Origin of the sequence: Streptomyces flavotricini (genome assembly GCF_020639365.1) — a bacterium.
Taxonomy (GTDB): Bacteria; Actinomycetota; Actinomycetes; order Streptomycetales; family Streptomycetaceae; genus Streptomyces; species Streptomyces flavotricini.
On record NZ_JAINUL010000001.1, the window covers coordinates 2,926,451 to 2,982,780 of the forward strand.

General features: G+C 71.7%; 54 protein-coding genes and 1 pseudogene (1 of these 55 cut by a window edge). 17 read left to right on the forward strand and 38 right to left on the reverse strand.

The features are described 5' to 3' along the window. A pseudogene (locus tag K7B10_RS12880) lies at positions 1-210 on the forward strand (IS982 family transposase); the annotation flags it as partial. Between the two features lie 141 nt (positions 211-351). On the opposite strand, the gene K7B10_RS12885 reads toward K7B10_RS12880, so the two are convergent. Beyond that, on the reverse strand, positions 352-1,014 hold the full coding sequence (locus K7B10_RS12885) for a DUF4190 domain-containing protein (RefSeq protein ID WP_229336228.1): 663 nt from the start codon (positions 1,012-1,014) through the stop codon (positions 352-354). Positions 1,015-1,123: 109 nt separating this feature from the next. Here K7B10_RS12885 and K7B10_RS12890 point away from each other — a divergent pair, with 109 nt between their 5' ends. The 5 genes from K7B10_RS12890 to K7B10_RS12910 all read left to right on the forward strand — a co-directional run bounded on the left by K7B10_RS12890 (position 1,124) and on the right by K7B10_RS12910 (position 6,181). Further along, positions 1,124-2,149 (forward strand): adenosine deaminase, encoded by a 1,026-nt coding sequence (locus K7B10_RS12890; protein WP_229336229.1) that lies wholly within the window; start codon positions 1,124-1,126, stop codon positions 2,147-2,149. A 29-nt stretch (positions 2,150-2,178) separates the two neighbouring features. Next, positions 2,179-2,886 carry a glycerophosphodiester phosphodiesterase gene (locus tag K7B10_RS12895; RefSeq protein ID WP_229336230.1) on the forward strand — a complete coding sequence of 236 codons (708 nt, stop codon included), beginning with the start codon at positions 2,179-2,181 and terminating at the stop codon, positions 2,884-2,886. Further along, on the forward strand, positions 2,886-4,076 hold the full coding sequence (locus K7B10_RS12900; RefSeq protein ID WP_443735317.1) for a sensor histidine kinase: 1,191 nt from the start codon (positions 2,886-2,888) through the stop codon (positions 4,074-4,076). Before K7B10_RS12895 ends, K7B10_RS12900 begins: the two co-directional genes overlap by 1 nt. Next, complete coding sequence (locus tag K7B10_RS12905; protein WP_229336232.1) at positions 4,073-4,810, forward strand: response regulator; 738 nt, start codon at positions 4,073-4,075, stop codon at positions 4,808-4,810. The genes K7B10_RS12900 and K7B10_RS12905 overlap by 4 nt, the downstream gene beginning before the upstream one ends. 147 nt (positions 4,811-4,957) lie before the next feature. After that, complete coding sequence (locus K7B10_RS12910; protein ID WP_229336233.1) at positions 4,958-6,181, forward strand: serine hydrolase domain-containing protein; 1,224 nt, start codon at positions 4,958-4,960, stop codon at positions 6,179-6,181. On the opposite strand, the gene K7B10_RS12915 is transcribed toward K7B10_RS12910, so the two are convergent. The 3 genes from K7B10_RS12915 to K7B10_RS12925 form a co-directional block, all read right to left on the reverse strand. After that, the gene (locus K7B10_RS12915) at positions 6,148-6,648 is read right to left on the reverse strand and encodes a hypothetical protein (protein WP_229336234.1); all 501 of its coding nucleotides are present in this window, start codon (positions 6,646-6,648) and stop codon (positions 6,148-6,150) included. The two genes, K7B10_RS12910 and K7B10_RS12915, sit on opposite strands and share 34 nt — an antisense overlap. A 99-nt stretch (positions 6,649-6,747) precedes the next feature. Further along, positions 6,748-7,926: an ABC transporter substrate-binding protein gene (locus tag K7B10_RS12920; RefSeq protein ID WP_229336235.1), complete on the reverse strand. Its 1,179-nt coding sequence runs from the start codon at positions 7,924-7,926 to the stop codon at positions 6,748-6,750. Positions 7,927-8,030: 104 nt separating this feature from the next. Beyond that, a complete protein-coding gene (locus K7B10_RS12925; RefSeq protein ID WP_229336236.1) occupies positions 8,031-9,470 on the reverse strand; it encodes a gamma-aminobutyraldehyde dehydrogenase in 1,440 nt (479 codons plus the stop codon). A gap of 169 nt (positions 9,471-9,639) precedes the next feature. Between K7B10_RS12925 and K7B10_RS12930 the strand changes: the two genes are divergently transcribed. The 6 genes from K7B10_RS12930 to K7B10_RS12955 all read left to right on the forward strand — a co-directional run bounded on the left by K7B10_RS12930 (position 9,640) and on the right by K7B10_RS12955 (position 15,666). Then, on the forward strand, positions 9,640-10,143 hold the full coding sequence (locus K7B10_RS12930) for an Lrp/AsnC family transcriptional regulator (RefSeq protein ID WP_030298396.1): 504 nt from the start codon (positions 9,640-9,642) through the stop codon (positions 10,141-10,143). 3 nt (positions 10,144-10,146) lie between these two features. Continuing rightward, the gene (locus K7B10_RS12935) at positions 10,147-11,508 is read left to right on the forward strand and encodes an aspartate aminotransferase family protein (protein ID WP_030162551.1); all 1,362 of its coding nucleotides are present in this window, start codon (positions 10,147-10,149) and stop codon (positions 11,506-11,508) included. Between the two features lie 182 nt (positions 11,509-11,690). Beyond that, positions 11,691-12,473, forward strand: coding sequence for an ABC transporter ATP-binding protein (locus K7B10_RS12940; protein WP_229336237.1), 783 nt, complete (start codon positions 11,691-11,693; stop codon positions 12,471-12,473). Continuing rightward, a complete protein-coding gene (locus tag K7B10_RS12945; protein ID WP_229336238.1) occupies positions 12,455-13,528 on the forward strand; it encodes a hypothetical protein in 1,074 nt (357 codons plus the stop codon). Before K7B10_RS12940 ends, K7B10_RS12945 begins: the two co-directional genes overlap by 19 nt. A gap of 26 nt (positions 13,529-13,554) precedes the next feature. Continuing rightward, the gene (locus K7B10_RS12950) at positions 13,555-14,673 is read left to right on the forward strand and encodes an LOG family protein (protein WP_229336239.1); all 1,119 of its coding nucleotides are present in this window, start codon (positions 13,555-13,557) and stop codon (positions 14,671-14,673) included. Positions 14,674-14,763: 90 nt separating this feature from the next. After that, complete coding sequence (locus K7B10_RS12955) at positions 14,764-15,666, forward strand: DMT family protein (RefSeq protein WP_229336240.1); 903 nt, start codon at positions 14,764-14,766, stop codon at positions 15,664-15,666. A 14-nt stretch (positions 15,667-15,680) separates the two neighbouring features. On the opposite strand, the gene K7B10_RS12960 is transcribed toward K7B10_RS12955, so the two are convergent. The 9 genes from K7B10_RS12960 to rpsB form a co-directional block, all read right to left on the reverse strand. Beyond that, on the reverse strand, positions 15,681-16,727 hold the full coding sequence (locus tag K7B10_RS12960) for an ABC transporter ATP-binding protein (RefSeq protein ID WP_229336241.1): 1,047 nt from the start codon (positions 16,725-16,727) through the stop codon (positions 15,681-15,683). Continuing rightward, positions 16,727-18,343: an ABC transporter permease gene (locus tag K7B10_RS12965; protein WP_229344985.1), complete on the reverse strand. Its 1,617-nt coding sequence runs from the start codon at positions 18,341-18,343 to the stop codon at positions 16,727-16,729. The genes K7B10_RS12960 and K7B10_RS12965 overlap by 1 nt, the downstream gene beginning before the upstream one ends. A 41-nt stretch (positions 18,344-18,384) precedes the next feature. Further along, positions 18,385-19,488, reverse strand: a complete 1,104-nt coding sequence (locus tag K7B10_RS12970; RefSeq protein ID WP_229336242.1) for a thiamine ABC transporter substrate-binding protein — start codon at positions 19,486-19,488, stop codon at positions 18,385-18,387. Between the two features lie 253 nt (positions 19,489-19,741). Then, on the reverse strand, positions 19,742-20,854 hold the full coding sequence (gene rlmN / locus K7B10_RS12975; RefSeq protein WP_030859822.1) for a dual-specificity RNA methyltransferase RlmN: 1,113 nt from the start codon (positions 20,852-20,854) through the stop codon (positions 19,742-19,744). A 160-nt stretch (positions 20,855-21,014) separates the two neighbouring features. Next, on the reverse strand, positions 21,015-22,091 hold the full coding sequence (locus tag K7B10_RS12980) for a phosphatidate cytidylyltransferase (RefSeq protein ID WP_229336243.1): 1,077 nt from the start codon (positions 22,089-22,091) through the stop codon (positions 21,015-21,017). Next, entirely contained in the window at positions 22,091-22,648 is a 558-nt protein-coding gene (gene frr, locus K7B10_RS12985) for a ribosome recycling factor (protein WP_030162526.1), read from the reverse strand. The genes K7B10_RS12980 and frr overlap by 1 nt, the downstream gene beginning before the upstream one ends. A gap of 85 nt (positions 22,649-22,733) precedes the next feature. Further along, positions 22,734-23,513, reverse strand: coding sequence for a UMP kinase (pyrH, locus tag K7B10_RS12990; RefSeq protein ID WP_030162523.1), 780 nt, complete (start codon positions 23,511-23,513; stop codon positions 22,734-22,736). A 164-nt stretch (positions 23,514-23,677) separates the two neighbouring features. Next, positions 23,678-24,514 (reverse strand): translation elongation factor Ts, encoded by an 837-nt coding sequence (gene tsf / locus K7B10_RS12995; RefSeq protein ID WP_030859826.1) that lies wholly within the window; start codon positions 24,512-24,514, stop codon positions 23,678-23,680. A gap of 135 nt (positions 24,515-24,649) precedes the next feature. Beyond that, the gene (gene rpsB / locus K7B10_RS13000; RefSeq protein WP_229336244.1) at positions 24,650-25,543 is read right to left on the reverse strand and encodes a 30S ribosomal protein S2; all 894 of its coding nucleotides are present in this window, start codon (positions 25,541-25,543) and stop codon (positions 24,650-24,652) included. Between the two features lie 251 nt (positions 25,544-25,794). On the opposite strand from rpsB, the gene K7B10_RS13005 reads away from it, so the two are divergent. Then, positions 25,795-26,262 carry a M23 family metallopeptidase gene (locus K7B10_RS13005; RefSeq protein ID WP_229336245.1) on the forward strand — a complete coding sequence of 156 codons (468 nt, stop codon included), beginning with the start codon at positions 25,795-25,797 and terminating at the stop codon, positions 26,260-26,262. On the opposite strand, the gene K7B10_RS13010 is transcribed toward K7B10_RS13005, so the two are convergent. From K7B10_RS13010 to proS, 18 genes are all read right to left on the reverse strand, one after another. Next, positions 26,242-26,799 (reverse strand): TetR/AcrR family transcriptional regulator, encoded by a 558-nt coding sequence (locus K7B10_RS13010; protein ID WP_229344988.1) that lies wholly within the window; start codon positions 26,797-26,799, stop codon positions 26,242-26,244. The genes K7B10_RS13005 and K7B10_RS13010 overlap by 21 nt on opposite strands. Before the next feature lie 52 nt (positions 26,800-26,851). After that, positions 26,852-27,688, reverse strand: a complete 837-nt coding sequence (whiG, locus tag K7B10_RS13015) for an RNA polymerase sigma factor WhiG (RefSeq protein WP_229336246.1) — start codon at positions 27,686-27,688, stop codon at positions 26,852-26,854. A 209-nt stretch (positions 27,689-27,897) separates the two neighbouring features. After that, complete coding sequence (dprA, locus tag K7B10_RS13020) at positions 27,898-29,073, reverse strand: DNA-processing protein DprA (protein WP_229336247.1); 1,176 nt, start codon at positions 29,071-29,073, stop codon at positions 27,898-27,900. Then, complete coding sequence (locus K7B10_RS13025) at positions 29,070-30,710, reverse strand: YifB family Mg chelatase-like AAA ATPase (RefSeq protein WP_229336248.1); 1,641 nt, start codon at positions 30,708-30,710, stop codon at positions 29,070-29,072. The genes dprA and K7B10_RS13025 overlap by 4 nt, the downstream gene beginning before the upstream one ends. Beyond that, on the reverse strand, positions 30,710-31,081 hold the full coding sequence (locus tag K7B10_RS13030) for a YraN family protein (RefSeq protein WP_229336249.1): 372 nt from the start codon (positions 31,079-31,081) through the stop codon (positions 30,710-30,712). The genes K7B10_RS13025 and K7B10_RS13030 overlap by 1 nt, the downstream gene beginning before the upstream one ends. A 163-nt stretch (positions 31,082-31,244) precedes the next feature. After that, entirely contained in the window at positions 31,245-31,553 is a 309-nt protein-coding gene (locus K7B10_RS13035) for a DUF2469 domain-containing protein (protein WP_006139554.1), read from the reverse strand. Between the two features lie 55 nt (positions 31,554-31,608). Further along, positions 31,609-32,115, reverse strand: a complete 507-nt coding sequence (locus K7B10_RS13040; RefSeq protein ID WP_229336250.1) for an NUDIX hydrolase — start codon at positions 32,113-32,115, stop codon at positions 31,609-31,611. Then, positions 32,105-32,926 (reverse strand): signal peptidase I, encoded by an 822-nt coding sequence (lepB, locus tag K7B10_RS13045; RefSeq protein WP_229336251.1) that lies wholly within the window; start codon positions 32,924-32,926, stop codon positions 32,105-32,107. Before lepB (K7B10_RS13045) ends, K7B10_RS13040 begins: the two co-directional genes overlap by 11 nt. A gap of 44 nt (positions 32,927-32,970) precedes the next feature. Then, a complete protein-coding gene (lepB, locus tag K7B10_RS13050) occupies positions 32,971-33,864 on the reverse strand; it encodes a signal peptidase I (protein ID WP_229336252.1) in 894 nt (297 codons plus the stop codon). 114 nt (positions 33,865-33,978) lie between these two features. Continuing rightward, the gene (gene lepB / locus K7B10_RS13055) at positions 33,979-34,689 is read right to left on the reverse strand and encodes a signal peptidase I (protein ID WP_372481402.1); all 711 of its coding nucleotides are present in this window, start codon (positions 34,687-34,689) and stop codon (positions 33,979-33,981) included. A 289-nt stretch (positions 34,690-34,978) separates the two neighbouring features. Further along, positions 34,979-35,740 (reverse strand): signal peptidase I, encoded by a 762-nt coding sequence (gene lepB, locus K7B10_RS13060; protein WP_229336253.1) that lies wholly within the window; start codon positions 35,738-35,740, stop codon positions 34,979-34,981. Between the two features lie 44 nt (positions 35,741-35,784). Beyond that, the gene (gene rplS / locus K7B10_RS13065; RefSeq protein WP_008737520.1) at positions 35,785-36,135 is read right to left on the reverse strand and encodes a 50S ribosomal protein L19; all 351 of its coding nucleotides are present in this window, start codon (positions 36,133-36,135) and stop codon (positions 35,785-35,787) included. A gap of 133 nt (positions 36,136-36,268) precedes the next feature. Then, a complete protein-coding gene (gene trmD, locus K7B10_RS13070) occupies positions 36,269-37,090 on the reverse strand; it encodes a tRNA (guanosine(37)-N1)-methyltransferase TrmD (protein ID WP_229336254.1) in 822 nt (273 codons plus the stop codon). Next, the gene (rimM, locus tag K7B10_RS13075; RefSeq protein WP_030859857.1) at positions 37,090-37,647 is read right to left on the reverse strand and encodes a ribosome maturation factor RimM; all 558 of its coding nucleotides are present in this window, start codon (positions 37,645-37,647) and stop codon (positions 37,090-37,092) included. The genes trmD and rimM overlap by 1 nt, the downstream gene beginning before the upstream one ends. Before the next feature lie 96 nt (positions 37,648-37,743). Continuing rightward, positions 37,744-37,983, reverse strand: a complete 240-nt coding sequence (locus tag K7B10_RS13080) for an RNA-binding protein (protein WP_030011889.1) — start codon at positions 37,981-37,983, stop codon at positions 37,744-37,746. Positions 37,984-37,985: 2 nt separating this feature from the next. Next, positions 37,986-38,426: a 30S ribosomal protein S16 gene (rpsP, locus tag K7B10_RS13085; RefSeq protein WP_030162461.1), complete on the reverse strand. Its 441-nt coding sequence runs from the start codon at positions 38,424-38,426 to the stop codon at positions 37,986-37,988. Positions 38,427-38,605: 179 nt separating this feature from the next. Next, the gene (locus tag K7B10_RS13090; protein WP_030298455.1) at positions 38,606-39,205 is read right to left on the reverse strand and encodes a hypothetical protein; all 600 of its coding nucleotides are present in this window, start codon (positions 39,203-39,205) and stop codon (positions 38,606-38,608) included. Between the two features lie 212 nt (positions 39,206-39,417). After that, positions 39,418-40,830, reverse strand: coding sequence for a proline--tRNA ligase (proS, locus tag K7B10_RS13095; protein WP_229336255.1), 1,413 nt, complete (start codon positions 40,828-40,830; stop codon positions 39,418-39,420). 131 nt (positions 40,831-40,961) lie between these two features. On the opposite strand from proS, the gene K7B10_RS13100 reads away from it, so the two are divergent. Beyond that, positions 40,962-41,639, forward strand: a complete 678-nt coding sequence (locus tag K7B10_RS13100; protein ID WP_229336256.1) for an SAM-dependent methyltransferase — start codon at positions 40,962-40,964, stop codon at positions 41,637-41,639. A gap of 97 nt (positions 41,640-41,736) precedes the next feature. On the opposite strand, the gene ftsH is transcribed toward K7B10_RS13100, so the two are convergent. The 6 genes from ftsH to nsdA all read right to left on the reverse strand — a co-directional run bounded on the left by ftsH (position 41,737) and on the right by nsdA (position 51,432). Further along, positions 41,737-43,662 (reverse strand): ATP-dependent zinc metalloprotease FtsH, encoded by a 1,926-nt coding sequence (ftsH, locus tag K7B10_RS13105; RefSeq protein WP_229336257.1) that lies wholly within the window; start codon positions 43,660-43,662, stop codon positions 41,737-41,739. Positions 43,663-43,788: 126 nt separating this feature from the next. Then, positions 43,789-45,360, reverse strand: a complete 1,572-nt coding sequence (gene ffh / locus K7B10_RS13110) for a signal recognition particle protein (protein ID WP_229336258.1) — start codon at positions 45,358-45,360, stop codon at positions 43,789-43,791. A gap of 111 nt (positions 45,361-45,471) precedes the next feature. Next, a complete protein-coding gene (locus tag K7B10_RS13115) occupies positions 45,472-47,892 on the reverse strand; it encodes a [protein-PII] uridylyltransferase (RefSeq protein WP_229344991.1) in 2,421 nt (806 codons plus the stop codon). Between the two features lie 38 nt (positions 47,893-47,930). Then, on the reverse strand, positions 47,931-48,269 hold the full coding sequence (locus K7B10_RS13120; RefSeq protein WP_030162445.1) for a P-II family nitrogen regulator: 339 nt from the start codon (positions 48,267-48,269) through the stop codon (positions 47,931-47,933). After that, a complete protein-coding gene (locus tag K7B10_RS13125) occupies positions 48,266-49,609 on the reverse strand; it encodes an ammonium transporter (RefSeq protein ID WP_229336259.1) in 1,344 nt (447 codons plus the stop codon). The genes K7B10_RS13120 and K7B10_RS13125 overlap by 4 nt, the downstream gene beginning before the upstream one ends. A 317-nt stretch (positions 49,610-49,926) precedes the next feature. Next, positions 49,927-51,432, reverse strand: coding sequence for a transcriptional repressor NsdA (nsdA, locus tag K7B10_RS13130; protein ID WP_372481403.1), 1,506 nt, complete (start codon positions 51,430-51,432; stop codon positions 49,927-49,929). A gap of 408 nt (positions 51,433-51,840) precedes the next feature. On the opposite strand from nsdA, the gene K7B10_RS13135 reads away from it, so the two are divergent. Next, complete coding sequence (locus tag K7B10_RS13135) at positions 51,841-52,509, forward strand: bifunctional DNA primase/polymerase (RefSeq protein WP_229336260.1); 669 nt, start codon at positions 51,841-51,843, stop codon at positions 52,507-52,509. 136 nt (positions 52,510-52,645) lie between these two features. Here K7B10_RS13135 and ftsY read toward each other — a convergent pair whose 3' ends face one another. Then, entirely contained in the window at positions 52,646-53,866 is a 1,221-nt protein-coding gene (gene ftsY / locus K7B10_RS13140) for a signal recognition particle-docking protein FtsY (RefSeq protein ID WP_229336261.1), read from the reverse strand. A gap of 143 nt (positions 53,867-54,009) precedes the next feature. On the opposite strand from ftsY, the gene K7B10_RS13145 reads away from it, so the two are divergent. Both K7B10_RS13145 and K7B10_RS13150 read left to right on the forward strand, forming a co-directional pair. Then, positions 54,010-55,527, forward strand: a complete 1,518-nt coding sequence (locus tag K7B10_RS13145; RefSeq protein ID WP_229336262.1) for a cytosine permease — start codon at positions 54,010-54,012, stop codon at positions 55,525-55,527. A 63-nt stretch (positions 55,528-55,590) separates the two neighbouring features. Next, on the forward strand, positions 55,591-56,330 hold the 5' portion of the coding sequence (locus tag K7B10_RS13150) for an LLM class flavin-dependent oxidoreductase (protein WP_229336263.1). It continues 247 nt past the right edge of the window; the window shows 740 of its 987 coding nt (coding positions 1-740); its start codon is at positions 55,591-55,593; its stop codon lies off the right edge, out of view.

Sequence of the window (56,330 nt, forward strand, 5' to 3'; positions counted from 1 at the left end):
GAACACCTGCTCAAACCGATCCGACAGCTGATCGAATCCGTCAACGACACCCTCAAAGGCCAACTCGACCTCGAACGCCACGGCGCCAGAACCCCAGCCGGAGTCCTGGCCCGCGTCGGACAACGCATCCTGGCCCTGACCGCCGCCATCTGGCACAACCGAGCCAACGCCACACCCCTGACCAGATCACTCATCGCCTACGACCACTGACCAAGACTTCGGACTTACTCGTCTAGTAGGCCGCGCCGTTCGGACGGCCGGACGGACACAGACACGGCGCAGGGCCGGGACCGGGCAGATGCTGCCCGGTCCCGGCCCTGCGCCGTATGCCCCGCGTGCGGGCCCGCCGCGTCAGACGCGCTCGCGTACGTGCGTGTGCGAGGACGACCCGCCGTCGTAGTCGTACTCGGAGCCGGAACCGCTCCCCGGGTCCCCGAGCAGGACACCGGCGATGACGAGCCCGATCATCAGCAGGCTGAGCAGGATGCCGATCGCGCCCAGGATGATGCCGGCCAGGGCCATCGGGCCGTTGTCCGCCTCGCCGCGCTGGGCCTTGCCGCGGCCCAGGACACCGAAGATGACCGCCGGGACGCCGAACAGGAGCCCCAGGTAGCAGGTGACGACGCCGATGATGCCGAGCACGAGGGCGGTGACCCCGAAGCCGTTGCTCTTCTGCGGATACCCGGGGTACCCCGGGTATCCCGCGTAACCCGGGTACCCCTGCGGGCCCGGGTGGCCCGGGTGGTGGCCGTACGTCGGCTGCGCCGGCGGCGGTCCGGGGTACGCGTAGCCCCCCGGGTCCGGCTGCGCCGGGTAGCCGTAGGCGGGCGGCAGCGCCGGGCCGGGTATCTGCGCCGGCGGGGTGTCGCCCCCCGGCATCCCCGCGATCGTCTGCTGGTCGTGCACGGACGGCGGTCCCGGAACCCCCGGTGTGGCCTGCGGTTTCCCGAGCTCCACCGCCGGCCGCTCCGGCGGCGCCCACGGGTCGTTCGGCTCGGGGCTCTGGTCGGTCATGCGGCGCCCCCCTCTCGTACGCCCATGCTAAGTGCTGTCACCGACGGTCCCGGAGCTGCCTACGATGAAGCCCGATCTGTCCGCACCCCGTCCTCCCGGAGGCTCTCCGATGCCCGACCTGACCCCCTTCATCGCGGGGCTGCCCAAGGCCGAACTCCACGTCCACCACGTCGGCTCGGCCTCCCCGCGCATCGTGGCCGAACTCGCCTCCCGCCACCCCGACTCCGCGGTCCCCACCGACCCCGAGGCGCTGGCCGACTACTTCACCTTCACCGACTTCGCGCACTTCATCGAGGTCTACCTCTCGGTCGTGGACCTGGTCCGCACCCCCGACGACGTACGCACCCTGACCTACGAAGTCGCCCGCGACATGGCCCGGCAGAACATCCGCTACGCCGAGCTGACCATCACCCCGTACTCCTCCACCCGCCGCGGCATCGACGAGAAGGCCTTCATGGAGGCCATCGAGGACGCGCGCAAGGCCGCCGAGACCGAGCTCGGCGTCATCCTGCGCTGGTGCTTCGACATCCCCGGCGAGGCCGGCCTGGAGGCCGCCGCCGAGACCGCGCGCCTCGCCGTCGAACTGCGCCCCGAGGGCCTGGTCTCCTTCGGCCTCGGCGGCCCGGAAATCGGCGTCCCGCGCCCGCAGTTCAAGCCGTACTTCGACGCCGCCCGCGCGGCCGGCCTGCACAGCGTGCCGCACGCCGGCGAGACCACCGGCCCCGAGACCATCTGGGACTCCATCCGGGAGCTGGGCGCCGAGCGCATCGGCCACGGCACCAGCGCCACCCAGGACCCGGAGCTGCTCGCCCACCTCGCCGAGCACCGGATCGCGCTGGAGGTCTGCCCGACCTCCAACATCGCCACGCGCGCCGTGACCGACCTGGACCGCCACCCCGTCAAGGAGATGGTGCGGGCGGGCGTGCTCGTCACCATCAACAGCGACGACCCGCCGATGTTCGGCTCCGACCTCAACAACGAGTACGCGGTGGCCGCGCGCCTCCTCGACCTCGACGAGCGCGGGCTCGCGCAGCTCGCGAAGAACGCCGTCGAGGCCTCCTTCCTGGACGAGGCCGGCAAGGCGAAGCTCAGCGCGGAGATCGACGCGTACACCGAGGCCTGGCTGGCGCGCTGACGGACCGCCGGCCGCCGGGAACGCCGACAATGGCGGTCATGCGCACCCTGACTGCCGTCGGCCACCGCGGCGATCCCTACCGTGTCCGTGAGAACACCCTGCCCTCGATCCGCTCGGCCTTCCTCCGCGGGGCGGACGCCGTCGAGATCGACGTACGGCTGACCCGCGACGGGCAGCCGGTCCTGCTCCACGACGAGACGCTCCAGCGGCTGTGGGGCCATGACGTGCGGCTCGACGCCGTCACGGCCCCGCAGCTGAAGGAGTTGACGGGCGGGCGCGTCCCGACACTGCGCGAGGCCCTCATGGCGGCGGGCGCGGGCCGCGTGATGATCGACCTGCCCGGGGCCACGGCGGAGGCCGTACGGACGGTCGTCGGCCAGGTCCGGGAGTGCGGGGCGCGCGACCGTACGTACTACTGCGCGGGACCGGACACGATGCTGGCCGTGCGCGCCGCCGATCCGGGGGCCGAGATCGCGCTGACGTGGACCACGCTGTCGCCGCCGCGCCGCGTGCTGATCGACGCGGTGGCGCCGGCCTGGCTCAACTACCGCTTCGGGCTGGTCGACCGGGAGCTGACGGACGCCCTCCACAAGGAGGGCCTGCTGGTCTCGGCCTGGACCGCGGACACGACGTGGGCGATGCGCAGGCTGATCGCGGCCGGGGTGGACTCCGTCACCACCAACCGGGTGGCCGCACTGGCCCGCGTACGGGCGGAACCCGCCGGTCCCGGCCGGTGATACGGGTCTGGGGGGAGCGGATCCGGCGGGCGGATCCGCGGTGGCAGGACCTCGGACTGACGTTGCTGGTCCAGGTGGCGACGACGATTCCGTTCGTCGTGCCGCGCGATCCGCTGGACTCGCCGGCCACGTGGCCCGCATACATGCTGACCACGCTCGGCAATGTGCCGCTGGTGTGGCGGCGGCGGGCGCCCGTGCCGGCGATCTTCGGGATGGTCGCGGCGGGGACGCTCTACGCACTGGCGCTGGACGGCCCCGGTCAGCCGCTGCCGTACGCCCCGCTGATCGGCGTGTACACGATGGCCCTGCTGTGCCCGGCGCGGGTACGGATCACGATGGGCGTGACCCTGACCGGGCTGATCCTGGCCTCCGTGGCGCTCAACACGGGGACGGCCAGGGAGTTGCTGTTCGCGCTGTTCGTCTTCGCGGCCGCGTACGCGCTGGGGCGGCTGCAGTACACCCGGCAGGCGTACACGGAGGCGGTCGAGGCGCGGGCCGCGGAGTTGGAGCGGGCGAACCGGATCGAGGCGGAGCAGGCGGCGGCGCGCGAACGGGCCCGCATCGCCCGGGAGATGCACGACATCCTCTCGCACGCCGTCAGCATCATGATCGTCCAGGCGGAGGCCGGTCCGGTGGCGGTGCGCAGGGCCCCGGAGCGGGCGGAGGCGGCCTTCGACGCGATCGCCGAGACGGGGCGGGACGCGATGGCGCAGCTGCGGACCATGCTGGGGGTGCTGCGGACGGACCGGGCGGCGGCGCCGCAGGCCGCTCCGCGGTCGCCGCAGCCCGGGATCGAGGAGCTGGCGGGACTGGTGGAGCGGGTCCGCGGCAGCGGGCCGCGGGTGTCGTACGAGCGGACGGGGGCGGTGCGCGCGCTGCCGGCGGCACTGGAGGCGACGGTGCACCGGGTGGTGCAGGAGGCGCTGACGAACGTGGTGAAGCACGCCGGGGCGTCGCAGGTGTCCGTGTGCCTGGAGTACGGGCCGCGGGCGCTCACGCTGACGGTGACGGACGACGGGCGGGGGCCCGGACCCGCGGCGACGGCCGCTGCCGGTGGGCACGGGCTGATCGGGATCCGGGAGCGGGCGGCGGCGCACGGCGGTACGGCGCACCACGGTCCCGGCCCCGGTGGCCTGGGGTTCTCGCTGCGCGTCGTCCTTGTAACCTCGCCGTTGGAGGTGGGGAGTTGACGATCCGTGTGGTGGTGGCGGACGACCAGGAGCTGGTGCGCAGCGGATTCGCGATGATCCTGGACGCGCAGGAGGACGTCGAGGTGGTCGCGGAGGCCGGGGACGGCGCGGCGGCGGTGTCGGCGGTGCGGGAGCTGCGGCCGGACGTGGCACTGCTGGACGTCCGGATGCCGGTGCTCGACGGGATCGAGGCGTGCCGGGCGATCACGGCCGGGAGCTCGTGCCGGACGGTGATGCTGACGACCTTCGATTCGGACGAGTACGTGTACGAGGCGCTGCACGCGGGGGCGAGCGGGTTCCTGCTGAAGGACGTGCGCCGGGACGATCTGGTGCATGCCGTACGGGTGGTGGCGGCGGGCGATTCGCTGCTGGCGCCTTCGGTGGCGCGGCGGCTGATCGAGGAGTACACGGCGGTGACGGCGCGGCCGGCGGCGGCGGGGGCGCTGCCCGCGCAGCGGCTGGAGGTGCTGACGGCGCGGGAGCGGGAGACGCTGCTGCACCTGGGGCGGGGGCTGTCGAACGCGGAGATCGCGGCCGCGCTGGTCGTGAGCGAGCACACGGTGAAGTCGCATGTGGGGAACGTGCTGGCGAAGCTGGGGCTGCGGGACCGGATCCAGGCGGTGATCTGCGCGTACGAGACGGGCCTGATCGGGGTGGGGCACGGGGTCGGGAGCGGGGTTGGGAGCGGGGTCGGGAGCGGGACCGGCTCGGAGGTATCTCCCTCCGGGGAGTGAGAGGGGGACGGGCTTCTCCCTCGCGCCGGTGAGTTGTCGTACCGGTGAAGACCCCTCTCGGGGGTGATCCGCGGCAACCCCTGTGACCTGCAGCATTGAGTCATCGGGGCTGTTGGGGCCCTGGCCGGCTCACAGGGGGTTCCCGCCATGGACGTACGTACGCGCACACTGATCGCCACCGCCTTGGTCCTCGGTATCGCGGCCGGGCCGACCGTCGCCCGGGCCGCTCCGGCTCCGGCGCCCGGCGCGGTGACCGCGCGGGTGTCGGCGGGGACCGCGGCTCCGCCCCTCTACACGAGCCCGCCTGATGCGGCAGCCTTGCGAAAGGCGATCGCGGGGGTCGGCGCCGACAACAAGGACGCGACGGCCGCGCTGGTCCGCGTCGGCGGTACGAGCGGCCGGTGGGCGGGCAGTTCGGGTGTGGCCGATGTCCGCACACGGCGGAAGGCGTTCGAGGAGGCGCGGTTCCGGGCGGGTTCGGTGACCAAGACCTTCACGGCGGCGGTGGTCCTCCAACTGGCCGCCGAGGGCAAGGTCGATCTGGACCGGCCGGTGCAGCAGTACCTTCCGGGGCTGCTGCCGTCCGGCCCGGGCGGCTTCGAGCCCATCAGCGTGCGGCAGCTGCTGAACTACACGAGCGGCATCCCCGCCGCCGAGGGCCCGGGGGACTCGTTCGAGGCGCAGTACGCGCACCGGTTCGACGTGGTCGATCCGCATGCGCTGATCGCCCAAGCGGTGTCGAAAGGACCGGAGTTCCGGCCGGGCGAGCGGCAGCACTACCTCAACATCGACTACACGGTGCTGGGCGTGCTGATCGAGAAGCTGACGGGCGCGTCCTACGAGCAGGCCCTGTCCGCGCGGATCCTGAGGCCTCTGGGCCTGCACGGGACTTCGGTTCCGTCGCGTACGGAGAACCGGATCGCGGGCCCGCACCACCACGGGTACCAGGCGGTGGCGAAGCCGGGCGCCGGTACCTCACTGGTGGACGTGACGGAGTGGAACTCCTCGTCGAACTGGGCCGCCGGGGACCTGATATCGACGACGGCGGACCTGGAGAGGTTCACCGAGGCCCTGTTCGCCGGGCGCGTGGTGCCGAAGGCGCAGCTGGAGGAGATGTTCACGGTGCCTGCGGTGACCGACTTCGAGTCCGGGGAGGACGCCGTGCAGACCGCGGGGATGAAGCGGTTCGCCTTGGCGGACGGCACGGTGGTCTACGGCAAGACCGGCTCCCGCTTCGGGTACAGCACCGTGATCGGCGGGGCGCGCGATCTCTCCCGCACCCTCGTCTACTCCGTCAACTCCACCGATGCCAAGGGCCTGGACATGAACCAGGTGGCCTACGGGATCGTCGCGGCGGCCTTCGCCCGGTAGCCCTCGCCCGGCATGGCCTCCAGGCGCTTGATCATGCGGCGGAGCACCAGCAGGGGTATGACCCCGAAGACGCCGAACGAGATGTCGATGAGGCTCCACCCGAAGGGGATGGCCCGGACGGGGCCGCAGATCAGGGCCAGCGGGATCACGCCGGCACAGGCGATCATGCCGGCTTCGACGATCCAGATGTTGCGGACGGGGTCGCGGTGGACCCCGTAGAAGAAGACCGCGATCACCAGGTGGGCGAAGGCGAGCCAGTCGGTGCCGTAGAGGAGGAAGGGGTGGTCCCGGTCGGCCTGCTCCAGTCCGGCCCCCACCCGTCGCAGCCACTCGTGGGACACCAGTGAGTTGGCCCAGTGGAGTTCGCTGACGAGGGGGAATGCCGTGAGGCCGCTGAGCACGAGGCAGACGATGAACAGGATCAGCCAGGCACGGATCCGCCGCTGAAGGGCGCTTCTCTCGCTCATGGAAGGAAGCGTACGCCTGTTTCTGAACGCGTTCAGCCAAGTTGCTGAACGCGTTCAGTTCTACGGCGGGACCGTGACCCTTCCGGCGCCGACCGGCGCTCAGAGGCCGACGATGGCGTTCCAGCGCTGGGCGAGGGAGCGGCGCTCGGCCGAGGAGATGTCCCGGGCCACGACCAGCCGCTTGCGCATCTCCTCGTCGGGGAAGATCAGCGGGTTCTCGGCGAGTTCGGCGGTCTCCTTGTCCTCCGAGGCGGCCAGGACCTCGCGGGCGGCCGGGACCGGGCAGACGTAGTTGACGGCGGCGGCGAGCTCGGCGGCCACCTCGGGTTCGTAGTAGTAGTCGACCAGTGCCTCGGCATTGGTCTTGTGCCGGGCCAGGTTGGGGACGAGCAGGCTCTCCGCCCAGAGCTCGGCGCCCTCCTCCGGGACCACGAACCGGATGTCGGGATTGTCGGCCTGGAGCTGGATGGCGTCGCCGGAATACGCCTGGCAGGCCAGGACGTCACCCTTGCTCAGGTCGGAGGTGTAGTCGTTGCCGGTGAAGCGGCGGATGTGCTTCTTCTTCACCATGTTCTCCACCTGGTCGCACATCCGGTGGAAGTCGGACTCGGTCCACCGGGTGACGTCCACCCCGTTGCCCTGCATCAGCAGGGCGAAGGACTCGTCCAGGCCGGAGAAGAGGGTGACCTTGCCGGCCAGGTCCGGGTGCCACAGGTCCTTGACCGACTTGATCTCCCGCCCCAGCGCCTTGTGGTTGTAGGCGATGCCGGTGATCCCCGACTGCCACGGGACGGTGTGCAGGCGGCCCTCGTCGAAGGCGGGGGACCGCAGCTGCGGGTCGAGGTGGGCCGCCACGTTGGGCTGCGCCGAGCGGTCCATCTTCTGGGCCCAGCCCAGGTGGACGAAGCGGGCGGCCATCCAGTCGCTGACCACCACCAGGTCGTGGCCGGTCTCCTGGTGGTTCATCAGGGCCGGGCTGACCTTGCCGAAGAACTCGTCGTTGTCGTTGATCTCCTCGGTGTACCGGACCTCGATGCCGGTCTTCTCCGAGAAGGCGTCCAGCGTGGGCCGGCGCCCCTCGTCCTCGTCGTCGGTGTCGATGTAGAGCGGCCAGTTCGAGAAGGCGACCCGCTTGTCCCGGTCGGAGCGGTCCGGGCCCTCCCGCCGGTCCTCCGGGACGAAGGCGGCGGGCACACCGCAGCCGGTCAGGGCCGCGAACAGGCCGGCGGCACCGAGGCCGCGCAGCGCCGCGCGGCGGGAGAAGGCGAGTTCAGGCATGGGCAAAGCCTCGGCGAACGGAGGAGGGCGGGCAATAGACATGTTGTCTACTGCCCGCCCCCTCAAGCCCCTTCGGTGATCGATGCGATCCCCGCGGAGACCGATCAGCCGTCGAGCGAGGTCATCACGTGCTTGATGCGGGTGTAGTCCTCGAAGCCGTAGGCGGAGAGGTCCTTGCCGTAGCCGGACTTCTTGAAGCCGCCGTGGGGCATCTCGGCGACGAGCGGGATGTGGGTGTTGATCCACACGCAGCCGAAGTCGAGGTTCTTGGACATGCGCATCGCGCGGCCGTGGTCCTTGGTCCACACCGAGGAGGCGAGGGCGAACTCGACGCCGTTCGCGTACTCCAGGGCCTGGGCCTCGTCCGTGAAGGACTGGACGGTGATGACGGGGCCGAAGACCTCGTTCTGGATGATCTCGTCGTCCTGCTTGAGGCCCGAGACCACGGTCGGGGCGTAGAAGTAGCCCTTGTCGCCGACCTGGTGGCCGCCGGCCTCGACCTTGGCGTGCGCCGGGAGGCGCTCGATGAAGCCCGCGACCTGCTTGAGCTGGTTCGGGTTGTTCAGCGGGCCGTAGAGCACGTCCTCGTCGTCCGGCTGGCCGGTCTTCGTGTCGGCGGCGGCCTTGGCGAGGGCGGTCACGAACTCGTCGTGGATGGACTCGTGCACGAGTACGCGGGTCGCGGCGGTGCAGTCCTGGCCGGCGTTGAAGTAGCCGGCGACCGCGATGTCCTCGACGGCCTTGGCGATGTCGGCGTCCTCGAAGACGACGACCGGGGCCTTGCCGCCGAGCTCCAGGTGGACGCGCTTGACGTCCTTCGAGGCGCTCTCGGCGACCTGCATGCCGGCGCGCACCGAGCCGGTGATGGAGGCCATCGCCGGGGTGGAGTGCTCGACCATGGCCTTGCCGGTCTCGCGGTCACCGCACACGACGTTGAAGACGCCCTTGGGCAGGACCGAGTCGATGATCTCGGCCATCAGGACGGTCGAGGCCGGGGTGGTGTCCGAGGGCTTGAGCACGACGGTGTTGCCCGCGGCGATCGCCGGGGCGAACTTCCACACGGCCATCATCATCGGGTAGTTCCACGGCGCGACCTGGGCACACACACCGACCGGCTCCCGGCGGATGATCGAGGTCATCCCTTCCATGTACTCGCCGGCCGAGCGGCCCTCCAGGAGGCGGGCCGCACCCGCGAAGAAGCGGATCTGGTCCACCATCGGCGGCAGCTCCTCGCTGGCCGTGAGGCCCAGCGGCTTGCCGGTGTTCTCCGATTCGGCGGCCACGAGCTCGTCCGCGCGCGCCTCGAAGGCGTCCGCGATCTTGAGCAGGGCCTTCTGGCGCTCCGACGGGGTGGTGTCGCGCCAGCCCGGGAACGCGGCCGCGGCGGCGGCCATGGCGGCGTCGACATCGGCCTGGCCGGAGAGCGGGGCGGTGGCGTACACCTCGCCGGTGGCGGGGTTGACCACCTCGGTGGTCCGCCCGTCGGCGGCGTCCTTGAACTCTCCGCCGATGTAGTTGCGCAGACGACGCAGTTCGGTGGTCACTCCAGCCACACTCCTGATCACATGTCCAACGATTGAGACGAATCCCAATCCTAGCCCCTAGGCGGACGCTTTCGGCAGGGCCAGACGCCACCAACTACGGAATCAGTGAGATCCAGGATCTCAAACAACGGATTTCATCGATTCCGTCTTGCGGAACAGACGACTCCTCGTGCACAGTGAGGTCGTGGTCAGTCGAAGCGCAGATTCCAGGAACAGACAACCGTCCCCTTCGGTCGATGCTGTGTCCCTGGCGATCATCGAGCAACTGCAGGAGGACGGTCGCCGCCCCTACGCAGCGATCGGCAAGGCCGTCGGCCTGTCGGAGGCGGCCGTGCGCCAGCGCGTGCAGAAGCTGCTCGACCAGGGCGTCATGCAGATCGTCGCCGTCACCGACCCGCTCACCGTGGGCCTGCGACGCCAGGCCATGGTCGGCATCAACGTCGAGGGAGACCTCGACCCGGTGGCCGACGCACTGACCCAGATGGCCGAGTGCGAGTACGTGGTCATGACCGCGGGCTCGTTCGACCTGATGGTGGAAATCGTCTGCGAGGACGACGACCACCTGCTGGAGACGATCAACAAGAAGATCCGCGCGCTCCCCGGCGTGCGATCAACCGAAAGCTTCGTTTATCTGAAGCTGAAGAAGCAGACCTACATGTGGGGAACTCGATAGCCCGTGAGCCAGGACCTCTCCAAGACCGCGTACGACCACCTGTGGATGCACTTCACCCGCATGTCGTCGTACGAGAACTCCCCCGTCCCCACCATCGTGCGGGGTGAGGGCACCTACATCTTCGACGACAAGGGCAAGCGCTACCTGGACGGTCTCGCCGGACTGTTCGTGGTCAACGCCGGTCACGGCCGCAAGGAACTGGCCGAGGTCGCCTACAAGCAGGCGCAGGAACTCGCCTTCTTCCCCATCTGGTCGTACGCGCACCCCAAGGCCGTTGAGCTCGCCGAGCGCCTCGCCGACTACGCCCCGGGCGACCTGAACAAGGTCTTCTTCACCACCGGTGGCGGCGAGGCCGTCGAGACCGCGTGGAAGCTGGCGAAGCAGTACTTCAAGCTGCAGGGCAAGCACACCAAGTACAAGGTCATCTCCCGTGCGGTCGCCTACCACGGCACCCCGCAGGGCGCCCTGTCCATCACCGGCCTGCCGGCCCTGAAGGCCCCCTTCGAGCCGCTGGTGCCCGGTGCGCACAAGGTGCCGAACACCAACATCTACCGCGCCCCGATCTACGGCGACGACCCCGAGGCCTTCGGCCGCTGGTGCGCCGACCAGATCGAGCAGGAGATCCTGTTCGAGGGCGCCGACACCGTCGCCGCCGTCTTCCTGGAGCCGGTGCAGAACGCCGGCGGCTGCTTCCCGCCGCCGCCCGGGTACTTCCAGCGGGTCCGCGAGATCTGCGACGAGTACGACGTGCTCCTCGTCTCCGACGAGACGATCTGCGCCTTCGGCCGCCTCGGCACGATGTTCGCCTGCGACAAGTTCGGCTACGTGCCGGACATGATCACCTGCGCCAAGGGCATGACCTCGGGCTACTCCCCGATCGGTGCCTGCATCGTCTCGGACCGCATCGCCGAGCCGTTCTACAAGGGCGACAACACCTTCCTGCACGGCTACACCTTCGGCGGACACCCGGTGTCCTCCGCGGTGGCGCTCGCCAACCTCGACATCTTCGACAAGGAAGGCCTCAACCAGCACGTGCTGGACAACGAGGACGCCTTCTTCTCGACGCTGAAGAAGCTGCACGACCTGCCCATCGTCGGCGACGTCCGCGGCAACGGCTTCTTCTACGGCATCGAGCTCGTCAAGGACAAGGTCACCAAGGAGTCCTTCACGGACGAGGAGACGGAGCGCGTGCTCTACGGCTTCCTCTCCAAGGCGCTCTTCGAGAACGGCCTGTACTGCCGGGCCGACGACCGCGGCGACCCGGTCATCCAGCTGGCCCCGCCGCTCATCGCGGACCAGGGCACCTTCGACGAGATCGAGGGCATCCTGCGCTCCGTGCTCACCGAGGCGTGGACCAAGCTGTAAAGAGCGGTGCCGACGAGCAGCAAACAGTCCGAACCACACGGCCCGGATCCCCCGTTCGAGTGAGAACGCGGGGGTCCGGGCCGTGTGCTGTCACCATCCAAGACGTTCATCTCTTTACATCTCAGTGCGGCGCCAGTGACCGAACCGGTTCCGCTTCGTTCCCCCGGACGGAGGTGTACGCCATGGTGGCTCCACCGGACAACGCCCCACCGGACAATGACGTCCTCTGGGCACGGTCCGTTCACTACTCCCACAGCGGTTCGCCCGGCCTCATCGGGGTCTCGGTGGGCGTCCGCCAGGGCGAGGTCCTGGCCCTGACCGGCCCGCGCGGCAGCGGGAAGACCACCCTGCTGCGCTGCCTGTCCGGACACCTGGTGCCCGAGCAGGGCGAGATCTGGTTCAACAGCGTGCCCGTCCACACCATGGGGGCCCTGGCCCGCGAACGGCTGCGCCGCGACCGGTTCGGCTGGATCGGCCCCGATCCCCAGCTGCTGCCCGAGCTGAAGGTGTGGGAGAACGCGGCCCTGCCGCTGCTGATCTCCGGCGCCTCCCACCGCTCCGCCAAGGCCGCCGCCTGCGAATGGCTGGACCGTCTCGACATCGGCGCCTTCGCCCGCAAGCGCCCCGGAGCGCTGACCCGCGCCGAGTCCCAGCGGGTCGCCCTCGCCCGGGCCCTGGTCAAGGAGCCCGCGGTCGTCTTCGCCGACGAACCCACCGCCCCGCTGCACCGCGCCGAGCGCGCCCTGCTGCTCCGTACCCTCACCACCGCGGCCCGCTCGCACGGGATCACCGTGCTGCTGGCCACCCACGAGGAGGAGGGCGCGGCCGTCGCCGACCGCCGGGTCGAACTGCTCGACGGGCGGCCCGCCGCGGCCGCCGTCAGCGGCGCCACCGCCGTGAACGGTGCCGGCGGTCCGTCCGACGAGACCCCGGAGGGCCAGGCCGCGTGCTCGCTCTCCGCCTAGTCCGCGGCTCCCGCCCGGTCGTCCAGCTGCGCCGGCTGCTGGTCGCCGCAGCGAGCGCCGGTACCGGATTCGTCCTGCTGTACGTGCTCGCCGGGGCCACCGCCCGGCCTGCCGGATCGTTCCCGCGCCTGCTGTGGGCCCTGGTCCCGCTCGCCGTCACCGCGCAGTTCGCGGTCGCCGTCGCCCGGACCGACCCCGCGACCCGGCCCCGGGAAGGACTGGACGCGGTGGGGCTCGGCCCCGTGCAGCGCGTCCTCGTCGCGGCGGTCTCCACCGCCATCGCGTGCACCCTGGGCAGCGCCCTGGCCCTGGCCGCCTTCCTGCACCTGCGGGGCGAGCTGACCGGGCTGCCCTTCGACGGAGCCGGGGCCGGACTGCTGCACGCCGACCGGCCGGTGCCCGTGGCGGCCGCCCTCACCCTGCTGGCCCTCGTCCCGCTGAGCGCCTGCGCCGCAACGGCCCTCGCCCTGCGCCCGCACCCACCGCTGGCCCCGCAGACCGCCCTGCCCTGGGGCATCGCCCTGACCGCCTGCGGACTGGCCGTCGAGGCGTACGCGGGCCCCGGCGGCGCCGGGATGCCGGTCGGCTGGGCGCTCACCGCCGTCGGGCTCTCCCTTGCCGGACCGGGGATCGCCTACGCCTGCGGGGCCCTGGTCCAGGCGGTCCGCCCCGGCGCCATGCGGCTGCTCGCCGGCCGGACCCTCCAGGAGGAGGCGCCCCGGCTGGGCCGGCCCCTCGGGGTGCTGTGCGCGGTCGGCGCGGGCGCCCTCACCGCGGTGGCCCTGCGCGGGCGGGGCGGCTTCGGCGTCCCGCTGGGCCCGCTGACCGGACCGGCCTGCGCCCTGGTCGTGCTGTGCGCGGCCGCGACCCTGCTCACCCGGGCCGTCGAAGTCCGCCAGGACCGCTCGGCCACCCATGCGGCCCTGCGCGACCTGGGCGCTCCGGGCGCGGTCCTCCGTACGGCCGCGACGCTGCGCGCCACCGCCCTGGTGGCCGTGTGCGGACCGGTCGTGTGGGGTGTGGCACAGCTGACGTCGCTGGCGTTGACCCGCTGACGAGGGCAGCCCATAGGGTGGGCCGAATGGTCAACGCAGACAACGCAGACATCGAGATCGAGACGCTCGCCGAATTCGACCGGGTCGTGGCGCGCGGCTCGCTCAGCGGCTACCGGGTCCAGTCGGTCAACCTGCTGGAGCGCACCTTCGCCCTGCTGTCCGCCGACACCTCCGCGGCCGTCTTCCTCGGCTGCCCGATGGAGCCCGACGCCTCGGCGAAGGTGCGCGCGGACGGCGCGCTCGTCTTCCCGCCCGTCCCGGACCTGCCCTTCAACCCCTACCGCGGCCTGCTGTACACCGCCGACGAGCTGTTCACGGGGCTGTCCGCCGGATACGAGGCCACCCCGGACGCCCAGTCGTACGCCTGGTTCCAGGAGACCAAGGCGGACGGCGACGTCTTCTCCTCGATGCTGCGCTCCGTCCACGACGACACGATCTCCGACGCCCTCGACGAACACCTCGCCGGCGCCCGGGTGGTGGGCGTCATGGGCGGCCACGCGATGGCCCGCGGCGGCCTCGACTACCAGGGCGCGGCGGAGCTGGGACGGAAGCTGGCCCGGTCGGGACTGACGGTGGCCACCGGCGGCGGCCCCGGCGCGATGGAGGCGGCCAACCTCGGCGCCTACCTGGCGCCCGCCCCGGACGAGGCCCTGTCGGAGGCCCTGGAGATCCTGGCCAAGGCCCCCTCCTTCGCCCCCTCGGTGTCCGACTGGGCCCGGGCGGCCTTCGCCGTACGGGACCGCTGGCCCGGCGGCGGCGACTCGGTGGGCATCCCCACCTGGTTCTACGGGCACGAGCCGCCGAACGCCTTCGCCGGCAACATCGCCAAGTACTTCGCGAACGCCACCCGCGAGGACGGGCTGCTGGCCCGGTCCAACGCGGGCGTGGTCTTCCTGCCGGGTGCGGCGGGCACCCTCCAGGAGATGTTCGACAACGCGACGCCGAACTACTACGAGTCGCGGGGCGAGCCGACCCCGATGGTCCTGGTCGGACGTACGCACTGGACCGAGCACCTGCCGGCATGGCCGCTGCTGCAGGCGCTGGCGCGCGGCCGGGCGATGGAGTCGCGGATCGCGCTGGTCGACTCGGTGGAGGAAGTCCCCGCCGTACTCGCGGTGATGAACGCGAGGAATGAGACGAAGTAAAGGGCGGCCCGAGGCAACTTCCCGGCCCGATCGCACGTCTGCCATAGGTAATCAAAACGCAAAACCTGCCAGACGTGAACGGAGCCCTCGGTGCTCATAGGCCTGCTGACCGCGATCGCGGCGTCCATCTGCTACGGCACGGGGTCCGTCCTGCAAGCCGTGGGCTCGCGCAGGGCGGCCCGGATGTCCCCGGCCGCCGCGGGGGTGACCGCGCACGGCGGCCCGAACCTCTCGTCCACCGCGAAGGCGGCGATGACGTGGGAGTTCATCGTCGGCACCATCCTGGACTTCGTGGGCTTCGGGCTGGGCGCGCTGGCCGCCCGGCTGCTGCCGCTGTTCCTCTCCCAGACGGTGATCAGCGCCAACCTGGTGATCACGGCCGTCCTCAGCGTGAAGATGCTGGGCATCCGGCTGACCCGCAAGGAATGGACCTCGATCGGGGTCGTCTGCGCGGCCCTGGTGCTGCTGGCGACGGCGGCGGGCCACGAGGGCGGCCACCACGCCCCGATGTCCACGCACTGGTGGCTGTTCGCGGTGACCCTGCTGATCATCGCGGGCGGCACGGTGGCCGTACGCCTCCTGGGCTCCCGGGCCGCGATCCTGGCGGGCCTGCTGTCGGGGCTGGCCTTCGGCGCGCTGGGCGTCGGCGTCCGGATCCTCGACGGCATCGACCCGTTCGACCTGGGCACGCTGCTCGCCGACCCGGCCCTCTACTCCATCGTGCTGGCCGGTGTCGGCGGCATGTACCTGCACACCGTCGCCCTCCAGATCGGCTCGGTGAACGGCGCGACGGCCGCGCTGGTCGTCGGCGAGACCGTACTGCCGGGCGCGATCGGCGTCCTGTGGCTGGGCGACGCCTCCCGCCCGGGCCTGGCCTGGCTGGCGGTCCTCGGCTTCGTCCTGGCCGTCACGGGCGCGGTGGCGGTCGCCTGGTACGGCAACCACGAAGGTGCGCAGACCCCGGCGGAGGAACCCGCTCCCGCCGCGGTCTGAAGGGCTTCCGGCGGCTACGCCGCCGGAAGCACGACCACCTCGGCCGGGGCGAACGCGACCGCGATCCGCTCCCCCACGGCCGGCGCCCCGGCCAGCCCGCACTCCGCCTCCAGCTCCGGCCCCGCCTCCGGCCGCAGCCGCAGGGCGACGTGCGTGCCGCGGAACGTCCGCGCGAGCACCTCGCAGCGGAGCCCGGCAGCGGCGAGCACCACCCCGGCCGGCCGGATCAGAATGCGCCGCTCCCCCTCCGGCGACCCGGCCGGCACCCGCACCTTCCCCCACGCGGTCGCCGCGGCCCCGCCCGCCACCACCGCCGGGATCACGTTCTCGAAGCCGAGGAACCGCGCCACGAACTCCGAGGCCGGCCGCTGCCACACCTCCAGCGGGGTCCCGGCCTGCGCGATCCGCCCTTCCTGCATCACCACCACCCGGTCGGCCAGTGCGAAGGCCTCCCCCTGGTCGTGCGTGACGGCCAGCACCGTGGTCCCCAGCCGGGAGAACAGCCCCCGAAGCTCCACCACCAGCCGCTCGCGCAGACCCCGGTCGAGCTGCCCCAGCGGTTCGTCGAGCATCAGCAGCCGCGGCGACGGGGCCAGCGCGCGGGCCAGGGCGACCCGCTGCTGCTCACCGCCCGACAGCGAAGCCACCGGGCGGCCCTGGGCCCCGGGGAGCCCGACCAGCTCCAGCAGCTCCGCGACCCGGGCCTCGTACGTGCCTCGCCCGGGCCCCGACGCGAACCCGCGCCGGGAGCCCCGCATGCGCAGCCCGAACGAGACGTTCCCGCCCACGTCCCGGTGCGGGAACAGCTGGTGGTCCTGGAACATCAGGCCGACCCCGCGCCGGTGCACCGGCACCCGGGCCTGGTCCTCCCCGCCCAGCAGGACCCGCCCCGCCGAGACGGGCTGGAGCCCGGCCACCACCCGCAGCAGGGTGGACTTGCCGCTTCCGCTGGGCCCGAGCACGCACACGATCTCGTGCTCGGCGACCTCCAGATCGACCGCGTCGACGACGGCGCGCTCGCCGAAGCGGACCGACACCCCGGCCAGTTCGAGCAACGTCATCAGAACTCTCCCGAGGTCTTGTCGGGGCGCAGCCGCTCCAGCACCAGCAGGGACACCGCGCACACCAGCATCAGAATCGTGCTCAGGGCCATCGCCTGCCCGTAGTTCATCTCGCCGGCCCGCCCCAGCAGCCGCGCCACGGCAACCGGCAGCGTCGGCCGGTCGGGCCGGGCGATGAAGACGGTCGCCCCGAACTCCCCCAGGGAGACGGCGAACGCGAAACCGGCCGCGATCAGCAGCGCCCGCCGCACCAGCGGCAGGTCCACCTCCCGCCAGGCCCGCAGCGGCGAGGCCCCGAGCACGGCGGCGGCCTCGCGCAGCCGCCCGTCCACCGCGCGCAGCACCGGCAGCATCGTCCGTACGACGAACGGCACACCGACCAGCGCCTGCGCGAGCGGCACCAGGATCCACGAGGTCCGCAGGTCCAGCGGCGGCTCGTCCAGGGTGATCAGGAACCCGAAGCCGACCGTCACCGCGGACACCCCGAGCGGGAGCATCAGCAGCGCATCGAACCCGCGCACGAACCGGCCCCCGCGCCGGGTCAGCGCCGCGGCCGCGAGCCCCCCGATCACCAAGGCGATGGCGGTGGCGGCGAGCGCGTACTGCAGGGAGTTCCAAATGGCCTCCAGCGGGGGCACCAGGAACGTTCCGCCGCCCGCGCCCACGTCCTGGAGCGCCCGGTAGAAGCCGAACCCGTACCCGCCGGGCGCGTCGAGGGAGCGCTCCACCAGCACCGCCAGCGGGGCCACGATCAGCAGCGCCACCGTCAGCAGCACCCCGCCCAGCAGGGCCCGCTGCCCCGGCCCGCTCGGCCGGTGCGCGGTCCGCGCCGGGTCGACGAGCCGCAGTGCGGTCTCGCGCCGGCGCACGGTCCACGCGTGGATCCCGAGGATCAGGCCGACCGCCACGAACTGGACCATCGTGAGGACGGCGGCCGTCGGCAGGTCCAGCAGCTGCGCGGTCTGCCGGTAGACCTCCACCTCCAAGGTGGCGTACGAGGGCCCGCCGAGGATCTGCACGACGCCGAAAGAGGTGAACGTGAAGAGGAACACCATCAGCGAGGCGGCGGCCACCGCCGGCCCGAGCGCGGGCAGCGTCACCCGCCGCCACGCGGCGAACCGCCCGGCGCCGAGCACCCGGGCGGCCTCCTCCTGGCGCGGGTCCAGCTGCGCCCAGAGCCCGCCGACCGTCCGCACGACGACGGCGTAGTTGAAGAAGACGTGCGCGAGCAGGATCGCCCACACGGTGGTGTCCAGCCGGACGCCCCACAGCTCGTCCAGCAGTCCGCCCCGCCCGACCAGCGCCAGGAAGGCGGTGCCGACCACCACCGTCGGCAGTACGAACGGGACCGTGACCACCGCCCGCAGCAGCTGTTTGCCGGGGAACTCGAAGCGCGCGAAGACGTACGCGCCGGGGAGTGCGATCAGGAGCGTGAGCGCCGTCGACGCGAACGCCTGCCAGGTGGTGAACCAGAGCACGTCGGCGATGTCGGGCCGGGCCAGCACCTCGCCGATCCGCCCGAACTGCCAGCCCTCGTCGGTCTTGATCCCGCGGCCGACGATCGCGGCCACCGGATACGCGAAGAACAGCCCGAAGAAGGCGAGCGGCACGGCCATCAGCAGGAGCCGGACGGCCGTACCGCGTGCGCTCTCGCGTCCTACTTCACGACGAGCGAGGACCATGCCTTGACCCACTGCTCACGGTTCTTGGCGATGGTCTCGGGAGCCACGTTCTCGGGCTTCTCGACGACCGCGCCGTGCTTCGTGAACAGCTCCGGCAGCTTGGCGTCCTTCACCACCGGGTTCACGAACATCTGGAGCGGCATGTCCTCCTGGAACTTCTTGCTCACCAGGAAGTCGAGGAGCGCCTTGCCGCCCTCCTCGTTCTTCGCGCCCTTGAGCAGGCCCGCGAACTCGACCTGGCGGAAGCAGGTGCCGGTCGCCACGCCCGTGGGGGCCTCGGCCGGCTGCGGCTCGCCGTACAGGACCTCGACCGGCGGGCTGGAGGCGTACGAGACGACCAGCGGCCGGTCGCCCTTGGCCTTCTTGCCGCCCGCGGAGCCGGAGAAGCGCTCGTTGTAGGCCTGCTCCCAGCCGTCGACCACCTCGACGCCGTTGGCCTTGAGCTTGCTCCAGTAGTCCTTCCAGCCCTCCTCGCCGTACTTGCCGACGGAGGCGAGGAGGAAGCCGAGGCCCGGCGAGGAGGTCGCCGCGTTCTCGGTGACCAGCAGGTTCTTGTACTCCGGCTTGACCAGGTCGTCCAGGGTCTGCGGCGGGGCGATCTTCTTGTCGGCGAAGTACGCCTTGTCGTAGTTGACGCAGATGTCGCCGGAGTCGACGGGCGTGACCCGGTGCTCCTTGTCGAGCACGTACTCGGGCTTCACGTCCGCGAGGCCCTTGACCTCGTACGGCGTGAAGATGCCGTTGTCGAGGGCGCGCGAGAGCAGCGTGTTGTCCACACCGAAGAAGACGTCGCCCCGCGGGGAGCCCTTGGTCAGGATCTCCTGGTTGAGGGCGGCGCCCGCGTCCCCGGACTTCAGGACCTTGACGGTGTAGCCGCTCTGCTGCTCGAACTCCTTGAGGACCGTGTCGGTCACGTTGAAGGAGTCGTGCGAGACGAGCGTGACCGTCTTGGACTTCGGGGTCTCGCCGGAACCGTCCGCGGACTTGCCCTTGGCGTCGCCGCCGCCGCAGGCGCTGAGCGTGGCGACGCCGAGCGCGGCCGCGAGCGCCGCGCCCGCGAACTTCTTGGTGGTGCTCACTGGTGAATTCCTCCTGGGATGACCAGGAGAAGACGCGGCCCCGCCCGGCGCTCAGTGCGAGCGGTCGCCGGGCAGGGCGCAACAGCTTGAGTGATGACCGAACTTCCTACCCCGAATGACCGGGGCGAGGTTCAGAGGGTCTGCGGATGACGGTTACCGCACTCTCAGCGCTGTGGCGCTCCCCTGTCGGAATATGCAATTGGTTCGGCCACAGGGTACCCCGTGGCCGAACCGGGCCCGCGAAAACCGCAGGTTAGCGCTCCGAGGCCGCCAGCTGGCCACACGCGCCGTCGATCTCCTGGCCACGGGTGTCCCGTACGGTCACCGGCACGCCGTGGCGGGCGATGGCCTCGACGAAGGCCTTCTCGTCCTCGGGCCGCGAGGCGGTCCACTTCGAGCCCGGCGTCGGGTTCAGCGGGATCAGGTTGACGTGGACGCGCTTGCCCTTGAGCAGCCGGCCGAGGAGGTCGCCGCGCCAGGCCTGGTCGTTGATGTCGCGGATCAGGGCGTACTCGATGGAGATCCGGCGGCCGGACTTCTCCGCGTACTCCCAGGCCGCGTCGAGGACCTCGCGGACCTTCCAGCGGGTGTTCACGGGGACGAGGGTGTCGCGCAGCTCGTCGTCCGGGGCGTGCAGCGAGACCGCGAGGCGGCACTTGAAGCCCTCGTCGGCGAAGCGCAGCATCGCCGGGACCAGGCCGACGGTGGAGACGGTGATGCCGCGCTGCGACAGGCCCAGGCCGTCCGGCTCGGGGTCGGTGAGGCGGCGGATGGCGCCGACGACCCGCTTGTAGTTGGCCAGCGGCTCGCCCATGCCCATGAAGACGATGTTGGACAGCCGTGCCGGGCCTCCGGGGACCTCGCCGTCGCGCAGCGCGCGCATGCCGTCGACGATCTGGTGGACGATCTCGGCGGTGGACAGGTTGCGGTCCAGGCCCGCCTGGCCGGTGGCGCAGAACGGGCAGTTCATGCCGCAGCCGGCCTGCGAGGAGATGCACATGGTGACCCGGTCGGGGTAGCGCATCAGCACGGACTCGACGAGCGTGCCGTCGTGCAGCTTCCACAGGGTCTTGCGGGTCGTGTCGTCATCGCACGAGATGTGGCGGATGACGCTCATCAGGTCCGGCAGCAGCTCGTCGCGGAGCTTCTCCCGCGAGCCCGCGGGGATGTCGGTCCACTCGGCCGGGTCGTGCGCGTACCGGGCGAAGTAGTGCTGCGAGAGCTGCTTGGCCCGGAAGGGCTTCTCGCCGATCGCGGCGACCGCCTCGCGACGCTCCTCGGGGGTGAGGTCGGCGAGATGCCGGGGCGGCTTCTTGGCCCCGCGAGGGGCGACGAAGGTGAGCTCTCCCGGGACAGGGCGGGCCATGGCTGGTACTCCTCGTAAGACGAAAGGCGCGCCGCAGAAGCAGCGCGCCTTTCAAGAGTAACCGCCCGGACCCACCCAAAGCCTTCAGACGTACGTCGTCCCAGCTCAGCGGGGTCTCCCTGGTGAACCGCCCGTCGGCCGGAAGCCGCGGAGCCCGGTTTCAGCCGGTGCCGACGAAGGCGGCGAGCAGCAGCCACACCACCGGGGCGGTCGGCAGCAGGGAGTCGAGGCGGTCCATGATGCCGCCGTGGCCCGGGAGCAGCGTGCCCATGTCCTTGATGCCCAGGTCCCGCTTGATCATCGACTCGCCGAGGTCGCCCAGCGTGGCGCTGACCGCGACCGCGAGGCCGAGCAGCAGGCCCTGCCACCAGACGCCGCCGTCGATCAGGAACTCCATGCACAGCGCGCCGGCCGCCATCGCGAAGGCCACCGCGCCGAACAGCCCCTCGCGGGTCTTGCCGGGGCTGATGCGCGGGGCCAGCTTCGTCTTGCCGAAGCGCCAGCCCACCGCGTAGGCGCCGGTGTCGCTGACCACGGTCAGCAGCAGGAAGGTGACCACGCGCTCCGGACCGTCGTCGGCGGTGAGCAGCATCGCGACGAAGGTGGCCAGGAAGGGCACGTAGAACGCCGCGAAGACGCCGGCCGTGACGTCCTTGAGGTAGTCCTCGGGCGGTTCGGTCATCCGCCAGACCAGGACCGCCAGCGCGGTCAGGGCCATGGCCACCCAGGCGCCCTCGGCCCCCCGGACGTATCCGGCGATGACCATGGCGGCGCCGCCGACCGCGAGCGGGACGAGCGGTGCCTTGATGCCCTTCTTCTCCTGGAGCCGGGAGGTGAGCTCCCACAGGCCCACGACGACCGCGACGACGATGACGCCGACGAAGACCGCCTTGACGATGAACAGCGAAGCGAAGATCACCGCACCGAGGCCGACACCGACCCCTATGGCGGCACGCAGGTCTCGCCCGGCCCGCTTCTTCTGCGGCGGGGGCGGGGGGTCCTGCGGCGCCGGCGAGGGCGGGGGCGGGGGGCTGGGCATGGGCTCCTGCGGCGGCGTCTCGGCGCGGAACGGGGGGCCGCCTTCGGCGGCGGCCCCCCGATCGCGTGCTTCCCGGTCGTCGAAGTCACGGCCGGCGGCATCGGGCACGATGGGCATGGGCCGAGTGTGCGGGCCCACCAGCGCATCGTATGCGGGACCCGCCGGAACCGGCTCCGTGGCCCAGGGAGAGTCGTTCATCAGACCTCGAGGAGCTCGGCTTCCTTGTGCTTGAGCAGCTCGTCGACCTGCGCGACGTACTTCGCGGTGGTGTCGTCGAGCTCCTTCTCCGCGCGGCGCACCTCGTCCTCGCCGGACTCCTTGTCCTTGACGAGCTTGTCGAGGGAGTCCTTCGCCTTGCGGCGGACGGCGCGGATCGAGACCTTGGAGTCCTCGGCCTTGGTGCGCGCGACCTTGATGTATTCCTTGCGGCGGTCCTGCGTCAGCTCGGGGAAGGTCACCCGGATGATGTTGCCGTCGTTGCTGGGGTTGACGCCCAGGTCGGAGTCGCGGATGGCCTGCTCGATGTTGCGCAGGGCGCTCTTGTCGAACGGGGTCACGATCGCCATGCGCGGCTCGGGCACCGAGAAGGACGCGAGCTGGTTGATGGGCGTGATGGCGCCGTAGTAGTCCGCCACGATCTTGTTGAACATCGCCGGGTGCGCACGACCGGTGCGGATCGCCGCGAAGTCTTCCTTGGCGACGACGACGGCCTTCTCCATCTTCTCCTCGGCCTCGAGGAGGATTTCTTCGATCACCACGTGCTCCTGCATGTCAGATATGGATGGTTCAGGCGGGCGGGGCGGGCTCGGCCGAGCGGGGCCGGGCCCGGCGATCGGACGCTCAGGCCCGGGTGCCCTGGTCGCTCACGAGCGTGCCGATCTTCTCACCCTTGACGGCGCGGGCGATATTGCCCTCGGCGAGCAGCTCGAAGACCAGGATCGGCAGCTTGTTGTCGCGGCACAGCGTGATGGCGGTGGCGTCGGCGACCTTGAGGTCGCGGGACAGCACCTCGCTGTACTCCAGCGCGTCGAACTTCACTGCGTCGGGGTTCTTCTTCGGGTCGGAGTCGTAGACCCCGTCGACCCCGTTCTTGCCCATGAGCAGGGCCTCGGCGTCGATCTCCAGGGCACGCTGGGCGGCCGTGGTGTCGGTCGAGAAGTACGGCATGCCCATGCCGGCGCCGAAGATCACGACGCGGCCCTTCTCCAGGTGCCGTACGGCGCGCAGCGGGATGTACGGCTCCGCGACCTGGCCCATGGTGATGGCGGTCTGCACGCGGGAGTCGATGCCTTCCTTCTCCAGGAAGTCCTGGAGGGCGAGGCAGTTCATGACGGTGCCCAGCATGCCCATGTAGTCGGACCGCGCACGGTCCATGCCGCGCTGCTGGAGCTCGGCGCCGCGGAAGAAGTTTCCGCCGCCGATCACGACGGCGATCTCCGCGCCGTCACGGACCACCGCGGCGATTTCGCGCGCGATGGCATGGACGACGTCGGGGTCGACGCCCAGTCCTCCACCACCGGAGAAGGCTTCGCCCGACAGCTTCAGCATGAAGCGGCGGCCCTTCTTGTCGTGGTCGCTCTTGTCGTCGGAAGCGGTGTGGGGGTCCACGCCCTGATTCATGGAGATCTCCTCGTGCACATACGAAGAAGGCCATTGCCGGTGGGTCCTCGCGGTTCCCTCTACGGCAATGGCCTCCTCGTCAGATCTGCGGTCGTTCCGCGCGCACGCGGACGACTGCTTCAGACCCTACCGGGGTCCGGTGTCCGTCGTTGTAAGGACGGAACTCAGATGCCGACCTTGATGCGCGAGAAACGCACCAGGGTGACACCGGCCTCGTCCAGAACCTTCTGGACGGACTTCTTCGCGTCCAGGGCGTACGCCTGGCCGAGCAGCGTGTTGTCGCGGAAGAAGCCGTTGACACGACCCTCGACGATCTTCGGCAGGGCGGCCTCGGGCTTGCCCTCCGCGCGGGTGACCTCTTCGGCGACGCGGCGCTCGGACTCGACGACCTCGGCCGGGACGTCCTCGGCGGACAGCCACTTCGGGGCGAACGCGGCGATGTGCTGCGCGACGCCGCGGGCGACCTCGGCGTTCTCCTTGTCGAGCTCGACCAGGACACCGATCTGGAACGGCAGGTCGGGCATGGTGCGGTGCATGTACGAGGTCACGTAACCGCCGGTGAACTGCGCGAAGCGGTCCAGGACGATCTTCTCGCCGAGGTTGGCGTTCGCCTCGTCCACGAAGGCCGTGACGGTCTTGCCCGGGGCGATCTCGGACGCGAGCAGCGCCTCGATGTCGGCCGGGGAGGTGGCGGCGACGTGCGCGGCCAGCTCGTTGGCGACGGCGAGGAACTTCTCGCCCTTCGCGACGAAGTCCGTCTCGCACTTCAGCTCGACGATGACACCGGAGGTGTTGTCGTCGGCGATCAGGGAGACGACGGCACCGTTCTCGGCAGAACGGCCCTCGCGCTTGGCGACGCCCTTCTGACCCTTGATACGGAGCGCCTCGACGGCCTTGTCGACGTCACCGTCGGAGTCGACCAGCGCGTTCTTGCAGTCCAGCATGCCGGCGCCGGTGAGCTCGCGGAGCTTCTTGACGTCAGCGGCGGTGTAGTTCGCCATGAGTCTGTGATTCTCTCTCGAAGTCGTAGATCTACGGGTGAACGGCGGAGGAGTCGCGCGCCAGGCGCGGCTCCCCCGCCGTCATCGTCCGTGCTGCGAGTGCCCGGCGGATGAACGCCGGGCTCTCTCAGAGGGTCAGGCCTGCTCGGCGTCGGCGGCCGGGGCCTCGACGGCCTCGGTGGCCTCGGCGGCCGGGGCCTCGACAGCGGGGACCTCGGCCGGGGCGGCCTCGGTGGCGTCGTCGGCCTTCTTCTCGCCCTCGAGCAGGTCGCGCTCCCACTCGGCGAGCGGCTCGGCGGCGGCCTTCTCGCCCGGCTTCGAGTCACCGGTCGCAGCGCCGGAGCGGGCGATGAGGCCCTCGGCGACGGCGTCGGCGATCACGCGGGTGAGCAGGGTGACGGAGCGGATCGCGTCGTCGTTGCCCGGGATCTTGTAGTCGACCTCGTCGGGGTCGCAGTTGGTGTCGAGGATCGCGACGACCGGGATGTGGAGCTTGCGCGCCTCACCGACGGCGATGTGCTCCTTCTTGGTGTCGACGATCCAGACGGCGCTGGGAACCTTCGACATCTCGCGGATACCACCGAGGGTCTTCTCCAGCTTGGTCTTCTCGCGGGAGAGGACCAGGAGCTCCTTCTTGGTGAGACCCGAGGCGGCGACGTCCTCGAAGTCGATCGCCTCAAGCTCCTTCAGACGCTGGAGGCGCTTGTAGACGGTGGAGAAGTTGGTGAGCATGCCACCCAGCCAGCGCTGGTTGACGTACGGCATACCAACGCGCGTCGCCTGCTCGGCGATGGCCTCCTGGGCCTGCTTCTTGGTACCGACGAACATGATGGAGCCGCCGTGGGCGACGGTCTCCTTGACGAACTCGTAGGCGCGGTCGATGTACGACAGCGACTGGAGCAGGTCGATGATGTAGATGCCGTTGCGCTCGGTGAAGATGAAGCGCTTCATCTTCGGGTTCCAGCGACGGGTCTGGTGACCGAAGTGGACGCCGCTTTCCAGCAGCTCCCGCATCGTTACGACGGCCATGGCCATCTCCTTGGTTTCTCGGTTTGGTTCCTGACGCCCCACCGCGCCCTGCCCCCGACGAAGGGGACCGAGAGACGCTTTCACCGGGCCTGAGCGGCTGGTGCTGGGGCGTGCGAAGTCGACCCGGTGACCCGGATCGCCGTAAGAAGTGTACGGGACCGGGCGGTATGCCAGGTGACGCCGTTGTCCACACCCGGCCGGTCGTCCACAGGCCCGCTCACGCAGCGCGACAGGGCGGCAACCTGGACGGCATGACGACACTGCTGCTCACGCTGCTCCTGACCCTGGCCCAGGCGCTCTCCCCGGGGGCCCGGCCGCTCCCGCCGCCCCTGGTGGTGGCCCGCTGGTGGGACCCGCCCCCGACCCCCTACGCGGCGGGACACCGCGGGGTGGACCTGGCAGCCCCGGTGGGCGCGGAGCTCAGGGCGGTGGGCCCGGGACGGGTCCACCACGCGGGCCCGGTGGCCGGGCGAGGGGTGCTGTCCCTGACCCTCCCGGGCGGCCTGCGCACCACGTACGAGCCGGTCCGGCCGCTGGTCACCGAGGGCGAGGAGGTCACGACGGGCCAGGTGGTGGCGGTCCTCACGGAGGGCACGCACTGCGCCGGCCCGTGCCTCCACTGGGGCCTCCTCCGGGGCACGACGTACCTGAACCCCCTGGCTCTCCTGCCCCGCCCGACCCCCAGACTGCTGCCGGACTCAGCCGCGTACTCCCCGTAGGGCCATGGCCACGGCGGCTTCGGTGACCACACCGGGATCCTCGGCGGCGCCCAGCTCGATGCGCCGCACGGCCGCGTCGACGACCCCCTGCAGCAGCATCGCCGCGAGCCGGGGCTGCTCGTGCCCGAGGGCACCCAGCGCCTCCACGATCATCGCCACGAGTCCCCCGTGTGCGGCACGGATCTTCTCCCGCGCCCCCGCGTCCAGCTCACTGGCCGAGATCGCGACCACCGCGCGGTGGCGCTGGTCCCCGACCAGCCCCAGCTGGCTCCGCACGTAGGCCTCGACCTTGGCCTCCGGCACATCGGCCTGCTCCATCGCCGCCTCGATCTCGGCGGCCCACACGGGGAAGTCCACCGCGCACAGCTCTTCGACCACGGCCGCGCGGGAGCGGAAGTACTCGTACACGGAGGACCGGGCGAGGCCGGTGCGCTCCGCGAGGGCGGGGAAGGTCAGCGCTTCCGTCCCGCCTTCGGACAGCAGGGAACGCGCGGCGTCCAGCAGGGCGCCGCGTTGCATCGACCGGTGCTCGGCCACGGAGGCCGCTCGAATCCTGGGCACACCTCCACTCTACGGAGGTGCCGCAAGCTCATCGCCCGACATCCGCCAGCTTGGCCCGCAGTTGGAGCACCGACTTGGTGTGGATCTGGCTCACCCGGCTCTCGGTGACGCCCAGTACGTTGCCGATCTCGGCCAGCGTGAGGCCCTCGTAGTAGTACAGCGTGACGACGGTCTTCTCGCGTTCCGGCAGGGTGTTGATCGCCCTGGCAAGGAGCCTGCGCAGCTCGCGGTCCTCGGCCACCTCGACCGGGTTGTCGGCGGCGGTGTCCTCCAGGGTGTCCATCAGCGAGAGGCGGTCTCCGCCCTCGCCGCCCGCGTGCAGCAACTCCTCCAGCGCGACCACGTTGGCCAGCGACAACTGGCTGAACACGGCGTGGAGTTCCTCCACGGCGATGCCCATCTCACCGGCCACCTCGTGCTCGGTGGGGGTACGGCGCAGCTGGGCCTCCAGGACGGCGTAGGCCCGCTCCACGGACTTCGCCTTCTGCCGGACCGAGCGCGGGATCCAGTCCAGGGCGCGCAGCTCGTCGATCATCGCGCCCCGGATGCGGGTGATCGCGTACGTCTCGAACTTGATGGACCGGTCGATGTCGAACTTCTCGATGGCGTCGATCAGCCCGAAGACCCCGGAGGAGACGAAGTCGGCCTGTTCCACGTTGGGCGGCAGGCCCACGCTGACGCGGCCGGCCACGTACTTCACCAGGGGGGAGTAGTGCAGGATCAGCTGCTCCCGCAGCCGCTCGTCCCCGCTCTCCTTGTACGAGCGCCACAGCACCTCGAGGGACGAGGGCGCGGTGGTCCGCACGCTGCCGCGGGCAGCGGGGGGCACCGCAGCGCGGTCAGACCCTGAGGTGTGCTGGGGCATGCTTCGCCTTTGCCGGAGCCGGATTCCTTGGGAGCGTAGCGTGACGGAAGTGTCGCGGTGCGCGAAGAGTACGGGATCGCGCATGGGCACCGGGGCGTCCGGACTCGCGCGGGCGACCCGGGACCGGCGCCTGGCGCTCGGTCCCGGCGGCTGCCACCGGGAAGACCGCGTCTCTCATCGGCTTCACTCTTTCACCGGAACACCCCAGGTCAACCACCGCCTCGCCGGGTACCCCCGGTTTGTGTGCCTCCCTCACGGGATGGCGTGGTCAACTGCCAGCCCTCGCCCTGCCGTTCGACGAACCCCAGAGAGTGAAGTTCGTACAGTCTGCCGATGACTTCATCAGTGCCGGTGCCCGCGGCGAGGGCCACTTCCTCCGGGTGCGCGGGGCGGCCCGCCGGGAGGGCTTCGAGCACGCGGGCGGTGTCCCGGTGCAGCAGATCCCGGGCGAGGACCGGGCCGCGCCGCTCGGGAGCCAGCTCGCCCATGCCGCCGACGAGCTCGACCACTTCCGCGGCGTCCGTGACGAGCACGGCCTCGCCGCGCAGCAGTTCGTGCACCCCGCCCGAGAGTCCGCTGGTCGCCGGGCCGGGGACGCCCATGGTGTACCGGCCGAGCCGCTGGGCCCGCCGGGCCGTGACCAGGGAGCCGCTGCGGTGGGCCGCCTCGACCACCACGGTGGCGCGGGTCAACGCGGCGATGACCCGGTTGCGCTGCACGAACCGGCTCGGGGTCGGGTGGCTGCCGGGCGGCAGCTCCCCCAGGACGAGACCCTGGGCGGCGATCCGGCCGAGCAACTCGGCGTGCCCGCGCGGGTAGGCGACGTCCACCCCGCAGGCGAGCACCGCGGCGGTGGCCCCGCCCGAGGCGAGGGCCCCGCGATGGGCCGCGCCGTCGATCCCGTACGCCGCCCCGGAGACCACCACCCAGCCCCGCTCGGCGAGCCCGGCGGCCAGGGTCTGGGCCATGTGCGCGCCGTACGGGGTGCAGGCCCGGGCCCCGACCAGGGCGACGGAGCGCAGCGCCCATGTCCGCAGGTCCGGTCCGCCCCGCAGCCAGAGCCCGATGGGCCGGGCGTCGCCGAGGTCGTCGAGCTGGGTCGGCCACTGCGGCATGCCGGGGCAGATGAACCGGACGCCACCGCGGGCGGCGGCCGCCAGGTCCCGCCGGGGGTCGGCGAGCGCGGCCCGTCTGCGGTAGCCCGCGATCCGCTGCTCCCCCACCCCGGTCAGGCCCGCCGCCGCGCCCGGCGGCCCGGTCAGCAGCCGTATCAGCCCGGGGGCGCCGTGCTCGCGCAACCACCGCCCGCCGATCTCGTCGCCGGGCTCCAGCACCCGGGTCAGGGCGGCCCGCGCCCACCACTCCGGATCGGGTTCGGCGGTCACGGCCCGGCCTCCATCGCCAGGGCGGCGCCGCGGGCGATGCCGGTGCGCAGTTCCAGGGCCACGGCCACGTCCAGGGGCTCGGGGCGGTCCCGGCCGCGCAGGTCGGCCACGGTCCAGGCGACCCGCAGCACCCGGTCCAGCCCGCGTGCGGTGAGCAGACCCCGCTCCAGGTCGCGCTCGGCCTGGGCCAGCGCTCCGGGAGCCGCCTGCCAGCGGGTGCGCAGCTCGCGCCCCGGGACCTCGGCGTTGAGCCGCCACGGCGTGTCGGCGAGCCGGGCCGCGGCGCGGTCCCTGGCCTCCCGCACCCGGTCGGCGACGACGGCCGTGGACTCCCCGCGGCCGCCGCGCCCCAGCAGGTCGGAGCGGGTGACCGGCTCGACCTCCACCCGCAGGTCCACCCGGTCCAGGAGCGGCCCGGACAGCCTGGCCTGGTAGCGGCGGATCACCGAGGCCGGGCATTCGCAGCCGGCCCCGAGGAGGGTGTGCCGCCCGCACGGGCAGGGGTTCGCCGCGAGCACCATCAGGAACCTGGCCGGCAGCCGCACCACCCCGGCGGCCCGGGCGATGACCACGTGCCCCGATTCCAGGGGCTGGCGCAGCGCGTCCAGCGCCTTCGTGCCGAACTCGGCGGCCTCGTCCAGGAACAGCACCCCCCGGTGCGCCAGGGAGACGGCCCCGGGCCGCGGCACCCCGGCGCCGCCCCCGACCAGGGACTGCATCGTCGCCGAATGGTGGGGCGCGCAGTACGGGGGCCGGGTGACCAGCGGTTCCCCGGGCGGCAGCACCCCCGCGACCGAGTGCACCGCCGTGACCTCCAGGGAGTCCTGCCGGCACAGCGGCGGCAGGATCCAGGGGATCCGCTCGGCCAGCATCGTCTTGCCCGCTCCCGGGGGTCCGCTGAGGAACAAGTGGTGCCCCCCGGAGGCCGCCACCTCCAGGGCCCGCCGGGCACCGTACTGCCCGGCGACGTCGGAGAGGTCGGGGAAGTCCGGGGTCTCGCCCTCCCCGGCCCCGCCCCCGCCGCGGGAGATCCCGGTGCCGATCCCCGCGCCCGGGACCACCAGCCCGGCCAGCATCGGATCGGGCCGCCCCGGCGGATCCGGTGGTTCCTCCTCGGGAGCCTCCCCGTCGGTGAGGACCGCGATCAGCCGGCGCAGACTGCGCACGCCGAGCACGCTGACATCGGGGACCAGCATGGCCTCGGCGGCGCACTGCTGGGGCACGACCACGTTCCGGTACCCGGCGTCGGCCGCCGCCAGCACCGCCGGCAGGATGCCCCGCACGGGCCGCACGCGGCCGTCCAGCCCCAGCTCCCCGATCAGCACCAGATCGGCGATGACCTCGGGGTCGACCAGCTCGGCGGCGCCCAGCACCGCCGCGGCGACGGCCAAGTCGAACCCCGCGCCCGATTTGGGTACGGAGGCCGGGCTGAGCCCGACCGTGAGCTTCTTCTGCGGCCAAGCGGCGCCCGAGTTCACGACGGCGGCCCGCACCCGGTCCCGGCTCTCGGTCAGGGTCTTGTCGGGCAGCCCCACCAGGGTGAAGGCGGCGAGCCCGGGCTCCAGGTCGGCCTGGACCTCCACCACCACGCCGTCGACGCCCACCAGGGCCACCGAGCAGGCCCGTGCGAACCCCATCACGCCACCCCCCGGACGTGCTCCACCAGCGGCGCGCCGCGCCGCGGCAGCAGGACTCCCACCAGGTCGATGCGCACCCCGCCCGCGGGCGGTCCTCCGTGGTCGGCGAGCCAGCGCCCGGCGAGCCGCCGCAACCGCTCGGCCTTGCCTGGGCGGACGGCGGCCATGGGGTGTTCGAACTCCCCCGCCCGGCGTGTCTTGACCTCGCACACGACGAGGGCGTCCCCGTCCCGCGCGACGATGTCGATCTCCCCGCTGCGGCACCGCCAGTTGCGGGCGATCACCGTCATCCCGGCCTCGGTCAGCCGCCGCGCCGCGAGCTCCTCGCCGTACCGCCCCAATGCCTGCCGTGCCACGCCGTTCGCGTTCATCGGGCACCACCTCCGCCCCCGACGATCCCGCGGTCCCGCCCACCTTGTGGATCTTGGTGGACAGCGAGGGCATTGTGGACAACCCCCTCACCCTTGAGGGTGAATACGGGGAGGCCGGGGGCGGTGGGCGCGCGAGCGCGCGCAGGTGGTGAAGGGCCGGACGTCAGCTGCCCGGCAGCTCGAGATCGCTCTTGTTGAGCTCCTCGATGTTCACGTCCTTGAAGGTCAGGACCCGCACCTGCTTCACGAAGCGGGCCGGCCGGTACATGTCCCACACCCAGGCGTCGGCCATCGTGACCTCGAAGAACACCTCCCCCTGGACCGAGTGCACCTGCATCTCGTAGTCGTTCGTGAGGTAGAAACGACGTTCGGTCTCGATCACGTACTTGAACAGCCCGACGACGTCGCGGTACTCGCGATAGAGCTTCAGCTCCATCTCGGTCTCGTACTTCTCGAGGTCCTCGGCGCTCATGGCATGTTCCCCTTCAGCCGTGCGTCCCCCTATTGTGCGCCAGGCCCCTGCGCCCCTAGACGATTTCCGGGGCCAGGACCACCGGCGTGCCCGGGGGACCGTCGTCGAGCAGCGTACGGAGCAGCTCGGCGAGTCTGGTCGGGTACACCGTCTCATGGGCCGAGAGAAGTTCCTCGGAGGTCCACCACCTGGCACCGCTGACGCTGCGTCGCTCCAGCTCGGTGAGCCCGCCCGGCTCGGTCCGCGTCCGCTCGGTCCGGGCCAGGTAGTACCACTCGTCCTGCTCCCAGCGCCGCCCGTCGAACGGGAACGAGCAGTACCGGTGCCACAGCACCGGCCCGAGATCCACCTCTGTGATCCCCGTCTCCTCGGCGAGCTCCCGCAGCGCGGCCTGCTCCCGGGTCTCGTCGCCCTCGAGTCCGCCGCCCGGGGTGAACCACCAGTGGTCCGCGGGATTGTCCGGTTCGAAACCGTGGAGCAGCAGGATCCGGTCGGCGGGGTCCAGCAGGATCACCCGGGACACCTTGCGCGGGCCGTCCGCGGCGGCCCCGTCAGCGGGCACCGGCCGGCTCCCGCCGCCGTCCGCGCCGCAGGATCCGTACGAGGGGCCCGTAGGCGGCCCCCAGCAGCACCAGGGCGGCTCCGGCGACGACCGCGGCCACCTGGAGGCGCAGCGGCCCCGGCCGCGAGATCCCCCCGGGCAGGGAGGCGTACGTGGCGGGCCGCTCCAGCATCTTCACCGTGGGCCAGGCGAGGGCGTCGACCCGGGCCTGGACCGCGGACCGCGGCACGGTGCCCTGGCCGGCCTCCTGGAGGTGGGACCGGGAGTCGAGCGAGGCGGCGCGCTGGTCGCCCAGCAGGAAGAGGTTGCCCTCGGGCACGGTGACCTCGAAGGGAGTGTCGGAGGCCGGCACGGCGGCGCTGTTCGCGGGCGCCCCCTCGGGCAGGGCGTGCTCGAGGTACGGCTCGTCGAGCTCCTTGCCGTTGACGGTGAGACGGCCGCCCGCCCCGCAGCACTTCACCGTGTCGCCGCCGACGGCGACGACGCGCTTGACCATGGGCGAGTCGCTCCACGCGTGGTCGGTGAACACGACCACGTCGCCGCGCCGCACCTGACCGCCGTCGATGCGCTGGGCGATCACGCGGTCGCCCGGGTTCACCGTCGGCATCATCGAGTCGGTCGGCACCGTGTACGGCCGGTAGGTGAAGGCCCCCCAGGCGAAGGCGCCCAGGAAGAGGACGAAGCCGACGGCAACGGCGACTCCCGACAGCACGTTGCCGAGACCGCCGCGGCCGTCCTTGCCGCCGCGCGTGGCTCCGGTACCGCGTATGCCCTCGGTACCGCTTGTCTGCGTTTTCAGCGTTTCGCCCATTGCAGCGCCCCCACACTTCCGGGATCGACGACCTGGGCGGCACCCTACCTGCCGGTAGTCCCGCTGGTCAGCCCCCGTCGGCGCCACATGACGACCGGAACGGCTCCGGCGAGACCCAGCGCGGCCGGACCGAGCCCGACGGGCGCCAGCCCGGCGGCCCCGAGGCCCATCGCGGTCGCCTTGGTCTGGTTCCCGATGCCCGGCTGGTCGAAGGTGTCCGGGATGGGCAGGGTCGCCCAGCGGGTGATCGGCCAGGCCACGACAACGGCCCGCCCGACGACCTTGTCGACCGGCACGAAGCCCTGGGTGGAGTCCTGCATGTGGTAACGGGAGTCCTGCGAGTTCTGCCGGTGGTCGCCCATCACCCAGATCTTGCCCTTGGGCACCGTGATCGGACCGAACGGGGCGTCGTCGCACGGGGTGTTGCCCGGGTAGATGTACGGCTCGTCGAGCTCCTTGCCGTTGACGACGACCGGTCCGCCCTTCTTGCACTCGACCGTGTCACCGCCGATGGCGATGGTCCGCTTGATCAGGTCCTTCTCGTCCGCGGAGGGCATCAGGCCGATCTTGCTGAGGATCGTCTGCGCGAAGTTGGGCTCCGGGGTGGGCTCCCCCGCCAGCCAGCTCGCCGGGTCGTGGAAGACCACGACCTCGCCGCGCTCGGGCTCCGAGCCGAACCACGGGGTCAGCTTGTCCACGAGGACCCGGTCGCCGCGCTGCAGGGTGTTCTGCATCGAGTCGGACGGGATCGAGAACGCCTGTACCAGGAAGGTCTTGATCAGCAGGGCGAGCAGCAGGGCGATGCCGATGAGGAGCGGGAGCTCCTTCCAGAACGAGCGGTGCGGGCGCGCCTCGGCACCACCGTCCTCGGCCTCGCGCTCGGCATCGTCCGGCCGCTCCTCGCCTTCATCGCGTCCGGATCGCGCGCCTACCGCCACATCCCCCACATCCACTCCTCACTCGCAGATCGCCGCCCGCGCCGAATTCGGGCACGGGCCCTCCCCTCCCTTAACGAGCGGGAGTTCCCTAAGGCGCGGGAGACCGAGGACACACTATGCGAACGGCGGGCCCCGCCGGCGCCCACGACGGCCGCGTCGCCCGCTCGGGGCCGGATCGGGGACCGAACGGAAGGTCGCGGGCTGTTCGAGCTTGCGCCAGTGGTCGAACGGCCAGGCGATGACGACGGCCTGCCCCACGACCCCGCCCTCGTCGATGGTGCCGTCGAAGGCCTCGTCGAGGTGGTAGCGGGAATCGGCGGAATTCGCCCGGTGGTCGCCCATCACGAAGATCCGCCCCTTGGGCACCCGCACCTCGAACCGGATTTCGGAGGGTGCATTGCCGGGGCTCACGTACGGCTCGTCGAGGGCCGTGCCGTTGACGGTGACCCGGCCCTTGGCGTCGCAGCACATGACGGTGTCGCCGCCGACGCCGATGACCCGCTTGATCAGATCCTGTTCGTCGGCGGAGGGCAGCAGACCGATGAAGGTCAGCGTCTCCTTGATCTGCTTGACGCCCACGGGGTCCTCGGACGGGCGCGCGGCCTCGCCCTTGAGCCAGCCGCCGGGGTCTTTGAACACGACCACGTCGCCGCGTTCGATCTTGGAGCCGAACCACGGGGTCAGCTTGTCGACCAGCACGCGGTCGCCGATCCGGATGGTCTGCTCCATGGATCCGGACGGGATGAAGAAGGCCTGCACGAGGAAGGTCTTGAGGACGAGCGCGATGCACAGCGCCGCGATGATCAGCAGCGGTACCTCGCCCACCCGGCGGGTACGCCTGCGCCGCTTGACGCGCCGGGCCAGCCGGCGCCGCGCCGCCCGGCCGCCGCTCTCGGCCGCGACGGGTCGCGCCTCGGCCCCTCGCCGCGACCCGGGCTCCCGCACCGGCCGCTCGGGGACCGCGGCGGGCTCGGGCTCCCGCCGGGGCTCGGGGCCGCCCGGAGTCTCGGGTGCACGCCAGAATGTGGGGGGCGTGGGCGTGGGCTGGGGCGTCCGCCTCGGCTCGGACTCCGGATCCGGTTCGGGGACCCGGCCGCCTCTGGGCCGCCCCCGGCTACCCATGACCGCCACCGGAGGACGGTGTCGCCGTGGGAGCCGACCCCCAGCGCGACACCGGCCAGCCGATCCAGTCGGCCCGACCGATCACCTTCTCCACCGGCACCATCCCCCCGCCCGGTTCCCCGAGGTGGTCCCGGGAGTCCCGGGACTGGGAACGATGATCACCCATGACCCACAGGGTCCCCAGGGGTACGACGATCCGGAAGGGCACCTTCGAGGGCGCGTCTCCCGGATACAGGTATGGCTCGTCCACCGGAACCCCGTTCACCTTGATCCGCCCGCCGACGTCGCAGCACACCACGTCGTCCCCGCCGACGCCCACGACCCGCTTCACGAAGTCGGTCTCGGACGGCTCGCCGATCCCGAGCGCGGAGGCCGCGCCGTGCAGGGCCTCGCCGATCGGGTTGCCCTCGGCGCCCTCCCGCACGAAGGACCCCGTGCCGTCGAAGACCACCACGTCCCCGCGCCGGGGCTGCTCGCCGAAACGGTACGCCAGCTTGTTCACCAGCACCCGGTCCCCGACCCGCAGCGTCGGTTCCATCGACCGGCTCGGGATCAGGAAGGGCTGTACGACGAAATTGCTGAGCAGCAGCAGGAAGCACGTGCAGAGCACGCCGAGCACGGCGGCGCCCCGCAACGTCAGGAAGGTCCGCCACCCGGGCAGGGAACGGCGCCCCCACAACGCAGAACGCGGCCGCTCCTCCCCGCTTTCGGGGGAGGAGTGGCCGCGCTGTGTGAGCTCTGCTTCGGTGTCCATCGAGGGGGAGCCTATCCGGCCGCCCCCCGGACCCGGTGAGGAGATCAGCGGTCGCGCTTCTCCTTGATCTTCGCGGCCTTGCCGCGGAGCTCACGGAGGAAGTACAGCTTGGCGCGACGCACGTCACCGCGGGTGACGAGCTCGATCTTCTCGAAGATCGGGGAGTTCACCGGGAAGGTGCGCTCGACGCCGACGCTGAAGGAGACCTTGCGAACGGTGAAGGTCTCGGAGACGCCAGAGCCCTGGCGACGGATGACAACACCCTTGAACTGCTGGATACGGGAGCGGTTGCCCTCGATGACGCGGACGTGCACGTTGATCGTGTCACCCGGGCGGAAGGCCGGGACGTCGGAGCGGATCGAGGCGGCGTTGACGCCATCGAGCAGGTGAGACATGTTCTTCGTCTGCTTTCTTCGCACGACGCCACAGGCCGCCGGTGCGGGTTTCCGGAGAGAATTCGGGAGCCGCGTCACTCGGCGGGCGACTGTCCCCCTGTGGCAGGGGCGCACGCGAGCACACAGCAGCCGCCTATTCTTCCACGGCCTCCGGCCTACTCCAAAATCGGCCGTCGGCGGAGGGCCGCCAGCCCAGGATGCTCAGGATCTCGCGGTCCTTCTTGTCGAAGGCGGAGGCCTCGCAGCGCTCGATCAGATCGGGGCGGTGCTGTGCGGTCCGGCGGAAGGCCTCGTCCCGGCGCCAGCGGGCGATCTTCCCGTGGTGGCCGCTGAGCAGCACGTCCGGGATGCCCCGGCCGCGCCACTCCGGGGGTTTCGTGTAGACCGGCCCCTCCAGCAGGTTCGCCATCTCGCCGGGCGCGAAGGAGTCGTCGCGGTGCGATTCGGCGTTGCCGAGGACTCCGGGCAGCAGCCTGGCCACGGCCTCGGTGACCACCAGGACGGCGGCCTCGCCGCCCGCCAGCACGTAGTCGCCGATGGAGACCTCGTAGACCGGCATGCGCGTGGCGTACTCGTCCATGACCCGGCGGTCGATGCCCTCGTACCGGGCCGGCGTGAAGATCAGCCAGGGCCGCTCGGAGAGCTCGACGGCCAGTTCCTGGGTGAACGGGCGGCCGCTGGGCGTGGGGACGACCATGACCGGCCCGTGCGCGCCGGACTCGTATCCGCCGGCCAGGGCCTCGTCGAGCGCCTCGCCCCACGGATCGGTCTTCATGACCATGCCGGGACCGCCGCCGTACGGGGTGTCGTCGACCGTGTTGTGCCGGTCGTACGTCCAGTCCCGCAGGTCGTGGACGTGTACGTCGAGCTGCCCGCGGGCCCGCGCCTTGCCGACGAGGGAGACGTTCAGCGGCTCCAGGTACTCGGGGAAGATCGTGACGACGTCGAGACGCATCAGGCGTCGCCCTCGGGCTCGGCGTCCCGCGTGGAGACGATCTCGGCACGGTCGTCGATCAGCCCGGGCGGCGGCGTGATGACGCAGCGCTGCTCCTCCAGGTCGATCTCGGCGACGATCTCCCCGACGAAGGGGATCATCACCTCGGTGCCGTCGGGGCGCTCGACGATGAAGAGGTCCTGCGAGGGCAGGTGGGAGATCTCGGTGATCCGGCCGATCTCGGTGCCGTCCTCGAGCACGACGTCCAGGTCCATCAGCTGGTGGTCGTAGTACTCGTCTTCTTCCTCGGGGAGCTCGGCCGGGTCGACGTCGGCGATGAGCAGGATGTTGCGCAGCGCCTCGGCGCCCGTGCGGTCCTTGACGCCGGCGAAGCGGAGCATCAGCCTCCCGCTGTGCACGCGGCCCGTCTCGATGGTCAGCGGACCCGCCGACGCCGGTTCGGTCCGCAGGACGGCACCGGGCGAGAGCCGCAGCTCCGGCTCGTCGGTCCGCACCTCGACGGTGACCTCACCCTTGATCCCGTGGGCGCGGCCGATCCGCGCGACAACCAGCTCCACTTGTGTCTTCTCCTGTTCAGACGACGACGGGCCGGGGCGGGCACGAATGCCCTCCCCGGCCCGTGCCGGTGATTCACGTTCTCAATGAACCAAGTCTCAGCGGACCTGGTCCACGTCGACGAGGTCGACGCGGATCCCCCGGCCGCCGATGGCGCCCACGACGGTACGCAGGGCACGTGCGGTGCGGCCGTTGCGACCGATCACCTTCCCGAGGTCGTCCGGGTGAACCCGGACCTCGAGCACCTGCCCGCGACGCAGGTTGCGCGAGGCGACCTGCACTTCGTCGGGGTTGTCCACAATGCCCTTTACGAGGTGCTCAAGAGCCTCCTCGAGCATGCTCAGGCCTCGGTCGACTCGGCGGCGGCCTCAGCCTCGTCCGCCTTCTTGTCGGCCTTCTTCGCCTTCTGCGTGATGGCCTCGCCCTTGGTCTCGCCGATGCCCTCGAGGGCCTTGGCGAACTCGTCGAAGGAGCGACGCTTGCTCTCCTTCGTCTCCGGCTGCAGCAGCGGCGCGGGGGCCGGGAGGCCCTTGTGCGCCTGCCAGTCACCGGTGAGCTTCAGGATGGCGAGCACAGCCTCGGTGGGCTGGGCGCCGACCGACAGCCAGTACTGCGCACGCTCGGCGTTGACCTCGATGCGCGACGGGTTGTACGTCGGGTGGTAGATACCGATCTCTTCGATCGCGCGACCGTCCCGGCGGGTGCGGGCGTCGGCGACGACGATGCGGTAGTGCGGCTGGCGAATCTTGCCGAGGCGCTTGAGCTTGATCTTGACTGCCACTGGAGTGGTGTCTCCTGAACTTGACGTGGTTGGGCACATGAGATGCCACGTGGGGTTGCGGTACTCGGGTGCCCGATGGACGCGTCAGCCGGAGGAGAGAGGGGTCCTATGCGACTGTCGAGTACAGCTAGCCATTGTGCCACATGCCCGCGGCGCTTCTCACGGGGAGTCGGCCGGGGTCAGGAGGCTGCGGCCGAGACGGCGACCTCGGGGATGCGGAACGGCTTCATGCAGCCGCCGCACACGATCGGCGCCTGTGCCAGCACGGAGGGGACGACCCGCACATTGCGCCCGCAGTCGCAGACCGCCTTGACGCGGACACCGCCACCCGAGGAGCCGTGCCGGGCGGCCGGCCCGCGGAAGCTGCGCTTGGTGTCGGCGGCCGTCGCGGCCGTGTGCGCCTTCAGCGCGCGCTGCAGCCGCTCCATGGTGGGGCGGTAGCGCTTCTTCGCCTCGGGATTGAGCGAGACCAGCGAGAAGCCGCTGCTCGCGTGCGGCTCGTCGGAGTGGTCCAGCCCCATCTCCTCGGCGATCGCGAGGAATCTGCGGTTGTGGTAGCGGCCTGCTCGCGAGGTGTCGCGCACTCCGCGGGCGGCGGCGATGCCGTGGACTGCCTCGTGCAGCAGTCGCTCGAAGGAGAGCTCGGCGCCGCAGGCGGACGAGGACTCTCCGATCAGGGACTCGGGCGCGGCAAGGTCAGGCAGCTCGGGGTGGTACCGCTGAATGTCGGCCCACGCCTGCGCCAGCTCTGCGGCGAGAACAGGTGGTGTCGTGCTCACGTCGTGACAACGAGCCGGGGTGCCCCGGTGTTCCGATTCCGGGCCATTCCAAATTTTTTGCACGTACCAGTCAGTTCAGTCTCATGCGTCCCGACGAGGACGGGTGCGCCGATCCCAGGAGGAGTCGGTACGTAACGTCGACCAAAAGGGCCGGTCCCGGCGCGCGGCTCGTGCCGTGCGCCGGGACCGGCCCCTTGGCCAGACGGCGGTGATCAGTACGAGCGCGCGACGATCGCGAGCGTACCGGGGGCGTCGTCCGCCTCCGGAACCGACCCGTCCGCGGCGACCAGGCAGCGTACGGAGACGGCCTGCTCGCCCAGCTTGGCCTCGCCCTCGGGACCGAGGTCGGCCCACGGGATCCGCGCCCAGCCGCCCGCGATGGCCGCCTCGGCGGCCTCCTCGATGGTGGAGACGTCGGAGGTGCGGGCCAGGCGGCGCTCGCGGGACTCGCGCAGCAGCTGCGCCTGGTCCTCGTCGAGCACCTTGGGCAGCAGGTCGGCGAGCGCGTCGATCTGCACGGGCTCCTTGCCGCCCGGGATCCGGCGGGCCAGCATCGCGGTGCCGGCCTCCAGGTCGCGGGGGCCGATCTCGACGCGGACCGGTACGCCCTTGAGCTCCCAGTCCACGGCGCGGCGGCCGAAGGGGGTGTCGACGCGGTCGTCGACGTGCACGCGGATGCCGGCGGCCTTCAGCTGTGCGCCGAGCTCGCGGACCTTGGTGACGGCCTCGTCGCCCTTGATCGCCATGACGACGACCTGGATGTGCGCGAGGCGCGGCGGGACACGCAGGCCGTTGTCGTCGCCGTGGGACATGATCAGGCCGCCGACCATGCGGGTCGAGACGCCCCACGAGGTCTGCCAGACGAGCTCCTGCTTGCCTTCCTTCGACAGGTACTGCGTGTTGAAGGCCTTGGCGAAGTTGGTGCCGAGCTCGTGGCTCGTGCCCAGCTGCAGCGCCTTGCCGTCGCCCATCATGCCCTCGAGGGTGAGGGTGTTGATGGCGCCGGCGAAGCGCTCCTTGGCGGTCTTGCGGCCGAGCACGACGTCGATGCCGAGCACGTTCGTCATGAAGTCGCCGTACACGTCCGTGTGGATGCGGGCGGCGTAGTCGCGGGCGTCCTCGTACGTGGCGTGGGCGGTGTGGCCCTCCTGCCAGAGGAACTCACTCGTACGGAGGAAGACGCGCGGACGCATCTCCCAGCGGACCACGTTCGCCCACTGGTTGATCAGCAGGGGCAGGTCGCGGTAGCTCTGGACCCACTTGGAGAAGTAGTCGTTGATGATCGTCTCGGAGGTGGGCCGGACCACGACCGGCTCGTCCAGCTCCTTGCCGCCGCCGTGCGTGACGACCGCGAGCTCGGGCGCGAAGCCCTCGACGTGCTCGGCTTCCCTCGTCAGGTACGACTGGGGGATGAACAGCGGGAAGTACGCGTTCTGGGCGCCCGCGTCCTTGATGCGCGCGTCCATCTCCTGCTGCATCCGCTCCCACAGCCCGTAGCCGTACGGTCGGATGACCATGGTGCCGCGTACCGGACCGTTGTCGGCCAGCTCGGCCTTGTTGATCAGATCCTGGTACCAGCGGGGGAAATCCTCCGCCTGGGGGGTGAGAACGGGTGCCTTTGCCATGGCGCGAATGGTACGGCGCCGGGCGCACCGAGCGTGAATCGGGTGGCGCACTCCTCTGGACGCGGGGGCGAATGGGGAGTTCCCTGGCAACGGGGGCAAGGGGGCGACAAGGAATCAGGAGCGCTCTTTCGATGACACCGACGCCGACGGCGACGCTCGTCGCCCGGGACTGGGCGGAGATCCAGGAACGGATGCTGGTACCGCTGTACGAGGCGGTCTACGACCGGCTGGAGGTCGGGCCGGGCGACCGGCTGCTCGGCCTGGACTGCGGGTCGGGGCTGGCCCTTCTGCTGGCCGCGGGGCGGGGAGCCGTCGCCACGGGGGTGGAGACGGATCCGGCGCGGCGGGCGCTGGCGCGCGAGCGGCTGCTGGACGTGGTCCCGGCCCCGCCGGACGGCGCGCGCCCGTACGATCTGCTGCTGGCCTTCTCGCCCTCCGCGGCGGCCCTGGACGCGGCCCTGCCCGCGCTCCGGCGGGGCGGCGCGGTGGTGCTGGCCGACTGGGGCCCGCCGGAGCGGTGCACGGTGCCCGCCGTCCTGGGCGGCGGCCCCGAGCCGCGGGACCTCGACGCGGCCGTGGCGCGGGCCGGGCTCGTGCCCGACGGGTCGGGGCGGGTGTTCTGCCCCTTCGGGTACGCGGACGTGGACAGCGCCGTACGGGGGCTGCTGTCGACGGGGCTGTACGAGTCCCCGTCCGATCCGGCGCAGGTCGAGAAGGAGCTGGCCGAGGCGCTTCACCCGTACGAGCGGCCGGACGGCGCCGTCTGGCTGCCGAACATCTTCCGCTACGTGATCGCCCGCGTGCCGTAGCCGGGACGGGGGCGGGTCTCGGCGGGGCGGGTCTCGGCGGGGCGGGTCTCGGCGGGGCGGGCGCGGACCAGCGCGAGGGCGCGCCGGCGCCGCGCCGCTACTTCGGCTCCTTCGAGAGCCGGGGGATGCCCGCGGCCTCGTAGGCGGCCGACTCGTCCAGGGTCTCGTTCGCCAGCAGGGCCTCGGTCAGCGCGTCGAGTTTCGGCCGGTGTTCGCGCAGCAGCCGACAGGCCTCCTCGTAGCACTCGTCGACGATCCGCCGCATCTCGTGGTCCACGACGTCGAGGGTGGCGGGGGCCGCCAGCAGTCCGTACGGACTCTGTGCGTCCGCCGGGATCGCGGTGAGGCGGCCGACGCGCTCGCTCATGCCCCAGCGGCCGACCATGCCGCGCGCGAGGTTGGTGACCTGTTCCAGGTCGTTCTCCGCGCCCGTGGTGATGACGTCGAACACGACGTGCTCGGCCGCCATGCCGCCCAGCGCGCCGATGATGCGGCCGCGGAGGTAGTCCTCCGTGTACGAGTAGCGGTCCGCGTCGGGGGTCGAGAGGGTGACGCCGAGCGCCCGGCCGCGCGGCACGATCGTGATCTTGCGGACCGGGTCGGCGCCGGGCTGGAGCATGCCCAGCAGGGCGTGGCCGCTCTCGTGGTAGGCGGTGCGGCGGCGCTCCTCCTCGGGCATGACCAGCGCCCGCGCCGCGCCCAGCTGGACCTTCTCCAGGGCGTCCATGAAATCGGCCTGGGTGACCTGGGTCTGCTTGCGCTTCACCGCGAGCAGGGCGGCTTCGTTGGCCAGGTTGGCGAGGTCGGCGCCCGTCATGCCGGGGGTGGTGCGGGCCACCTGGTCGAGGTCCGCGTCGGCGGCGAGCGGGATGTCCCGCGTGTGGATCCGCAGGATGGACTCGCGGCCGGCCCGGTCGGGCGGGGAGACCGACACCGTGCGGTCGAAGCGGCCGGGGCGGGTGAGCGCCGGGTCCAGTACGTCGGGCCGGTTGGTGGCGGCGATGACGACGACCCCCTCCGATCCGGAGAAGCCGTCCATCTCGGTCAGGATCTGGTTCAGGGTCTGCTCGCGCTCGTCGTGGCCGCCCATGGCGGCCCCGCCGCCGCGGGCCCGCCCGATGGTGTCGATCTCGTCGATGAAGACGATGGAGGGGGCCACCTTCCGCGCCTCGGAGAAGAGTTCGCGGACCCGGGAGGCGCCCACGCCGACGATCATCTCGATGAACTCGGAGGCGGAGGCGGAGAAGAACGGCACCCCGGCCTCGCCCGCGACCGCACGCGCCAGCAGGGTCTTGCCCGTGCCGGGAGGCCCGGCGAGCAGCACCCCGCCGGGCATCCTGGCGCCCAGGGCCCGGTACCGCTGCGGGTGCTTGAGGAAGTCCACGACGTCGTTGAGCTCGCCCTTGACCTCGTCGATGCCGGCCACGTCGGCGAAGGTGGTGCGCTTGCCGCCCTCCAGCTCGACGGGCTTGGGCGGCTGTTTGCGGCCCAGCCCGCCGGCACCGCCCATGGCCGAGCCCATGCGGCGGGCGATGAACACCCACAGGAGGACCAGCAGCAGCATCGGGGCGAGCGAGATCAGCAGATTGGCCAGGAAGCTGCGCTGCACGACGACCGGGGAGGCCGTGACGACGACGTCGTGCTTGCTGAGGTTCGCCCACAGGTCGTCGTCGGCGAAGGCCGGGCGCTGGGTGACGAACTTCGTGTAGTCGCCCTTGTCGCCGTCGGGCAGCGGCTGCTTGTTCTTCAGCTCGCCCTGGATGGCGTCGCCCTTGGAGTAGATCTTCGAGACGTTGCCGGCGGCGACCTGCTTGCTGAACTCCGTGTACGAGACGGTCGGCTCGTCGCCCTGGTTGAAGTACGACAGGGCCACGTTGGCGAGCAGGAAGACGATCAGCGCGGCGAGGGCGAGTCCGCGCCAGCCCCCGGGCATCTTCCTCTTGGGCGGCGGCGTCGGCGCGCCCTCGGAGCGCCATGGCGTGTCGGCGCGGTCGCGAGGCGGTACGGGGGTGGGGCTGGGCACGTGGCCTCCTTACTGCCGTCCTCGTGGCCGACGATAAGGGATGTAACGCACCATTGCGCCTGCAGAATGCAGAAAAGAGGGCCCCGGCCGGATGATCCGGCCGGGGCCCTCCCCGTACGCCCGTACTTACTTCATGAACTTCTTGAACTCGTCCGGAAGGTCGAAGTCCTGGCCGGACTGACCGCCGCCGGCGGGAAGGCCGAACGGGCTGCCGGTCGCGGGCGGGGCGCTCTGCGGGCCCTGCTCGCGGCGGGCGGCGGCGGCCGCCTCCTCTTCCTTGCGCTTCATCGGGTTGCCGCTCTTGCGCTTGCCCTTGGCCTGCTTGATCTGCTTCTTCTGCCGGCCGGGGCCGCCGCCCATCCCGGGGATGCCGGGCATCCCGGGCATGCCGCCGCCCTGGGCCATGCGGGACATCATCTTGCGGGCCTCGAAGAAGCGCTCGACGAGGCTCTTGACCGCGCTGACCTCGGCACCGGAGCCCTTGGCGATACGGGCGCGGCGCGAGCCGTTGATGAGGTGCGGGTCCTGGCGCTCGGCCGGGGTCATCGACTTGATGATCGCGGCCATGCGGTCGACGTCACGCTCGTCGATGTTGTTGATCTGGTCCTTGATCTGACCCATGCCCGGGAGCATGCCGAGCAGCTTGGAGATGGAGCCCATCTTCCGGACCTGCTCCATCTGGGCCAGGAAGTCGTCGAGCGTGAACTCCTTCGGACCCTTCGCCAGCTTGGCCGCCATCTTCTCGGCCTCGGCCTGGCTGAAGGTCTTCTCGGCCTGCTCGATGAGGGTGAGCATGTCACCCATGTCGAGGATCCGGCCCGCCATGCGGTCGGGGTGGAACGCGTCGAACTCGTCGAGCTTCTCGCCGTTCGAGGCGAACATGATCTGCTTGCCGGTGACGTGCGCGATGGAGAGCGCGGCACCACCGCGGGCGTCGCCGTCGAGCTTGGACAGCACGACGCCGTCGAAGCCGACGCCGTCGCGGAAGGCCTCGGCGGTGTTGACCGCGTCCTGGCCGATCATCGCGTCGACGACGAAGAGGATCTCGTCGGGGCTGACGGCGTCGCGGATGTCCGCGGCCTGCTGCATCAGCTCGGAGTCGATGCCGAGGCGGCCGGCGGTGTCGACGATGACGATGTCGTACTGCTTGGTGCGGGCGTACTCGATGGAGTCCTTGGCCACCTGCACCGGGTCGCCGACGCCGTTGCCGGGGGCGGGCGCGTAGACCGCGACGCCGGCGCGCTCGGCGACGACGCTCAGCTGGTTGACGGCGTTGGGGCGCTGGAGGTCGCAGGCGACGAGCAGCGGGGAGTGGCCCTGGCCCTTGAGCCAGAGGCCGAGCTTTCCGGCGAGGGTGGTCTTACCGGCACCCTGGAGGCCGGCGAGCATGATCACGGTGGGCGCGGTCTTGGCGAAGCGCAGCCGCCGGGTCTCGCCGCCGAGGATCGAGACGAGCTCGTCGTTGACGATCTTGAGGACCTGCTGGCCCGGGTTGAGGGCCTTGGAGACCTCTTCGCCGCGGGCGCGCTCCTTGACGTTCGCGATGAAGGAGCGGACGACGGGGAGGGCGACGTCGGCCTCGAGGAGGGCGATACGGATTTCCCGCGCCGCAGCGTCGATGTCCTGCTCGGAGAGGCGGCCCTTGCCCCGGAGGGACTTGAAGGTCGCGCTGAGGCGGTCGGAAAGCGTATCGAACACGGTGGTCGCGATTCCTCGGGTCGGGGGCGTGTGGTCGCCCCCCAGGGTATCGGGCCGTCCCCCCGTCCGGGGACCCGCCCGTTCCCGGACGGGGGGGGCGGCGCCCCCGGGTCAGTGGAGGGCGGCCTCCAGGGCGGCGGCCAGGGCGGTCGCGGCGGGCGGCGGGAGCGGTTTGCCGTCGGGGTCGACCACGTACAGGGAGTCCACGGCGTTGGCGCCCAGCGTCGACACGTGCGCGCTGCGCACCCGCACCCCGGAGGACTCCAGCGCGCGCCCGATCCGGTGCAGCAGACCCACCGCGTCGGGGGCCCGCACCTCCAGGACCGTGGCCAGCGAGGACACCTCCGGGACCACCGTGACCCGGGGCGGCGGCGGTACCACCCCGCGCCGCCGCGGGTACGCCGCCTCGCGGTCCGCGAGCTTCGCCCGGACGTCCAGGGAGCCGTCCAGCGCCCGGATCAGGTCCGTCCGCAGCCGCGCCGCCTCGGGCAGCGCCCCGTACTCCGCCGCCACCCGCCAGCGCAGGACGAGCACCTCGCCCGCCAGATCGGACAGTTCCATCGAGCGCAGGTCGGCGGCCCGGACCGTGAGACGGTGCAGGGCCAGTACGCCGGCCACCGCCGGGAGGACCCCCGGCTGGTCCGGGACCGCCACCACCAGTTCGACGCCGACCGCGTCGTCCTCCTCCCGGCGCGCGTGCAGCGCCAGGACCGGCTCTCCCGTGCGCAGCGCCTCCACCGCGAGGCGTTCCTGCTCGGTCGTCGGGATGGCCGGTTCCGCCGCCGGCTGCGGCGCTCCCCGCAGCACGGAGGCCACCCGTCCCACCAGGTCCGCCACCAGCGAGCCGCGCCACGTGCTCCAGGCCGCCGGGCCGGTGGCCAGCGCGTCGGCCTCGGTCAGCGCGTGCAGGATCTCCAGCGTTCCGAGCGATCCCACGGCCTGCGCGACCGAGCGGACCGTCGCCGGGTCGTCGAGGTCGCGCCGCGTCGCGGTGTCGATCAGCAGCAGGTGGTGCCGTACGAGGACCCCCAGCACGGCGGCGTCCCGCTCGTCGAAGCCCACGCGTACGGCCACGTCGTGGGCGATCGTCTCGCCCGCCACCGAGTGGTCCCCCGGCCAGCCCTTGCCGATGTCGTGCAGCAGGGCGGCCATCAGCAGCAGGTCGGGCCGGCCGACCCGGCGGGTCAGGGCGGAGGCCCGTACCGCCGTCTCCACCAGGTGGCGGTCCACCGTCCAGGTGTGCACGGGATTGCGCTGCGGCCGGCACCGCACCCGTTCCCAGTCGGGCAGCAGCCGCGTGATCAGGCCTTCGGCCTCCAGCGCCTCCCAGACCGCCACCGCCGGCTCCCCCGCCCCCAGCAGGGTCAGCAGCTGCTCCCGTGCCTCGGCGGGCCACGGCACCGGCAGCGGCTTGGCCTGCGCCGCGAGCCGTCGTACGGCGTGCAGGGACACCGGCAGCCCGGCCTGCGCGGCCGCGGCCCCGAAGCGCAGCGCCAGTACCGGATCGCGGTCGGGCCGGGCGGCCAGGGCCAGGACGGCCTCGCCGTCCGACTCCACGACCCCCTCCGCGAGCGGGGCCCGCTCGGCCGCCGCGGCCCCCCGCGTGCCCAGCAGCCCGCGCAGCCTCGGCCGGGCCGCCCGGGCCCGCAGGACGCGCCCGACCTCCCGCCAGGTCACGTCCCCGGCGTACGCGACGACCCGCGCGGCCTCGTACACCTCGCGCAGCAGCGCGTCCGCGTCGAGCAGCCCCAGCTGGGCGGCCACCTGGTCCTGTTCCTGGAGCGCGAGCCGGTCGGTCGCCCGGCCGGTCACCAGGTGCAGCGCGTCCCGCGCGTCCAGCAGCCGCCGCCGGGCCTCGGCCAGCCCCTCGCGCGGGGCGTCGGCCAGCCAGGACGCGGCGACCGCCCGCAGCGCGGTGGCGTCGCGGAGCCCGCCGCGGGCCTCCTTGAGGTCGGGCTCCAGCAGGAAGCGCAGCTCCCCGGCCTGCTCGGCCCGGTCCCGGCACAGCGCGTGCAGCTGCGGGAGCCGCTTGGCGGCCTGGTTGCGCCAGTCGGCCAGTACCGAGGTGCGCAGGCCCGCGAGCAGCCCCGCGTCACCGGCGACCGGCCGGGCGTCCAGCAGCCCCAGGTGCACCTTGAGGTCCTCGGCGGCGGTCTTGCGGGCCTCGCCCGGGGTCCGCACCGAGTGGTCGAGGGCCACGCCCAGGTCCCACACGGGGTACCAGATCCGGTCGGCCAGCGCGCTCAGCGCCCGCGGCTCCGCCTTGCCGTCGTGGAGCAGCAGCAGGTCGAGGTCGCTGCGCGGGGAGAGTTCGGCGCGCCCGTAGCCGCCGACCGCGACGAGGGTGGCGCCCCGCACCCCGGTCTCCCTCAGGGCCGTGGTGAACAGGGCGTTCAGCCAGTCGTCGGTCAGCCCGGCCAGCGCGGAACGCCGCGAAGGCCCGGACCGCGACTCCTCCTGGAGGAGTCGCAGCCGGGCCGCGGCGTAACCGCTGGGTCCCGAGGCGGACGGTTCGTCGGAATCACCCGTCATGGTCTCTTCGACGCTCGTCACCCAGGAGCTCCCGTCGCCTAGAGCGCTTCAGCGCCGCGCTCGCCGGTGCGGACGCGGATGACCGCGTCCACCGGGACGCTCCACACCTTGCCGTCACCGATCTTTCCGGTGCGGGCGCCCTGCACCAGGACGTCCATCACCGATTCGGCGTCGTCGTCCTCGACGACCACCTCGATGCGGATCTTCGGTACGAGGTCCACGGTGTACTCGGCGCCGCGGTAGACCTCGGTGTGGCCGCGCTGGCGGCCGTACCCGCTGGCCTCGGAGACGGTGAGCCCCTGGACTCCGAACCGCTGGAGGGCGTCCTTGATCTCGTCGAGCCGGTGCGGCTTGACGATCGCGGTGATCAGCTTCATGCGTCAACCTTCTTGCTCGCGGCGGCGGGGGCGGGGGCGGCGGTGCTCCGGGAGGAGGCTCCGCCACCGGCTCCGCTGAAGTCGTAGGCGGTCTCGGCGTGCTCGACCTGGTCGATGCCGGAGACCTCGTCGTCCTCGGTGACCCGCATTCCGATCGTCTTGTCCAGGAGGAAGGCGAGGACCGCGGACACGACGAGAGAGTAGGCGAGGACCGAGAAGACCCCGATGGCCTGCTTGCCCAGCTGTTCCAGGCCGCCGCCGTAGAAGAGGCCGGCCGCGTCGGACTGGACACCGCCGGTGGCGAAGAAGCCCACGAGGAGCGAGCCGATGACCCCGCCGACGAGGTGGACGCCGACGACGTCGAGGGAGTCGTCGTAGCCGAACTTGTACTTGAGGCCGACGGCCATGGCGCAGACGAGACCGGCGATGGCGCCGATGGCGATCGCGCCGAGCGGGGAGCAGGAGCCGCCGGAGGGCGTGATCGCGACGAGGCCCGCGACCGCGCCGGAGGCGGCGCCGAGGGTGGTGAAGGAGCCGTGGCGCAGCTTCTCGTACGCGAGCCAGGCGAGCATGGCGGCGGCGGTGGCGACCTGGGTGTTGACGAACATGACCGCGCCCACGCCGTCGTCGTTGCCGAGCCAGGAGCCGGCGTTGAAGCCGAACCAGCCGAACCAGAGCAGACCGGCGCCGAGCATCACGAGCGGGAGGCTGTGCGGGCGCATCGGGTCGCGCTTGAAGCCGACGCGCTTGCCGATGACCAGGATGACGCCGAGGGCCGCGGCGCCGGCGTTGATGTGGACGGCGGTGCCGCCCGCGAAGTCGATGACGCCGAGCTCGAAGAGCCAGCCGCCGGCGCCCCACACCCAGTGGGCGACGGGGAAGTAGACGACGGTGACCCACAGGGCGCTGAACAGGGCCCAGGCGCTGAACTTCACGCGGTCGGCCAGGGCGCCGCTGATCAGGGCGGGGGTGATGACGGCGAACATCAGCTGGAAGACGGCGAAGACGTAGACCGGGATGGTGTACCCGTCCCACAGCTCGGTGATGCCGATGCCGCTGAGGCCGACGTAGTCGGAGGACCAGCCGATGAGGCTGCCGGAGTCGGTGCCGAAAGCGAGGCTGAAGCCGTAGAGGACCCAGAGGATCGTGACGATCCCGAGGCTGATGAAGCTCATCATGAGCATGTTGAGGCTGCTCTTGACGCGGACCATGCCTCCGTAGAAGAAGGCGAGCCCGGGGGTCATCAGCATGACCAGGGCGGAGCAGATGAGCATGAACCCGGTGTTCGCGGCAGAGAGCGTCGGGGCGTCTGCCGCGAGGGTCGTGATGGCTGATGCCATCGGCGTCTCCTCGTCGTCGGTGCGTTCGCGTGCGGGCGATCGTGAAAACCTGAGCGGCGCAAGGCGTAAGGCCGGGGGGTGGGGGCCTGGGGGCTGGCCGGTTATTGGCCCTGAGATTCGCGCAGGCCGGTTTCCGGCGGCGCCGCTGGGTGTTTCGCAGCCGTGACGAAGAGGTCTGCTGTGTTACGCGTCCATGAACGGGACCGGGACGTGAGCCGGCCGCGGCAGTACCCGGGGGGACCTGGCTGGGGGAGCCTGATCGGGCTTCACGGGGTGACTGCCGCGGCCGGGGCCTTCGGGGGCGTCCGCGCGGGCCGTCAGACGGCCTCGGCGGCCTCGGGGAGCCGGGAGGCGAGCTGGTCGGTCAGCCGGACCACGTCGGCGACGTCGCCGTACTCGCGGGCGGCGCTGTCCACGGTCTTGCGGATCCTCGTATTGACCCGTTCGGACCGCACCTTTTCCGCCACCTTCAGGGCGTGGTCGACGAGGACGACGGCCTGCTCGGGCTCGCGCCGGAGCAGGTGCACGGTGGCCATGCCGATCAGGTTGAGGCTGTACGAGCGCTGGTGCTCCTCGTCCTTCTCGAAGAGGTCCACGGCCCGCTGCATGACGGGTTCGGCGAGGGAGGCGTACATGGGGCTGCGCCCTGCCACGTAGGCCAGGTCGCGGTACGAGTGGGAGTTCTCGCCGTTGAGCTCGGCCTCGGAGAAGAACCGGATCCAGTCGGGTTCGGGCTCGCCGCCGAAGTCGACGTCGGAGAAGGTGTCCTCGGCCATCCGGACGGCTCGTTTGCAGCGGCTGGGCTGGCCCATGTTGGCGTAGGCGCGGGCTTCCATCGCATACAGCATGGCCTGGGTGCGCGGGCCGGCGCAGTCGCGGCTGCCGTACTGCGCGAGGTGGATGAGTTCCAGGGCGTCCTCGGGGCGGCCGAGGTGGATCATCTGGCGGCTCATGCTGGAGAGGATGTACGAGCCAAGCGGCTTGTCCCCGCCCTCCTTGGCGGCGTGCAGCGCGAGGACGAAGTACTTCTGCGCGGTGGGGTGCAGGCCGATGTCGTAGCTCATCCAGCCGGCCAGTTCGGCGAGTTCCGCCGCGACCTTGAAGAGCCGGCGCATGACGGGGGCCGGGTGGTTCTCCTGCAGCAGGTCGGTGACCTCGTGGAGCTGGCCCACGACGGCCTTGCGGCGCAGTCCCCCGCCGCACTGGGCGTCCCACTGGCGGAACATGACGGTGGTGGCTTCGAGGAGGCCGAGTTCCGGTTCGGAGAGCCGGGGCGGTCGGTGGCCGCTGAGGGCGCCGGGCGCCCCCGCCTCGCGGGGGGCCGGGTCGGCGGCGGTGACCGGGACGAGCCAGCGCTGCATGGGCTCGATGAGGGCGGGGCCCGCGGAGAGGGCGAGGGAGGTCCCCAGGAAGCCGCGGCGGGCCAGCATCAGGTCGCTGCGGGAGAACTCCCCCAGCAGCTCGACGGTCTGCGGGCCGGCCCAGGGCAGGTCCACGCCGGAGACGGAGGGCGTCTGGTGGGCGGTGCGCAGGCCGAGCTGCTCGATGGCGACGACGGAGCCGAAGCGCTCGGAGAACAGCTCGGACAGGATCCGCGGGACGGGCTCGCGGGGCTGCTCGCCGTCGAGCCAGCGGCGGACCCGGGAGGTGTCCGTGCTGATGTGGTGGGCGCCCATCTGCCGGGCGCGCCGGTTCACCTGGCGGGCGAGCTCGCCCTTCGACCAGCCGCTGCGGACGAACCAGGAGGTCAGTTGCTCATTGCGGGCCGCGGAACCCGGGACCTCCGGCTCCACGCTCGTTCCGCTTGCGCCGTTGCCGCTCACTGGAACGCCCCCATCCACTCAGCCTCTTCACACGAAACCCTGGCTGGGGCGGCGAGCGCCGCCACGGACCTTCACAGGTCCTCCACACGTTGCCTCCGGCATAACCACGGACGGCCCGCCTTCGGGGTTTGGTGCACTGAAAGTAATCCTACGATCACCCCCTCCGCGAGGTCGATCGCGGAAACGCCACCATTCGCCACCCCTTTGAATGAACTAGCCACCCGCCAGGCGCGATTCACTTGACACCGAGGCGAAAACGATCGGATGGACGGGAGTGCGGTGGGGGCGCGCGCAGCGAGGAGTGCGCCGGGCAGCCCCTCCGGGCACCGGGCTCGCACCCGGCCCCGCATCCCGTCCCGTCGACGTCGTAACCACCTGCGCGTCCGACCCGTTGGAGGGGGCATGGGCATGGGCTTCACGATCGGCGGCAGCCGCAGCACCAAGGAGTTCCTTTCCGGCTCGCGGCGGCGCGGCCGGACCTCGGAGTGCACGGCCGTCGCGGAGTACACGGGACTGTGGGGCTGGGACGTGGTCCCCGGCGCCCGCGCCGCGGCCCCCGCTCGCGGCTGCTCCTGCGGTCATACGAATTGCAGCGCGCCGGGGGCGCATCCGCTGCCCCTCGCTCCGACCGTCCCGGCCGGCGCCACCCTCGACGAGGTCTCCGAGGCCTGGAGCGGGTACCCCGGCGCGGCGGTCCTGCTCCCCGTCGGCCGCGCCTTCGACGTCATCGAGGTCTCCGAGGAGGCGGGGCGCAGGGCGCTGGTCCGCCTGGAGCGGATGGGCCTGCCGCTCGGGCCGGTCACGGCGACCCCGGACGGCCGGGCCCAGTTCTTCGTGGCCCCGGGCGCGGCCGCCGGGCTGCCGCAGCTGCTGTACCGGATGGGCTGGGACGACGCCGACCTCGATCTGCGGGCACTGGGGTCCGGAGCCTTCCTCACCGCCCCGCCGTCCGACTTCGCCGGCCTGGGCCCGGTCGGCTGGCTGCGCCCGCCCGCGCTGGACGCCGCGGGGGGCCCGCCGCAGGCCCGGCTGCTGCTGGGCACCCTCGCGTACATCTGCCACCGGCTGCGGCGCTAGGGGCTGTCCGCACAGTAGCGCCGGCCGCCCGCGGGGCAGGCGGGACTGTGCGGACACCCCGTAGGGGGCGTGCCCACGACAGCGCCCCCGGGTTCCGGGCGGAACGCGGGGGCGGTGTCGTGCGTACGGTCGGCGCTCAGTCGCCGATCAGGGCGTCCACGAACGCCTCCGGCTCGAAGGGCGCGAGGTCGTCGGGGCCCTCGCCGAGGCCGACGAGCTTGACCGGGACGCCGAGCTCGCGCTGGACGGCGACGACGATGCCGCCCTTGGCGGTGCCGTCGAGCTTGGTCAGCACGATGCCGGTGATGTCCACGACCTCGGCGAAGACGCGGGCCTGGGTCAGGCCGTTCTGCCCGGTGGTGGCGTCCAGGACCAGCAGGACCTCGTCCAGCGGGCCGTGCTTCTCCACGACGCGCTTGACCTTGCCGAGCTCGTCCATGAGCCCGGTCTTGGTGTGGAGGCGGCCGGCGGTGTCGATGAGCACCACGTCGGCGCCCTCGGCGATGCCCTCCTTGACCGCGTCGTAGGCGATCGAGGCCGGGTCGCCGCCCTCGGGGCCGCGTACCGTGCGGGCGCCCACGCGGTCGCCCCAGGTCTGGAGCTGGTCGGCGGCGGCGGCGCGGAAGGTGTCGGCCGCGCCCAGCACCACGGAGCGGCCGTCCGCGACGAGCACGCGGGCCAGCTTGCCCGTGGTGGTGGTCTTGCCGGTGCCGTTGACGCCGACGACCATCACGACGCCCGGGGTGTCCAGGCCGCTCTCGGTCTTCACGGCGCGGTCGAAGTCGGTGCCGACCAGGGTCAGCAGCTCCTCCTTGAGCAGGGCGCGCAGGTCCGCCGGGGTGCGGGTGCCGAGCACCTTGACCCGCTCGCGGAGCCGGTCCACGAGCTCCTGCGTCGGCACGACACCGACGTCGGCGATCAGGAGGGTCTCCTCGATCTCCTCCCAGGTGTCCTCGTCGAGGTGCTCGCGCGAGAGCAGCGTGAGCAGCCCCTTGCCGAGCGAGTTCTGCGACCGGGCGAGGCGGGCGCGCAGCCGGACCAGGCGGCCGGCGGTGGGCTCGGGCACCTCGATCTCGGGGGCGGCCGGCGCCTCGGGCTCGGCGACGACGGCGGGCGCCTCGGGAGCCGCAGCCTCCGCTTCGGGGAGGACGACCTCCTCGATCGTGCGGCGGGGCTCTTCCGCCGTCTCTACGGCGTCCTCCCCCACCTGCGGTTCGGCGGGCGGGGCAGTGATGGTCGGCGTGCTCGACGGCGCCGAGGGCGGCAGCTGCTTCTTCTTGCGGCTGCTGACCACGAGCCCGCTGATCACGCCGACCGCGACCAGGGCGATGACTACAGCAAGGATGAGGATGTCCATAACCCGTCCAGTATCGGCCACGGCGGCCCCGGACCCCCGACTCCGGCGGTTCCGGCAGGGCCGTAACCCTCCATTTGTGGACTTGCAGGCACATCTACGATGATGGGCGACTTACCCGTACGCCCTGCCCACCGGAGTACCGCATGCCTGCCGAGCCCGCCGACGGCGCGATACAGACGCCGACCGAGACGTCCGCCGGGGCGCCCGTCGAGACCTCCTCCGAGCGCTCGGTCGAGACCCGCGGCCTGGAGCCCGTCCCGGACGGCGAGCGCGGCGGCCGGGTCCGCGAGCTCGTGCCCACCTGGGTCGCCGCCAACATCAGCGTGCTGCTGCTGACCATGGGCGCCGGCCTGGTGATCTTCAACAAGCTCAACATCTGGCAGGTGCTGGTCGTCGCGATCGCCGCTCCCGTCGTCTCGTACGGACTCGTCGGGCTGATCTCGATCGCCGGAAAGCGCGGCGGCGCCCCCGGCATGGCGCTCTCGCGGGCCGTGTTCGGCCAGCGCGGCAACCTGTTCCCCGGCGCCCTGATCTGGATCGCCCGCTGGGGCTGGGAGACCATCAACGCGGTCAGCGGGGCGTTCGCCATGCTCACCGTGCTGGACCTGCTGTTCGGGGTGCGCAAGAACACCGCCCTGATCGTGGTCACCCTGGTGCTCTTCGTCGGCTGCACCTTCCTGGTGTCCGGCCTCGGCATCAGCGCGCTGCGCGTGTGCTCGACCTGGTCGACGTACCTCTTCGGCGGCTTCAGCGTGCTCGTGCTCGGCTACCTGGTCGTGGAGAGCGACTGGTCCGCCGTCTTCGACAAGCCGGCCGGCTCGACCGCGATGATGATCGCCGGCATCGGCACCATCGCCGCGGGCGGCATCAGCTGGGTCCCGTCCGGCCCGGACTTCACCCGCTACCTGCCGCGCACGGCCTCGGCCAAGGGCATGGTCGGCGCGACGATCGGCGGCGCGGCCGTCGTCGTGATCCCGATGGTGCTGATGGGCGCGGTCATGGCGGTCGGCACCCCGGACCTGGCCACGGCGCAGGACCCGGTCTCCTTCATCGGCAATCTGCTGCCCGCCTGGATCGCGGTGCCGTACCTGCTGATCGCGCTCGTCGGCATGCTGCTGATCAACTCGATGTCCATGTACTCGGCCGGCTTCACGGCGCAGACCCTCGGCATCAAGGTCCCGCGCGCGGCGGCCGTCAGCGTCAACGCCGTCATCAGCCTGGTCTTCGGCTTCCTGCTGATGGTGGTCGCGACCAGCTTCTTCGGTTCGTTCATCTCCTTCCTGACCCTGCTGGCGGTGGCGTTCTCCGCGTGGATCGGCGTCTTCGGCGTGGACATGCTGCGCCGGACCTCGTACGACGGAGCCGCACTGCTGGACACCACCCGCACCAGCGCCTACTGGTACCGGGGCGGGTACGCCTGGCAGGCCATGACCGCGTGGGGCGCGGCCCTGGTGGTGGGGCTGCTCTTCACCAAGGTCGACTGGTTCGGCGGGCCGCTCGCCGGCACCTGGGTCGGGCAGAACGGGCTGGGCTGGGCGGCCGGCATCGTCACCTCCGGCGTGCTGTACGCCGTGCTGCCGCGCACGGCGGCCGCGCCGGCCCCCGCCGGGGCCGAGGAGCAGGAGCCCGAGCCCGCGACCGCCGGATCCCTGTCCAACTGACGCCACGTCAGCTAACGTCCCCCTTCGCCCGCGCACCCACATCCGGCGAAGGGGGACTCCTCCATGCCCATCACCGTGGCCCGGTTCAATCTCGTCGACCCGAACGGCACCCCCGAGACCCTCTCCGCCCGCTACAAGGCCGCGCTGGAGATGGCGAGGTACGCGGACGACCGCGGCATCGACACCGTCCAGACCGAGGAGCACCACGGCGCCACCGACAACTGGCTGCCCTCGCCCTTCGCCTTCGCGGGCGCCGTCTTCGGCGCCACCCGCCGGATCGCGGTCACCGTCTCGGCGATCATCGGCCCGCTGTACGACCCGCTGAAGGTGGCGGAGGACATCGCGGTCCTCGACCTGCTGAGCGGCGGCCGCCTGGTCACGGTCGCGGGCATCGGCTACCGGCCCGAGGAGTACGAGCAGCACGGCGTCGAGTGGGGCCGGCGCGGCAGGCTCCAGGACGAGCTGCTGGAGACCCTGCTCCAGGCGTGGACCGGCGAGCCGTTCGCCTACCGGGGCCGTACCGTACGGGTCACCCCGCGGCCCTTCACGCAGCCGCATCCGCTGCTCCTGGTCGGCGGCAGCTCCAAGGCGGCGGCGCGGCGCGCGGCCCGGCTCGGGCTGCCGTTCTTCCCCAGCGCGCACCTGCCGGAGCTGGAGGCGTACTACCGGGCGCAGCTCGCGGAGCACGGGACGGAGGGCTTCTGCATGATGCCCGCCGCCGAGACCCCGCTGCTGCACATCGCGGAGGACCCGGACCGGGTCTGGGCCGAGTACGGCGACCGCTTCCTGCACGAGGCGGGCAT

What these genes read in the sequence shown, in the direction of transcription:
- K7B10_RS12885 (WP_229336228.1), bottom strand. Translation starts at nt 1,014, where the DNA reads ATGACCGACCAGAGCCCCGAGCCGAACGACCCGTGGGCGCCGCCGGAG.
- K7B10_RS12890 (WP_229336229.1), top strand. Translation starts at nt 1,124, where the DNA reads ATGCCCGACCTGACCCCCTTCATCGCGGGGCTGCCCAAGGCCGAACTC.
- K7B10_RS12895 (WP_229336230.1), top strand. Translation starts at nt 2,179, where the DNA reads ATGGCGGTCATGCGCACCCTGACTGCCGTCGGCCACCGCGGCGATCCC.
- K7B10_RS12910 (WP_229336233.1), top strand. Translation starts at nt 4,958, where the DNA reads ATGGACGTACGTACGCGCACACTGATCGCCACCGCCTTGGTCCTCGGT.
- K7B10_RS12915 (WP_229336234.1), bottom strand. Translation starts at nt 6,648, where the DNA reads ATGAGCGAGAGAAGCGCCCTTCAGCGGCGGATCCGTGCCTGGCTGATC.
- K7B10_RS12920 (WP_229336235.1), bottom strand. Translation starts at nt 7,926, where the DNA reads ATGCCTGAACTCGCCTTCTCCCGCCGCGCGGCGCTGCGCGGCCTCGGT.
- K7B10_RS12940 (WP_229336237.1), top strand. Translation starts at nt 11,691, where the DNA reads ATGGTGGCTCCACCGGACAACGCCCCACCGGACAATGACGTCCTCTGG.
- K7B10_RS12950 (WP_229336239.1), top strand. Translation starts at nt 13,555, where the DNA reads ATGGTCAACGCAGACAACGCAGACATCGAGATCGAGACGCTCGCCGAA.
- K7B10_RS12960 (WP_229336241.1), bottom strand. Translation starts at nt 16,727, where the DNA reads ATGACGTTGCTCGAACTGGCCGGGGTGTCGGTCCGCTTCGGCGAGCGC.
- K7B10_RS12965 (WP_229344985.1), bottom strand. Translation starts at nt 18,343, where the DNA reads ATGGCCGTGCCGCTCGCCTTCTTCGGGCTGTTCTTCGCGTATCCGGTG.
- rlmN (WP_030859822.1), bottom strand. Translation starts at nt 20,854, where the DNA reads ATGGCCCGCCCTGTCCCGGGAGAGCTCACCTTCGTCGCCCCTCGCGGG.
- K7B10_RS12980 (WP_229336243.1), bottom strand. Translation starts at nt 22,091, where the DNA reads ATGAACGACTCTCCCTGGGCCACGGAGCCGGTTCCGGCGGGTCCCGCA.
- pyrH (WP_030162523.1), bottom strand. Translation starts at nt 23,513, where the DNA reads ATGAATCAGGGCGTGGACCCCCACACCGCTTCCGACGACAAGAGCGAC.
- tsf (WP_030859826.1), bottom strand. Translation starts at nt 24,514, where the DNA reads ATGGCGAACTACACCGCCGCTGACGTCAAGAAGCTCCGCGAGCTCACC.
- rpsB (WP_229336244.1), bottom strand. Translation starts at nt 25,543, where the DNA reads ATGGCCGTCGTAACGATGCGGGAGCTGCTGGAAAGCGGCGTCCACTTC.
- K7B10_RS13005 (WP_229336245.1), top strand. Translation starts at nt 25,795, where the DNA reads ATGACGACACTGCTGCTCACGCTGCTCCTGACCCTGGCCCAGGCGCTC.
- whiG (WP_229336246.1), bottom strand. Translation starts at nt 27,688, where the DNA reads ATGCCCCAGCACACCTCAGGGTCTGACCGCGCTGCGGTGCCCCCCGCT.
- K7B10_RS13025 (WP_229336248.1), bottom strand. Translation starts at nt 30,710, where the DNA reads ATGGGGTTCGCACGGGCCTGCTCGGTGGCCCTGGTGGGCGTCGACGGC.
- K7B10_RS13030 (WP_229336249.1), bottom strand. Translation starts at nt 31,081, where the DNA reads ATGAACGCGAACGGCGTGGCACGGCAGGCATTGGGGCGGTACGGCGAG.
- K7B10_RS13035 (WP_006139554.1), bottom strand. Translation starts at nt 31,553, where the DNA reads ATGAGCGCCGAGGACCTCGAGAAGTACGAGACCGAGATGGAGCTGAAG.
- lepB (WP_229336251.1), bottom strand. Translation starts at nt 32,926, where the DNA reads ATGGGCGAAACGCTGAAAACGCAGACAAGCGGTACCGAGGGCATACGC.
- lepB (WP_229336253.1), bottom strand. Translation starts at nt 35,740, where the DNA reads ATGGACACCGAAGCAGAGCTCACACAGCGCGGCCACTCCTCCCCCGAA.
- rplS (WP_008737520.1), bottom strand. Translation starts at nt 36,135, where the DNA reads ATGTCTCACCTGCTCGATGGCGTCAACGCCGCCTCGATCCGCTCCGAC.
- trmD (WP_229336254.1), bottom strand. Translation starts at nt 37,090, where the DNA reads ATGCGTCTCGACGTCGTCACGATCTTCCCCGAGTACCTGGAGCCGCTG.
- K7B10_RS13080 (WP_030011889.1), bottom strand. Translation starts at nt 37,983, where the DNA reads ATGCTCGAGGAGGCTCTTGAGCACCTCGTAAAGGGCATTGTGGACAAC.
- proS (WP_229336255.1), bottom strand. Translation starts at nt 40,830, where the DNA reads ATGGCAAAGGCACCCGTTCTCACCCCCCAGGCGGAGGATTTCCCCCGC.
- K7B10_RS13100 (WP_229336256.1), top strand. Translation starts at nt 40,962, where the DNA reads ATGACACCGACGCCGACGGCGACGCTCGTCGCCCGGGACTGGGCGGAG.
- K7B10_RS13115 (WP_229344991.1), bottom strand. Translation starts at nt 47,892, where the DNA reads ATGACGGGTGATTCCGACGAACCGTCCGCCTCGGGACCCAGCGGTTAC.
- K7B10_RS13120 (WP_030162445.1), bottom strand. Translation starts at nt 48,269, where the DNA reads ATGAAGCTGATCACCGCGATCGTCAAGCCGCACCGGCTCGACGAGATC.
- K7B10_RS13125 (WP_229336259.1), bottom strand. Translation starts at nt 49,609, where the DNA reads ATGGCATCAGCCATCACGACCCTCGCGGCAGACGCCCCGACGCTCTCT.
- K7B10_RS13135 (WP_229336260.1), top strand. Translation starts at nt 51,841, where the DNA reads ATGGGCTTCACGATCGGCGGCAGCCGCAGCACCAAGGAGTTCCTTTCC.
- ftsY (WP_229336261.1), bottom strand. Translation starts at nt 53,866, where the DNA reads ATGGACATCCTCATCCTTGCTGTAGTCATCGCCCTGGTCGCGGTCGGC.
- K7B10_RS13145 (WP_229336262.1), top strand. Translation starts at nt 54,010, where the DNA reads ATGCCTGCCGAGCCCGCCGACGGCGCGATACAGACGCCGACCGAGACG.